This is a genomic window from Salinivibrio sp. PR5, assembly GCF_001996085.1.
Classification (GTDB): Bacteria; Pseudomonadota; Gammaproteobacteria; order Enterobacterales; family Vibrionaceae; genus Salinivibrio; species Salinivibrio proteolyticus.
Window position 1 is genome coordinate 1 of record NZ_MUFK01000002.1, and the last position, 57,671, is coordinate 57,671.

At 49.4% G+C, this 57,671-nt stretch carries 46 protein-coding genes and 4 tRNA genes (1 of these 50 running past the window's edge); 33 read left to right on the top strand and 17 right to left on the bottom strand.

Annotated features, from left to right (window positions below):
• The first annotated feature begins 390 nt into the window (after positions 1-390).
• The 3 genes from BZG82_RS01465 (at position 391) to BZG82_RS01475 (ending at position 2,703) form a co-directional block, all read left to right on the top strand.
• Entirely contained in the window at positions 391-795 is a 405-nt protein-coding gene (locus BZG82_RS01465) for a MerR family transcriptional regulator (protein ID WP_077765007.1), read from the top strand.
• A 190-nt stretch (positions 796-985) separates the two neighbouring features.
• Complete coding sequence (locus BZG82_RS01470) at positions 986-1,558, top strand: LON peptidase substrate-binding domain-containing protein (protein ID WP_077677910.1); 573 nt, start codon at positions 986-988, stop codon at positions 1,556-1,558.
• 242 nt (positions 1,559-1,800) lie between these two features.
• A complete protein-coding gene (locus tag BZG82_RS01475) occupies positions 1,801-2,703 on the top strand; it encodes a YvcK family protein (RefSeq protein ID WP_077765008.1) in 903 nt (300 codons plus the stop codon).
• Here BZG82_RS01475 and BZG82_RS01480 read toward each other — a convergent pair.
• From BZG82_RS01480 to uvrB, 3 genes are all read right to left on the bottom strand, one after another.
• Complete coding sequence (locus tag BZG82_RS01480) at positions 2,665-3,024, bottom strand: Hpt domain-containing protein (RefSeq protein ID WP_069590917.1); 360 nt, start codon at positions 3,022-3,024, stop codon at positions 2,665-2,667. The genes BZG82_RS01475 and BZG82_RS01480 overlap by 39 nt on opposite strands.
• A 17-nt stretch (positions 3,025-3,041) precedes the next feature.
• Positions 3,042-4,487 carry a quorum-sensing sigma-54 dependent transcriptional regulator LuxO gene (gene luxO, locus BZG82_RS01485; RefSeq protein WP_232112025.1) on the bottom strand — a complete coding sequence of 482 codons (1,446 nt, stop codon included), beginning with the start codon at positions 4,485-4,487 and terminating at the stop codon, positions 3,042-3,044.
• A 305-nt stretch (positions 4,488-4,792) separates the two neighbouring features.
• A complete protein-coding gene (gene uvrB / locus BZG82_RS01490) occupies positions 4,793-6,820 on the bottom strand; it encodes an excinuclease ABC subunit UvrB (RefSeq protein WP_069590912.1) in 2,028 nt (675 codons plus the stop codon).
• A gap of 651 nt (positions 6,821-7,471) precedes the next feature.
• On the opposite strand from uvrB, the gene BZG82_RS01495 reads away from it, so the two are divergent.
• The 11 genes from BZG82_RS01495 to gloA all read left to right on the top strand — a co-directional run bounded on the left by BZG82_RS01495 (position 7,472) and on the right by gloA (position 15,787).
• A tRNA-Asn gene (locus BZG82_RS01495) sits at positions 7,472-7,547 on the top strand.
• Positions 7,548-7,688: 141 nt separating this feature from the next.
• Positions 7,689-7,764, top strand: a tRNA-Asn gene (locus BZG82_RS01500).
• Between the two features lie 16 nt (positions 7,765-7,780).
• Positions 7,781-7,856, top strand: a tRNA-Asn gene (locus BZG82_RS01505).
• A gap of 710 nt (positions 7,857-8,566) precedes the next feature.
• Positions 8,567-9,151, top strand: coding sequence for an electron transport complex subunit RsxA (gene rsxA, locus BZG82_RS01510; protein WP_069590073.1), 585 nt, complete (start codon positions 8,567-8,569; stop codon positions 9,149-9,151).
• A complete protein-coding gene (gene rsxB / locus BZG82_RS01515; RefSeq protein WP_077479315.1) occupies positions 9,148-9,723 on the top strand; it encodes an electron transport complex subunit RsxB in 576 nt (191 codons plus the stop codon). The genes rsxA and rsxB overlap by 4 nt, the downstream gene beginning before the upstream one ends.
• Positions 9,723-12,257, top strand: coding sequence for an electron transport complex subunit RsxC (rsxC, locus tag BZG82_RS01520; RefSeq protein ID WP_077765009.1), 2,535 nt, complete (start codon positions 9,723-9,725; stop codon positions 12,255-12,257). Before rsxB ends, rsxC begins: the two co-directional genes overlap by 1 nt.
• A 5-nt stretch (positions 12,258-12,262) precedes the next feature.
• Positions 12,263-13,342 (top strand): electron transport complex subunit RsxD, encoded by a 1,080-nt coding sequence (gene rsxD / locus BZG82_RS01525; RefSeq protein WP_077765010.1) that lies wholly within the window; start codon positions 12,263-12,265, stop codon positions 13,340-13,342.
• Positions 13,339-13,974, top strand: coding sequence for an electron transport complex subunit RsxG (gene rsxG, locus BZG82_RS01530; protein WP_077479312.1), 636 nt, complete (start codon positions 13,339-13,341; stop codon positions 13,972-13,974). Before rsxD ends, rsxG begins: the two co-directional genes overlap by 4 nt.
• Complete coding sequence (locus BZG82_RS01535; RefSeq protein ID WP_077674220.1) at positions 13,974-14,672, top strand: electron transport complex subunit E; 699 nt, start codon at positions 13,974-13,976, stop codon at positions 14,670-14,672. The genes rsxG and BZG82_RS01535 overlap by 1 nt, the downstream gene beginning before the upstream one ends.
• A gap of 12 nt (positions 14,673-14,684) precedes the next feature.
• Complete coding sequence (gene nth / locus BZG82_RS01540) at positions 14,685-15,326, top strand: endonuclease III (protein ID WP_069590063.1); 642 nt, start codon at positions 14,685-14,687, stop codon at positions 15,324-15,326.
• A gap of 44 nt (positions 15,327-15,370) precedes the next feature.
• Positions 15,371-15,787, top strand: coding sequence for a lactoylglutathione lyase (gloA, locus tag BZG82_RS01545; RefSeq protein WP_077765011.1), 417 nt, complete (start codon positions 15,371-15,373; stop codon positions 15,785-15,787).
• Between the two features lie 88 nt (positions 15,788-15,875).
• On the opposite strand, the gene motY is transcribed toward gloA, so the two are convergent.
• Positions 15,876-16,760 (bottom strand): flagellar protein MotY, encoded by an 885-nt coding sequence (motY, locus tag BZG82_RS01550; RefSeq protein ID WP_077765012.1) that lies wholly within the window; start codon positions 16,758-16,760, stop codon positions 15,876-15,878.
• Positions 16,761-16,910: 150 nt separating this feature from the next.
• Here motY and rnt point away from each other — a divergent pair, with 150 nt between their 5' ends.
• The 3 genes from rnt to BZG82_RS01565 all read left to right on the top strand — a co-directional run bounded on the left by rnt (position 16,911) and on the right by BZG82_RS01565 (position 20,986).
• Complete coding sequence (rnt, locus tag BZG82_RS01555; protein ID WP_077765013.1) at positions 16,911-17,588, top strand: ribonuclease T; 678 nt, start codon at positions 16,911-16,913, stop codon at positions 17,586-17,588.
• 481 nt (positions 17,589-18,069) lie between these two features.
• On the top strand, positions 18,070-19,350 hold the full coding sequence (locus BZG82_RS01560; RefSeq protein WP_077765014.1) for a porin: 1,281 nt from the start codon (positions 18,070-18,072) through the stop codon (positions 19,348-19,350).
• Between the two features lie 313 nt (positions 19,351-19,663).
• Entirely contained in the window at positions 19,664-20,986 is a 1,323-nt protein-coding gene (locus BZG82_RS01565) for a Na+/H+ antiporter family protein (protein ID WP_077479307.1), read from the top strand.
• Between the two features lie 84 nt (positions 20,987-21,070).
• On the opposite strand, the gene BZG82_RS01570 is transcribed toward BZG82_RS01565, so the two are convergent.
• Positions 21,071-21,409, bottom strand: coding sequence for a Grx4 family monothiol glutaredoxin (locus BZG82_RS01570; RefSeq protein WP_069590051.1), 339 nt, complete (start codon positions 21,407-21,409; stop codon positions 21,071-21,073).
• 283 nt (positions 21,410-21,692) lie between these two features.
• Here BZG82_RS01570 and sodB point away from each other — a divergent pair, with 283 nt between their 5' ends.
• On the top strand, positions 21,693-22,277 hold the full coding sequence (sodB, locus tag BZG82_RS01575; protein WP_069590049.1) for a superoxide dismutase [Fe]: 585 nt from the start codon (positions 21,693-21,695) through the stop codon (positions 22,275-22,277).
• Positions 22,278-22,443: 166 nt separating this feature from the next.
• Here the strand turns inward: sodB and asd are convergent, their stop codons facing one another.
• Positions 22,444-23,565: an aspartate-semialdehyde dehydrogenase gene (asd, locus tag BZG82_RS01580; RefSeq protein WP_077765045.1), complete on the bottom strand. Its 1,122-nt coding sequence runs from the start codon at positions 23,563-23,565 to the stop codon at positions 22,444-22,446.
• A 545-nt stretch (positions 23,566-24,110) separates the two neighbouring features.
• Here asd and nhaC point away from each other — a divergent pair.
• Positions 24,111-25,538 carry a Na+/H+ antiporter NhaC gene (gene nhaC / locus BZG82_RS01585; protein WP_077674225.1) on the top strand — a complete coding sequence of 476 codons (1,428 nt, stop codon included), beginning with the start codon at positions 24,111-24,113 and terminating at the stop codon, positions 25,536-25,538.
• Between the two features lie 100 nt (positions 25,539-25,638).
• Here nhaC and BZG82_RS01590 read toward each other — a convergent pair whose 3' ends face one another.
• From BZG82_RS01590 to yejK, 4 genes are all read right to left on the bottom strand, one after another.
• Positions 25,639-27,030 (bottom strand): TRAP transporter large permease, encoded by a 1,392-nt coding sequence (locus tag BZG82_RS01590; protein WP_077674226.1) that lies wholly within the window; start codon positions 27,028-27,030, stop codon positions 25,639-25,641.
• Complete coding sequence (locus tag BZG82_RS01595) at positions 27,027-27,599, bottom strand: TRAP transporter small permease (protein WP_077479305.1); 573 nt, start codon at positions 27,597-27,599, stop codon at positions 27,027-27,029. Before BZG82_RS01595 ends, BZG82_RS01590 begins: the two co-directional genes overlap by 4 nt.
• Positions 27,600-27,670: 71 nt before the next feature.
• Entirely contained in the window at positions 27,671-28,651 is a 981-nt protein-coding gene (locus BZG82_RS01600; protein WP_077479304.1) for a TRAP transporter substrate-binding protein, read from the bottom strand.
• A gap of 218 nt (positions 28,652-28,869) precedes the next feature.
• The gene (yejK, locus tag BZG82_RS01605) at positions 28,870-29,886 is read right to left on the bottom strand and encodes a nucleoid-associated protein YejK (RefSeq protein ID WP_077662223.1); all 1,017 of its coding nucleotides are present in this window, start codon (positions 29,884-29,886) and stop codon (positions 28,870-28,872) included.
• A 77-nt stretch (positions 29,887-29,963) separates the two neighbouring features.
• Here yejK and BZG82_RS01610 point away from each other — a divergent pair, with 77 nt between their 5' ends.
• From BZG82_RS01610 to BZG82_RS01620, 3 genes are all read left to right on the top strand, one after another.
• Positions 29,964-30,182, top strand: a complete 219-nt coding sequence (locus tag BZG82_RS01610) for a YejL family protein (RefSeq protein ID WP_069590037.1) — start codon at positions 29,964-29,966, stop codon at positions 30,180-30,182.
• A 42-nt stretch (positions 30,183-30,224) separates the two neighbouring features.
• Positions 30,225-32,099, top strand: a complete 1,875-nt coding sequence (locus BZG82_RS01615; RefSeq protein ID WP_077765015.1) for a DUF3413 domain-containing protein — start codon at positions 30,225-30,227, stop codon at positions 32,097-32,099.
• 107 nt (positions 32,100-32,206) lie between these two features.
• Positions 32,207-32,283, top strand: a tRNA-Pro gene (locus BZG82_RS01620).
• A 43-nt stretch (positions 32,284-32,326) separates the two neighbouring features.
• Here BZG82_RS01620 and BZG82_RS01625 read toward each other — a convergent pair.
• Positions 32,327-34,399: an alpha-amylase gene (locus tag BZG82_RS01625; RefSeq protein WP_077765016.1), complete on the bottom strand. Its 2,073-nt coding sequence runs from the start codon at positions 34,397-34,399 to the stop codon at positions 32,327-32,329.
• 118 nt (positions 34,400-34,517) lie between these two features.
• Positions 34,518-37,466, bottom strand: a complete 2,949-nt coding sequence (locus BZG82_RS01630; protein ID WP_077765017.1) for a bifunctional diguanylate cyclase/phosphodiesterase — start codon at positions 37,464-37,466, stop codon at positions 34,518-34,520.
• Between the two features lie 235 nt (positions 37,467-37,701).
• On the opposite strand from BZG82_RS01630, the gene BZG82_RS01635 reads away from it, so the two are divergent.
• On the top strand, positions 37,702-38,460 hold the full coding sequence (locus BZG82_RS01635) for a sulfite exporter TauE/SafE family protein (protein ID WP_077765018.1): 759 nt from the start codon (positions 37,702-37,704) through the stop codon (positions 38,458-38,460).
• Positions 38,461-38,470: 10 nt separating this feature from the next.
• On the opposite strand, the gene BZG82_RS01640 is transcribed toward BZG82_RS01635, so the two are convergent.
• From BZG82_RS01640 to BZG82_RS01650, 3 genes are all read right to left on the bottom strand, one after another.
• A complete protein-coding gene (locus BZG82_RS01640) occupies positions 38,471-40,423 on the bottom strand; it encodes a DNA topoisomerase III (RefSeq protein WP_077765046.1) in 1,953 nt (650 codons plus the stop codon).
• A 98-nt stretch (positions 40,424-40,521) separates the two neighbouring features.
• Positions 40,522-41,070 carry an NAD(P)H nitroreductase gene (locus BZG82_RS01645; protein WP_077765019.1) on the bottom strand — a complete coding sequence of 183 codons (549 nt, stop codon included), beginning with the start codon at positions 41,068-41,070 and terminating at the stop codon, positions 40,522-40,524.
• Between the two features lie 113 nt (positions 41,071-41,183).
• Positions 41,184-43,196: an NADPH-dependent 2,4-dienoyl-CoA reductase gene (locus BZG82_RS01650; RefSeq protein WP_069590026.1), complete on the bottom strand. Its 2,013-nt coding sequence runs from the start codon at positions 43,194-43,196 to the stop codon at positions 41,184-41,186.
• A 214-nt stretch (positions 43,197-43,410) separates the two neighbouring features.
• Here BZG82_RS01650 and sppA point away from each other — a divergent pair, with 214 nt between their 5' ends.
• The 4 genes from sppA (at position 43,411) to BZG82_RS01670 (ending at position 48,650) form a co-directional block, all read left to right on the top strand.
• Entirely contained in the window at positions 43,411-45,297 is a 1,887-nt protein-coding gene (sppA, locus tag BZG82_RS01655; protein ID WP_077765020.1) for a signal peptide peptidase SppA, read from the top strand.
• Positions 45,298-45,431: 134 nt separating this feature from the next.
• Positions 45,432-46,445, top strand: a complete 1,014-nt coding sequence (gene ansA, locus BZG82_RS01660; protein ID WP_069590079.1) for an asparaginase — start codon at positions 45,432-45,434, stop codon at positions 46,443-46,445.
• A 107-nt stretch (positions 46,446-46,552) separates the two neighbouring features.
• Positions 46,553-47,221 (top strand): glutathione S-transferase family protein, encoded by a 669-nt coding sequence (locus BZG82_RS01665; protein WP_077479296.1) that lies wholly within the window; start codon positions 46,553-46,555, stop codon positions 47,219-47,221.
• Positions 47,222-47,345: 124 nt separating this feature from the next.
• Positions 47,346-48,650 (top strand): YjiH family protein, encoded by a 1,305-nt coding sequence (locus BZG82_RS01670; protein ID WP_077479295.1) that lies wholly within the window; start codon positions 47,346-47,348, stop codon positions 48,648-48,650.
• Between the two features lie 57 nt (positions 48,651-48,707).
• Here the strand turns inward: BZG82_RS01670 and BZG82_RS01675 are convergent, their stop codons facing one another.
• Positions 48,708-48,989 (bottom strand): YeaC family protein, encoded by a 282-nt coding sequence (locus BZG82_RS01675; protein WP_077479294.1) that lies wholly within the window; start codon positions 48,987-48,989, stop codon positions 48,708-48,710.
• Positions 48,990-49,141: 152 nt separating this feature from the next.
• Here BZG82_RS01675 and BZG82_RS01680 point away from each other — a divergent pair, with 152 nt between their 5' ends.
• The 3 genes from BZG82_RS01680 to BZG82_RS01690 all read left to right on the top strand — a co-directional run bounded on the left by BZG82_RS01680 (position 49,142) and on the right by BZG82_RS01690 (position 52,340).
• Positions 49,142-49,999, top strand: coding sequence for a DUF2989 domain-containing protein (locus BZG82_RS01680; protein WP_077765021.1), 858 nt, complete (start codon positions 49,142-49,144; stop codon positions 49,997-49,999).
• 359 nt (positions 50,000-50,358) lie between these two features.
• Positions 50,359-51,354, top strand: coding sequence for a glyceraldehyde-3-phosphate dehydrogenase (gapA, locus tag BZG82_RS01685; protein WP_077479292.1), 996 nt, complete (start codon positions 50,359-50,361; stop codon positions 51,352-51,354).
• Positions 51,355-51,446: 92 nt separating this feature from the next.
• Positions 51,447-52,340: a D-hexose-6-phosphate mutarotase gene (locus BZG82_RS01690; protein WP_077765022.1), complete on the top strand. Its 894-nt coding sequence runs from the start codon at positions 51,447-51,449 to the stop codon at positions 52,338-52,340.
• Between the two features lie 95 nt (positions 52,341-52,435).
• On the opposite strand, the gene BZG82_RS01695 is transcribed toward BZG82_RS01690, so the two are convergent.
• A complete protein-coding gene (locus BZG82_RS01695; RefSeq protein ID WP_077662232.1) occupies positions 52,436-53,191 on the bottom strand; it encodes a MipA/OmpV family protein in 756 nt (251 codons plus the stop codon).
• A 319-nt stretch (positions 53,192-53,510) separates the two neighbouring features.
• On the opposite strand from BZG82_RS01695, the gene BZG82_RS01700 reads away from it, so the two are divergent.
• The 3 genes in view from BZG82_RS01700 to BZG82_RS01710 are tightly spaced (at most 41 nt apart) and all read left to right on the top strand, a layout consistent with a single transcriptional unit that may run on beyond the window.
• Positions 53,511-55,445 (top strand): PrkA family serine protein kinase, encoded by a 1,935-nt coding sequence (locus tag BZG82_RS01700; RefSeq protein ID WP_069590012.1) that lies wholly within the window; start codon positions 53,511-53,513, stop codon positions 55,443-55,445.
• Positions 55,446-55,486: 41 nt separating this feature from the next.
• Positions 55,487-56,761: a YeaH/YhbH family protein gene (locus BZG82_RS01705; RefSeq protein WP_069590011.1), complete on the top strand. Its 1,275-nt coding sequence runs from the start codon at positions 55,487-55,489 to the stop codon at positions 56,759-56,761.
• Between the two features lie 41 nt (positions 56,762-56,802).
• On the top strand, positions 56,803-57,671 hold the 5' portion of the coding sequence (locus tag BZG82_RS01710) for a SpoVR family protein (protein ID WP_077765023.1). Its footprint extends 676 nt past the window's final position; 869 of the gene's 1,545 nt are visible here — the first part of the coding sequence; the start codon lies at positions 56,803-56,805; the stop codon falls past the right edge of the window.

Here is a 57,671-nt window from a genome sequence, read left to right on the forward strand (position 1 = left end):
GATAATAAGTCTCTGTTTAGACCAAATACCAATATCGTTGCTTTTTTGAGCAAATAAGATTGTTATTCGATTACATCTAGCCCATCATACACGTGATGGTGAGTTGTTCCCGACACCATCACAGTTTTCACTTCCGACAAAGAGCTACAACTGACAATGAGACCACAAGGTTCAACCTCTCGCCCACTGTGCGCGCGCGTTCGTCATGGTTACAACCCAAATAAGGGTAAAAAACCACAACGCGACAGCTAACAGTTGCGAGTGAAAGTAAATAATTAATAGCCTCCCTCGGAGGCTATTTTTTTATCCAAAAATACCGACGCCATACCTTGCGATGTCGCTGAGCTCGGTTACTATGCAGCAACGTGCAACAATAGGGACATTGATGCCATGGCAACCTCGGTCAACCATCGCTACAAAATTTCTGAACTGGCAACACTCTTTGGCCTGTCACATCGAGCCATTCGCTATTATGAGGCTGAAGGATTAATCGCGCCTGAGCGTAAAGGTCAGCAGCGCTTATATCGATATCAAGACTATTTACGCCTGTCTCTTATTGTGAGGGGAAAACGCCTCGGCTTTTCTTTGGCAGAAATGAGAGAGCTTTTTGAACTGTACGACGCGGAAAAAAACACACCACGCGCACTCCAACAAATGATTCATGCCATTCAGCAACGTCAACGTCGCTTGCAGCAACAACAAGAAGACATCCAAGCCATCATGGACGAGCTCAATCGCGCCGAAACTCAGTGTTATCGTCAACTCAGCAAGTGGAGTCGCCAACCGTCTTCATAAGCGTCATTGCAGAATAGTACAAAAGCTCATACATTTGCGTCGCAAAATGCGACTAAACCGATTCTACTTGTCTTAAAAACACCGGCTTCCCTTGTCCTTACTAGGATACATGGGCATTTAGAAAAGTGGGCACCCCTTTTGCAGTATCTAGATTACTAGACCGATTTATTTGCTCGTCAGGGGGTGCATTATGGCTCAATCTACACCGATTTTGTTTAACGACCGCCACATTCTACCTGGAGGTAGAATTCCGCTTCGTATCCCTGCGGGCAATGCGCTGAATACGCTCGTATTCGCCATGAAGCATGGGTTACCGTTGGGCGTGTGTATGGCGGACAGCAACAGCCAATGGCAACACACCAATATTGGCACCTTTGTCGATATCGAAGACTTCACCACCAGCCAGGAAGATGGATGCTTAGTTGTCACCGCCCGCGGCACTGCACGTTTTTCGATCCAAACTTTTAACCAACAACAGAGCGAGATGCTGTTTGCTTCTGTGAGCGCACTGCCTCGCTGGCCGGATTGTCAAGTAGACGACCAAAGCCAACCCCTTGTCGAGCGATTACAGTCGATGTTTGAACGGTATCCAGAGTTGCAAAAAATGCACCGCCAAACCGAGTTTTCTAACCTGAGCTGGCTGTGTCAGCGTTGGCTAGAATTGCTGCCACTTCCTACTACAGAGAAACAGCAGCTGATGGCCAACAACTCTTGTGGCACCACGCGGGATTACCTTCTTAGCATGATGCAAGATCCGCATTAACGCGGCCAAACAAACGCAAAAGCGGTGACGTGTCGAGCGTCATCTCTTTATCCCCCTATTTTTAGTGCTACCTTGCGATTTGGCCTATTCACTTAAAATTTGGTGGTTTTATAGGCAAGGGTAACCACCACAGTTACCCTTTTTTATTGCCAATTCACAAAACCCTGCCCTGACTTTTACACTTTCGGTCACTTATTCAGTAAACTCAGCGTTTACGTACATAGCACATCGAACGGTTACTCATGACCTTATCGCCTCTTTATGATCGAACAACCCGCATTGTCGCCATTGGTGGCGGACACGGACTTGGCCGCGTGCTGTCAGCGCTAAGCGAGCATGGCAGTCGTGTCACGGGTATAGTGACTACCACAGATAACGGCGGTTCGACGGGCCGTATCCGTGCTTGCCAAGGCGGGATAGCATGGGGAGATATGCGTAACTGTCTTAATCAACTCATCACAGAACCGTCTGTCGGCTCCATGCTCTTTGAGTACCGCTTTAAAGGTAAAGGGGAATTAAACGGTCACAACCTCGGGAACTTGATCCTAACTGCATTAGATAACCTGTCGGTTCGCCCGCTCGAAGCCATTCAGTTGATCCGTGATTTGCTGAATGTAAAAACACATATTCTCCCTATGTCAGAGCACCCGTCTGATCTCGCTGCGCTAACTGCCGATGGGGAGACGGTGGCTGGAGAAACCCACATTGATGAACTCCCGCAACCTCCCTCAAGACTATTCTTATCACCGACAGTGCCGGCGACTCGCGAGGCCGTTGAAGCGATTGAGTTGGCGGATGTCATTTTGCTCGGACCAGGAAGCTTTCTGACCAGCGTCATGCCCCCTTTGCTGGTTCCTGAACTCAGTCGCGCCCTCAAACAGAGCCAAGCTAAAGTCGTCTTTATTCGTAACCTCGGTAAAGAATTGGGGCCTGCAGGCGCGATGTCCTTGGCAACCATGCTGACATGGTGTGAACGAGCGATGGGCGGACGAGACATCGACTGGGTGTTGGGTGAAACGGCAGAGGCGAGTTTAGCTGAGCGTTATCAACAAAAAGAGGCCCAATTGGCCTCTTCAAATCACAGTTGGCGTCATGACAGAGACAAACTACGTCAAGCTATTGATGAAGTCCTGCTCAACAGCTAAGTCACGGTATGTCGATGCTGTGCCGCGTAGCATATCGGTCAGCTCATCTAAATGATGCGACATCCATTCATCTTGTCCTTGACGGACACGAGATTCACACTCACGGGCCATTTCCGCTAGATCGTCTGCGCCAAAGCTGGCGGCGCTGCTTTTAATCGCATGACTAATTTCTCGTACCTGTTCAATAGACGGTGAGCCTGAAAGCTGAGAATGATATTGGGAAAGCTCATCGCTGAATACCGTTAAAAGCACGGTAACAGTATCTTCCCCTACTTCCAAAGCCAGTCGACGTAATGTTTCAGTGTTCACTGTGGTGGCCATACATCCGCTTCCTATCATTAATTCGCCGCAGTTTTTTGCCAAGCTTGTAATTTTCTATAAATGGTCGAGGGGCTAACTTCCAATAACCCTGCTGCTTGCGGAATGTTGCCATTACAGGCATCAATCGCAACTTCAATGGCACGTTTTTCCGTTTTCCACAGCGGTTCGATATCCGATTTACTGATTGCAGTCAGGTTATCATCACTCTGTTCGCGTGCCGTCAACGTTTGCAGTGCCACCTCTGACCGAGTGTCCGGATGGGACGATGCAATTTCGACACCAGATGCGCGCGCGAAAGGAGGCGGAAGCATTTCGGCAGTGACTTCCTCACCATTGTGCAGCACCACTATATTGCGGATTACGTTCTGGAGTTGGCGAACATTTCCGGGCCAATCATACTCAAGCAATTGTTTTACAACGGCTTCATTGAAGCGACAAAAGTCTTTTCCTTCCTCGGCAGAAAACAGCGCCAACAGGGCATTGGCTATTTCTAGGACATCACTGCCTCTGTCTCTTAATGGTGGAAGCGCGAGAGGGATCACATGGAGTCGGTAGTACAAATCTTCACGAAACTTTCCTTGCTGAACCTCTATCCAAGGATCACGATTTGTAGCGCACACAAAACGGACATCCACTTTTTTTACTTTAGAAGAGCCCACTTTTTGAAATGTGCCGGTTTGGATAAATCGCAGCAATTTGGATTGCAAATCCAAATCCATTTCGCAAATTTCATCCAAAAACAAGGTGCCGCCATCCGCTAACTCAGCTGCCCCATCACGCTCAGCCGCTGCACCTGTAAACGCGCCTTTCACGTGACCAAATAGCTCACTTTCAATCAAGTCTTTAGGAATCGCCGCACAGTTCAAGGCAATGATGGGTTTATTGCTGCGCGTACTTGCCGCATGGATGGCTTCAGCACACACTTCTTTACCCGTACCACTTTCCCCGGTAATAAAGACGGTGGCTTTACTGGGCGCCGCCGATTCTATAACCCGATAGACCGCTTGCATGGGTAAACTGCGACCGATGAAGCCATGATATTCTCCCTCTTGCCGTTCAGACTGCGATTGACTCGCTACTTTTGGCTTGAGTGATTTATTCACCGTCACCCTAAGTTGATCTGCTTCACACGGCTTGATCAGAAAATCGTTGGCACCATTGCGCATCGCATCCACCGCCGCGTCAATAGACCCATGCGCGGTCATAATGATCACCGGTAAACTTGGCGCATTCGCGCGGACATGAGCCAATACGTCGATCCCCGACATATCCGGTAACCGAAGATCGAGTATAATTAGCGCGAGCTGATCCCCCTGTTGTGCAAAGAAATTCAACGCTTCCTGACCCGTACCAACGATCTCTACCTCCACATCAAGTGGGTTTAGGTAAGATTTGTAAAGGGCAGCCACTGACGCGGTGTCTTCTACCATCAGTATGCGTTTACTGTTTGATAGTGTTGGCATTTGTCCTCCGAGGGTGGCGTCTCGCATCCCATAATCGATGAAATTGTTATGCGTCACGCTCATGATGATCGCACGAGCGTATGCGAAATGCGTTGCATTATGCAATCACATTTGCAGCTTAATGATAACAACTCACTAAAACCACACGGTTTGTCCATGTAAAGCCGCATTATAATAGTTGGCACGCTGAATGCATAATAGAGGATGACCCTTTTGGGGTCACCTAGCCAACTGACGTTGTTTGTGAGTACATGCTCACTGAAACACTACAGCCAACCTGTCGTTTTAGGTTGGCTTTTTTTTATTTAGCTATTCGCGATAAACTGCTCTCGCAGCACTTGAATTTGATCGCGTAATTGTGCCGCGCTTTCGAACTCTAAGTTTTGCGCCGCTTCATACATCTGTCCTTCCAGCTTCTTAATCTGAGCATCAATGGCTTGAGGCGATTGCAGTGTATAATCTGCATCCGGCTCTGCCACAGCGCGAAGCGACTTCATGGCTGGCTTACCTTTCTTCACGCGTTTGCCCGCCGCCATTTCCATCACGTCCATGACTTTTTTATTCAGTTTCTGCGGGGTGATGCCATGTTCATTATTATAGGCAATTTGTTTAGCTCGACGTCGCTCGGTTTCATCAATCGCGCGCTTCATCGACTTTGTAATACTATCGCCATATAAAATCGCTTTACCATGGAGGTTACGCGCCGCCCGCCCAATGGTTTGAATCAAAGAACGCTCCGAGCGCAAGAAGCCTTCTTTATCGGCATCCAAAATAGCGACCAGTGACACTTCTGGCATATCGAGTCCCTCACGAAGCAAGTTAATCCCGACCAATACGTCGAACTCACCCAAGCGTAAGTCACGAATGATTTCCATACGTTCCACCGTATCAATATCAGAATGAAGATACCGAACGCGAACACCATGCTCTTGCATATATTCAGTCAGATCTTCGGCCATGCGTTTGGTGAGCGTAGTCACTAACACCCGCTCGTCGCGTTCTCGGCGTGCTCGAACCTCGGAAAGCAAATCGTCGACCTGCGTCGCGACAGGCCGTACCTCAATCTCAGGGTCAATCAGGCCGGTAGGACGCACCACTTGATCAATCACATCCCCCGCGGACTTCTCAAGCTCATAATTACCCGGCGTTGCGGAGACATAGACCGTTTGCGGTGCCAGGGCTTCAAACTCATCAAATTTTAGCGGGCGATTATCAAGTGCTGATGGCAACCTAAAGCCATAATCCACGAGAGTTTCTTTTCTTGAGCGGTCGCCTTTAAACATCGCCCCAATTTGAGAGACAGTCACGTGCGACTCATCGATAATCAAAAGTCCATCCGCAGGCAGATAATCGAACAGCGTCGGAGGTGGCTCACCCTCAGCGCGTCCACTCAGATAGCGCGAATAGTTTTCAATCCCTGAGCAATAACCCAACTCGTTCATCATTTCGATATCGAACTGCGTCCGCTGAGTAATGCGCTGCTCTTCAAGAAGTTTGTTATTGTCGAGCAGATACTTTTTCCGCTCAGCAAGCTCAACCTTGATTTTCTCGACCGCATCCAAAATCCGCTCTCGTGGTGTGACATAATGCGTTTTGGGATAAATCGTACACCGCGGAATATCTCTAGCACTGACTTGGCCAGTTAAGGGGTCAAACACGCTAATGGTTTCAACTTCATCATCAAATAGCTCAACGCGGATGGCATCTTGATCAGACTCGGCGGGGAAAATATCAATGACTTCACCGCGCACTCGAAACGTGCCACGCTCAAACGCGAGATCGTTGCGCGTATACTGAAGCTCGGCGAGCCGCTTTAAGATAGTACGCTGATCGAGCAAGTCGCCTCGGCGAATATGCAGCATCATTTTTAAATAGGAATCGGGATCCCCCAAACCATAAATAGCTGACACAGAAGCCACGATTACCACATCGCGTCGCTCCATCAGCGCTTTTGTTGCAGAGAGTCGCATCTGCTCTACGTGATCGTTTATGGATGCATCTTTCTCAATAAAAGTATCAGTAGAGGGCACATAGGCTTCCGGCTGATAGTAGTCGTAGTAGGAAACAAAATACTCAACCGCATTATCAGGGAAAAACTCTCTCATCTCTCCATAAAGTTGCGCTGCTAATGTTTTGTTAGGGGCGAGAATCATGGTCGGACGGTTAAGCTCAGCAATCACATTCGCCATGGTGAAGGTTTTTCCCGACCCCGTGACCCCTAACAAGGTCTGATGCGCAAGACCAGCTTCCAACCCTTCACATAACTTATGGATTGCTTCTGGTTGATCGCCGGATGGTTGGAATGAAGAACGAAGAGAAAATGTTTTACTCATGAAGCTATCCTTTTGGGCCACAAGCCAATCACGCTATTGTCCGGACTCACTTTGTCGAGTCAATCTGTCGAGCCATTTTACCAAAGCGAACGACAAATCGATCTTTTTATCCATAAACGTTGACCTTAAAAAACGACCTAGATAGACTGTCTATCCGCTTTAGGAAATCCCCGCTAAAGGCACTTTCAAAACGCCAGTATCTAGGCAAAATCATCGATGTTTTCGATAATCTATCCCCGCTATTCACTCATCGTTTATTTTTCATACCGTGCATAAACACGCACCGTTCTTCGTTTTCATCACTCTTCAAAAATTAAAAATCGCGAAATTTCAGTGCTCTATAGGTTAACCATATAAGTTTAATTATGATCAATTGCATAAAATCAACACTATAATGATTTCCTCAAGATCTGCACACACACTTATCCACAGAATTTGTGGGTAACTCTACAGAGGCCTTGCGTACTCTGCCTTCTCACAAGTCAAGACATACCATGCAAGCCAAAGCTGCAAAACTTACCGCTTTGCGCGAATTGTCAACATATAGCGTTTACCTTTTCAGCATTCAGTCAAAAAGGTCAAAATTCTTCACTGCATCCCGTTGACACCCCTAAATCTGCTCGCTAAGATTCGCCCCGCTTTCAAGGCAATTCCCCCTTAGTTCAGTTGGTAGAACGGCGGACTGTTAATCCGTATGTCGCAGGTTCGAGTCCCGCAGGGGGAGCCAATTTTTGTGAAAAGCTATGCGTTGCGCATTACCTGTACCACTTCTGCTACGCAGAATATGTCGCAGGACTAGGCGTCCCCGTTGAGTACCGAGCGGGAGCCACTTTTCACCACATGGTGAACGTTATTCTTGAAAAGCAATTCCCCCATAGTTCAGTTGGTAGAACGGCGGACTGTTAATCCGTATGTCACTGGTTCGAGTCCAGTTGGGGGAGCCAATTACAAAAAATCTGTTCCCCCTTAGTTCAGTTGGTAGAACGGCGGACTGTTAATCCGTATGTCGCAGGTTCGAGTCCCGCAGGGGGAGCCACCTTCCTTATCACATTGAGACTGTCTGTAAGTGTTTATCCTATCTGCTGCGCAGATTATGTCGCAGGACTAGGCGTCCCCGTTAACTCCCGCAGGGGGAGCCATCTTCTTTATCACATCGATACTGTCTGTAAGTGTTTAATCTATCTGCTACGCAGATTATGTCGCAGGACTAGGCGTCCCCGTTGACTCCCGCAGGGGGAGCCACCTTCTTTATCACATTGATACTGTCTGTAAGTGTTTATCCTATCTGCTGCGCAGTTTATGTCGCAGGACTAGGCGTCCCCGTTGACTCCCGCAGGGGGAGCCATCTTCTTTATCACATCGATACTGTCTGTAAGTGTTTATCCTATCTGCTGCGCAGATTATGTCGCAGGACTAGGCGTCCATTACATGGCGTCCCCGTTGACTCCCGCAGGGGGAGCCACCTTCCTTATCACATTGAGACTGTCTGTAAGTGTTTAATCTATCTGCTACGCAGATTATGTCGCAGGACTTTCTCAATCACTCTCCAAGCCGCTGCGCTTTTTTGCTCCACCACAAAACTGATCGTCTTATTGTTCCATCCACTACCCTCAAGTAAGCGTTGTGATGGTCCGTTACGCAGTCCTTACACGAGCCAACACAAAAACCCTGCTTTACAGCGGTTGTTATAGCCGCGCCAAAGGCCGATAATAGGCAGATCACAAAAACATTAAATGATTAAACAGCATGGCTGAGTATTTGTTGCTTTTAGTGGGCACGGTATTGGTCAACAACTTCGTACTGGTGGAGTTTTTGGGCCTGTGTCCATTTATGGGCGTTTCAAAAAAACTGGAAACTGCAATAGGTATGGGTCTCGCAACGACGTTTGTACTGACCCTTGCCTCGGTGAGCTCATATTTGGTTGAAACCTATATACTGGTCCCACTTGAGCTGGGTTATCTGCGAACACTGAGTTTTATCTTGGTCATCGCGGTTGTTGTGCAATTTACCGAAATGGTGGTGCACAAAACCAGCCCCACTCTGTATCGCTTGCTCGGCGTATTCCTGCCTTTAATTACGTCGAACTGTGCCGTTCTTGGGGTCGCACTGCTTAATATCAAGCAACAACACAGCTTTATCGAGTCCATCATCTATGGGTTCGGCGCGGCCTGTGGTTTCTCGCTGGTGCTAGTGCTTTTTGCTGCCATGCGTGAGCGTATTGCGGCCGCTGACGTACCCGCTCCATTTCGTGGCGCCTCCGTGGCAATGATCACGGCCGGGTTAATGTCTCTCGCCTTTATGGGCTTTACAGGATTGGTGAAGTTGTCATGAGTGGAATTGTTATTGCCGTTGTGGTTCTTGCGGCACTGGCAGCCATCTTTGGTGCCATCCTCGGTTTTGCGTCGATCCGCTTTAAAGTGGATGCCGACCCAATCGTGGATCAAATTGACGCGATTTTACCCCAAACCCAATGCGGCCAATGTGGCTATCCGGGCTGCCGTCCTTATGCCGAGGCCATTGCAAACGGCGACGATATTAATAAGTGCCCGCCAGGCGGCCAACAAACCATTGAGAACTTAGCCGACTTGATGGGGGTCGAAGCAACAGAACTGGCGCATGACGAAGAAAAAAGCGTCAAAAAAGTCGCCTTTATCCACGAAGAAGACTGTATTGGGTGCACCAAGTGTATCCAAGCCTGTCCAGTGGATGCCATCGTGGGTAGCACAAAAGCGATGCATACCGTTATCGAGCAAGACTGTACCGGTTGTGACCTGTGTGTAGCCCCTTGCCCCACGGATTGTATTGAAATGATTCCGGTACAAGACACACCGGAGACTTGGAAGTGGAAACTGGAACAAATTCCTGTGGTTGACGTAACAAATAAACAGGGAGCACAAGCTTGATGTTAAGCCTTATTGAGCAAATCAAACACGGCCAAGTTTGGGACTTCCATGGCGGCATTCATCCTCCTGAAAACAAAAAACAGTCCAATCACAGTGCCATTCTACCGGTAGCCATGCCAGAAACCTTGGTGCTTCCGCTTAAACAACACATTGGCAGCAAGGGTAAACTTCTGGTCAAGGTTGGCGATCAGGTCTTAGCCGGCCAACCACTGACCGAAGCCGATATGCAGCAATGCGTTCCCATCCATGCCCCAACGTCAGGAAAAGTGATCGCGATTGAAGAGAGAACCATCGCGCACCCATCGGGCTTATCGGATCAATGTGTGGTTATCGCACCGGATGGCAAAGATACTTGGGGACCAAAGCCACATTTACGACAATATCGCGAACAAGCTCCAGAACAACTGATCAACCACATTCGTGCCATGGGTATTGCCGGCATGGGAGGTGCAGGCTTCCCGACTGCACGCAAATTACAAAGTGGCGTCGCCCGCACCGAGATCCTGATTATCAATGCGGCAGAGTGCGAGCCTTACATCACGGCAGATGATCGTTTGATGCAAGATTGTGCCAACGAAATCATCACCGGCACCCAGATCCTCATGCATATTGTCAAACCAAAACTTGCCGTGATTGGTATTGAGGACAATAAACCCGAGGCCATCGCGGCATTAAAAGCAGCGGCAGCACAAGCTGAGCAAGAGATCTTAATTCAAGTGGTGCCCACCAAGTACCCATCAGGTGGTGAAAAGCAACTGATCAAACTGATCACGGGTAAGGAAGTACCGGCCAAAGCGTTTCCCGCCAGTATTGGTGTGCTGATGCAAAACATCGGAACGACCTACGCGATTAAGCGTGCGGTGATCGATGGCGAGCCCTTGATTCAACGTGTGGTCACCCTTACAGGGAAAACGTTACAAACGCAGCAGAACCGCTGGGCATTATTAGGTACACCCATTGCGTTTTTGCTTGCCCAGCATGGCTACAAGCAAGATAAAAAATTACCCCGTGTGATTATCGGCGGCCCTATGATGGGCTTTACGGCACCTCATGACGAGGTTCCTGTGACCAAAACCACTAACTGTATATTGGTCCCCACTCGCCGAGAAATCGCCCCAGCTCAACAGGAAATGGCCTGTATTCGCTGTAGCGCCTGTGCTGATGCCTGCCCTGTTAATTTACTTCCTCAGCAATTGCAGTGGTACGCCAAAGATCAAGACTACGACAAATGCCAAGATTACGATTTATTTGACTGTATCGAGTGTGGAGCTTGTGCGTACGTGTGCCCAAGCGAAATCCCCTTGGTGCAATACTATCGCCAAGCAAAAGCTGAAATACGTGAAATAGAAGCAGAGAAAGAGGCCGCCGAGCGTGCACGTCAGCGCTTTGAGGCCAAAAAAGCACGTATGGAGCGCGAAAAGCAAGAGCGTGAAGAGCGACACCGCCAAGCTGCAGAACGCCGTAAGCAAGCCGCTCAGCAGAATGCAGGTAACAATGATGCGCTCGCAGCTGCTGTTGAGCGTGTTAAAGCGAAAAAAGCCGCCCAGCAAAACAGTGACGTAAAACCTGCCGTTGCAGCAGCCATTGCTCGCGCTAAAGCAAAACAAGCGGAAGCCGCTAAGGCGGGACAAGAAACACCCGACAACAGCGAAATGATGAAGCTGCGAGAGGCACGCAAGCAGCAGGCTCGTGAGCGAAAAGCAGCAAAAGCTGCCGCAACGCCTGTAGACGCAGAGCAAAACAGCGAAAAGAAAGATGCAGTCGCCGCTGCCATCGCCCGCGCCAAAGCACGCAAAGCGGCTGAGCAATCCAATGCGCCTGCGAAACCCGCTTCYGCGACAYCAGACAGCACYGATGCRRGTGATAAAAAAGCTGCAGTCGCAGCAGCCGTCGCCCGTGCCAAAGCACGCAAAGCGTCTGAGCAATCCGATGCGCCTTCGGAACCCGCTTCCGCGACACCAGACAGCACTGATGCGGGTGATAAAAAAGCGGCGATCGCAGCGGCCGTCGCCCGTGCCAAAGCGCGCAAAGCGGCACAGCAATCCGATGCGCCTCCGGAACCCGCTTCCGCGGCACCGGAAAGCAGCGATGCGGGTGATAAAAAAGCTGCGGTGGCCGTAGCCGTCGCCCGTGCTAAAGCCCGTAAAGCAGCACAGCAATCCGATGCGCCTGCAGAACCCGCTTCCGCGGCACCGGAAAGCAGCGATGCGGGTGATAAAAAAGCTGCGGTGGCCGCGGCCGTTGCCCGCGCCAAAGCACGCAAAGCGGCTGAGCAATCCGATGCGCCTGCTAAACCCGCTTCCGCGACACCAGACAGCACTGATGCGGGTGATAAAAAAGCTGCAGTCGCAGCGGCCGTTGCCCGTGCCAAAGCGCGTAAAGCAGCACAGCAATCAACGGATAGTGAGGCGAGTCATCAAGCGTCTACACCATCCGCTGAGCCACAAAACGACAAGAAAGCAGCTGTCGCAGCCGCCGTTGCGCGCGCTAAAGCGAGAAAAGCTGCCCAACAAACCAGTGAAGATAAGGAATAATTGCCGTGGCGTTTTTTATTGCTAGCTCTCCGCACGCCCACAACAAGCGCTCAACCAGTCAAATCATGCTTACAGTCCTTCTGTGTGCGCTACCTGGTTTGGCGGCCCAGTGGTACTTCTTTGGTTGGGGAGTCATCATTCAGTTGGCACTTGCCATCTCGACAGCATGGGCAGCTGAAGCGGTCGTTATGCGACTTCGTCAACGCCCCCCGCTTGCTTATTTGCGTGATAATAGTGCGCTACTCACTGCATTTCTGCTCGCTGTGGCCATTCCACCGCTCGCGCCTTGGTGGGTCATCGTGATTGGTACGCTGTTTTCAATCATTGTAGCGAAGCATATTTATGGCGGCTTGGGACAGAATCTATTCAACCCTGCCATGGTTGGCTATGTGGTGCTTTTGATCTCATTTCCTGTGCAAATGACCACTTGGCTTCCGCCAGAGAGCCTCGCCGCCTATCCACTCACCTTAGGCGATGCTTTATCTGCAATTTTCAGTGGTTTCACCTTAGACGGCTTTAGCGTTAACCAATTACGCATGACCGCTGATGGCGTCACTATGGCCACGCCTCTCGATACGATTAAAACAGCACTCGCTGGAGGTAAAACGGTCAGCGAAGCGCTTCAACAGCCTATTTTCAGTGCCATTGCTGGCGAAGGGTGGGCATGGGTAAATGCCCTATATTTGGTGGGCGGATTGGTGCTAATTCAACGTGGCATCATCAACTGGCATATTCCAGTTGCCATGCTCTCCGCCTTGCTGACATGCGCTTTAATCGGCCATTTGATCGCACCCGACCAATTAGCCTCTCCGCTCGTTCACCTCTTGTCGGGGGCAACCATGCTCGGCGCCTTTTTTATTGCCACGGATCCAGTTTCTGCCTCCACCACTGATAAAGGGCGTTTGTGGTTCGGCGGTATTATTGGGGTATTGGTTTTCTTAATTCGTACTTGGGGCGGTTATCCAGACGGTGTGGCTTTCGCCGTGATTATCGCCAACTTGTGCGTCCCTTTGATTGATTATTACACCAAACCACGTACCTATGGCCACACCCATAAACGTGCAGAGAAGAAGTCACAATCATGATTGAAACCATTCGCAAACACGGTGGGATCCTTGCGATAGCGGCACTGCTCTCCACCGCGTTAGTTGCTATTACACATGCGCTCACCGAAGACACGATTCAAGAGCAACAACAAAGACAGTTGGCGAAGGCCCTGAACCAAGTGATCCCTGAATCGATGCACGACAACGCCTTACACAAGACCTGTCGCTTGATTCAAAATACCGATGCATTAGGTACCGACGAAGCACAGCCTTTTTACGTTGCCACCCAAAATGACACAGTCACCGCAGTGGCCATTCAAGCCATTGCTCCCGATGGTTACAATGGCGCGATTAGCGTGCTCATTGGGATGGATGCCACCAGCCATAACGTGTTGGGTGTGCGTGTTCTTGCCCACAATGAAACACCAGGGCTGGGTGATAAAGTCGATATTCGTGTTTCAGATTGGGTTCAAAGCTTTGCGGGTAAAAAAGTGACGGCAGAGAACGATAATCGGTGGGCCGTGCGCAAAGATGGCGGACAATTCGACCAATTTACCGGCGCGACAATCACGCCTCGAGCCGTGGTAAAAGCGGTGAAAAAGGCAGCTTGGTTTGTCAGCCAGAATCAAGATGTACTGATCAATCAGCCCGTTAATTGTGGAGGTCAATGATGAACACCGCCCATAAAGAGTTGATGAAAAACGGCTTGTGGAGTAACAACCCAGCCTTCGTACAACTTTTAGGCCTATGCCCGCTGTTGGCGGTATCAGCAACCGTCACCAATGCCCTCGGATTGGGGGTGGCGACCCTCGCGGTTCTCGTCGGCTCAAACCTCATTGTATCTGTGATTCGAGATTGGGTACCCAAAGAGGTCCGCATCCCGATTTTCGTGATGGTCATTGCCTCATTGGTAACTTGTGTTCAGTTGGTGATGAATGCCTATGCCTTTGGCCTTTATCAATCGCTAGGGATTTTTATCCCATTAATCGTCACCAACTGCATCATTATTGGTCGTGCAGAGGCCTTTGCCTCTAAAAACCCGGTGGGACTGTCAATCAGTGATGGCTTTTGGATGGGGACAGGAATGACAGCCGCTCTCGTGATTCTTGGCGCCATCCGCGAAATACTGGGCAACGGCACCTTATTTGATGGTGCTGACCTATTGCTCGGGGATTGGGCTGCTGCGCTAAGAATTGAGATTTTTCAATTTGACACCAGCTTTTTGCTCGCCATTTTGCCCCCCGGCGCTTTCCTTGCGGTCGGGTTTCTCATTGCGCTGAAAAATATTATTGATAAGCACTTGGCCAGCAAAACAGAAAAAGACCAAAAACCTGTTATCGAGCGAGCGCGCATCACAGGGAATCAGTAACTGAGTAGCACGATGAATAAACAAAAGCGTCAAGAGATACTAGAACGGCTGAGAGACAATAACCCTAACCCTCAAACGGAGTTGAACTGGTCAACTCCTTTTGAGTTGCTTATTGCAGTGTTACTCTCAGCACAAGCAACAGACGTGAGCGTAAATAAAGCCACGGCAAAGCTCTATCCGGTAGCCAATACACCACAGGGGTTACTGGATTTAGGCGTTGAAGGCGTTAAACAGTACATCAAGACCATCGGGCTGTTTAACTCAAAAGCAGAAAACGTGATTAAAACCTGTCGCATCTTGGTCGAAAAACACCAAGGCGAAGTGCCTGAAAACAGAGAAGCCTTGGAAGCCCTTCCCGGTGTCGGGCGTAAAACGGCCAACGTGGTACTCAATACGGCATTTGGTTGGCCCACTATTGCAGTCGATACGCATATTTTCCGCGTCTCCAATCGCACCAAGTTTGCTGTGGGCAAAAACGTGAACGACGTAGAAGAAAAGCTGCTTAAGGTGGTGCCAAAAGAATTCAAAGTTGATGTTCATCATTGGCTTATTCTGCATGGACGCTACACCTGCCTGGCGCGCAAGCCGCGCTGCGGGAGTTGCATCATTGAAGATCTGTGTGAATACAAAGAGAAAGTCTACCCCGAAAGCTAACCGCTACAGGTTAGTGACTGGTAAACGAAAAAAGGAGCAACGTCATGTCGAACGGCAGAATTTTACATACCATGATCCGTGTAGGAGACCTTGATCGCGCCATCAAGTTCTACACCGAGGTGATGGGAATGCGCCTACTGCGCACCAATGAAAATGAGCAGTATAAATATAGCTTGGCTTTTGTCGGCTATAGTGATGAATCTGAAGGGGCGGTGATTGAGCTCACCTATAACTGGGGCGAGAGCAACTATGACCATGGCAACGCGTTTGGTCATATCGCCATTGGTGTCGACGATATCTACGCGACCTGTGAGCAAATCCGTCAGGCTGGTGGAAACATTACCCGTGAGCCAGGTCCAGTAAAAGGTGGCAGTACTGAAATTGCTTTTGTGACTGACCCAGACGGTTACAAGCTCGAGCTGATCCAGAACAAAAGCGCGTCTGCCGGCCTAAACGGCTAACTCACGCGGTTAATTACCACGATTTACGCAGTGGTAAGAATAGAAAAAGCCCAGCGGTCATGCTGGGCTTTTTGACATTCAATCAGGGCTACAGCAAGGTCCGTCCCAAAGAGATCACCACGCGTCGGTTCTTACTTCGCCCTATCGGATCTTCATTATCCGCAATTGGACGTCGCTCACCATAGGCTTCTACCGTAATCCTATCTTCAGGAAGGCCAAGAGACGTAAAATAGTCGCGTAGCTTTTTGGCGCGCCGCTCAGACATTTGCTGGTTAGCGGCACGTGTTCCGCGGGAGTCCGAATACGTTGCCACAAGGATAAGATCGATATCATCACTGTAACGAACAAACTCTGCGATCTGTGTCAGGCGCTGCATACTCGCCTTCGTCAATTCATCACTGTTTTCCTGATACCGCAGCACCGTAAATGAAATATCTTCAAACGCATACGGCAGTAGGCTATTTAAGCAACGGCTAAACTCATGATATGGCGCACCAAACGCCACCGCAGACAGCGCAATATCAACACGCTGCTGTTGTCGTTGCCAATCTTGAAAGCTAAAGGTAGGGAACCGCCCGTCTTCTAACTCACTGAGCATCGCCCACGCCGTTTGTCCGCCAACATAACCATCAAATTGCTTGAAGAACTTCAGTTGATCCATATATTTCGCCGGCTCACCAGGCATCCAGTCTGCGGGCATAGAGAGCAAAGAAACGTCTGCGGTTTTTCCCATCGGACGCTGCATATCCAGTTCAAAGTCTAAATTCATCTCTTTACTGGCGCGAGAGGTAAATGAGGCTTGCCCATAACGAGGAATGGTGTGCTCCAAGCGACACTCAATCGGCGTATCTATGGTGACCGTCCAGTTGGATTCCCCTAACGGCGCGACGTAAAGCTTATTTGCCCATGCGGGTAACGCCAGCCATAGCCCGCAGACTGCAAACACTATCCCGAACACCGACGGGCGACTCATTGTCCTAAAAACCGATTTTCGCATCATACTCTCTTTACGCTTTAGCGCAGTGTGTAACTTAAGATATCGACGTGAGTCACGCCGACTTTAGCTTAACGCCGCGATTTGCGATAATCACGCTTTTATTCTTCCTAGTAAAGTGACGACTGCATGAGCCAAGATCTCGATCCAAATAGCCTTAAAGCCCGTTTCCGCGGCTATTTTCCTGTTGTTGTAGACGTAGAAACCGCAGGATTTAACGCAAAAACCGATGCTTTGTTAGAAATCTGCGCCGTCACCCTAAAAATGGATGAACAAGGCTGGCTGACCCCAGATAAAACCATTCACTTTCATATCACGCCATTTGAAGGCGCAAACCTTGAGCCTGCGGCGCTCGAATTTACCGGCATTCGAGACCCATTTAGCCCACTGCGTGGAGCGGTTGATGAAGGGGAAGCACTGCGCGAAATTTTTAAGCTGATCCGCAAAGAGCAAAAGGCGGCAGAGTGCCAGCGCGCGATCATGGTCGCCCACAATGCAAACTTTGATCATAGCTTCGTCATGGCCGCCGCTGAACGCGCGCAATTAAAGCGCAACCCTTTCCATCCTTTCGCGACATTTGATACAGCGGCACTCAGTGGGCTTGCGCTCGGGCAAACGGTATTAGCAAAAGCCTGCCAAGCCGCTGAGATTGCATTCGACAATAAAGAAGCACATAGCGCCCTTTATGATACTGAGCGCACCGCAGAGCTCTTCTGTGAGATAGTTAATCGCTGGAAACGCCTAGGCGGCTGGCCACTTGCCATCACGCCCGAAAACAGCGATGCATCGACCACATCGGAGACATAAGATTATTAATCCATGCATGACGCGACCCAATCGGGTCGCTTTTTTCACTCAGACACCTTCCCTCGACTCTGCGCTCTTAAGCCTTAAATACGCCCTACTCAGTTTGTTAACAATATGTTTGGCGTCACATTTTTGCGATCTAATTATCACCTTACCTAAACACTTCCACAGAGAGAACTTAAACAGGCACACAAAGCATGCGCAACAAAGCACAGCTAGAAAAAAGGCGTAAAATCAATAAAGATTTCACTAAATCACTGAGTAGAGTTTTTACTTAAAACGCCTAATACAAACGCATGCTAACAATTCTCGCATATCACTTAGCTTTCCCTTTTGAAACCTCCCTTTAACAAATAGCAAATCGGTGCCACTATTAGTCGTGAATAACATCCGACCACTTTTGTAGCTCAGAGAACATGGGCGCGGAAGGGGGCGGCCCCAAAGGACAAGAAGCTAAATTAATCAAGGAGTGAGGCGCGCTATGTCATCACTATTTAAAAAATCGCTAGTGGCAACCAGTTTATCTTTGCTAGCCGTGCAAGCTCACAGTGCCGGCTTCCAAGTTTCAGAAACCTCGGTATCCGGTTTGGGGCGAGCCTTTGCCGGTGAAGCCGCGATTGCGGATAATGCGGCAGTCGGCGCACGAAATGCTGCCGCCCTAACCCGCTTCAATACCACCGCGTTTTCGGGTGGTTTAAGTATCATTGACCCAGACGTGCATGCGGATGTAAGTCCTGCGGTTTCAGGAGGTTTAGATACAGAAGCTAAGGATATTGCGCCGACTGAATACGTGCCAAACCTACATATCATTCATCCTATTAATGATAAGTTAGTCGTTGGTTTTTCAGCCTTTTCAAACTTCGGTTTGTCAACTGATTACCCTAAAGATTTTTACGCCGGATCCATTGCTGGCTCAACCGAGCTGGTTACGATGAACTTTAACCCTAATATTGCTTATAAAATCAACGAGCAATGGAGTATTGGTGCCGGTATCAGCGCGATTTATGCGGATGCTGAACTTAAACGTCAGAAAGGTGCACTAGCTGGTACTGTTGGCGGAAGCCCAACAGATCAAGTTGCTAAGCTTGCTGGCGACGGCTGGGGGTTTGGCTGGAATCTAGGGGTACTTTGGGAAATAGATGAGGATAATCGGTTTGGGCTTTCGTATCGTGCACAGTCTGATATCACCCTAGACGGCGATTATACCGACGGCACAGGTCTACAAACCGGTACCCCGAATAAAAAAGTGTCTGGCGAACTCGACCTCAACTTACCAGAAATCATTGAGTTTTCCGGTTTCCACCAGCTTAACCAACAATTTGCCGTGCATTACAGTGCAATGTATATAGGTTGGGATAGCTTTAAGGAGCTGAAAGCAACCGGCTCCGGGTGTACGGTGACTAATGGCGTCTGTTTCCAAAAAGAGGAGAACTGGGATAATAGCTGGCGCTATGCGCTGGGCGGAACTTATACCATGGATAAAAATTGGGCCTTCCGCGCGGGCTATGCTTACGACGAGAGTCCAGTTCCTGCAGAAACACGTACGTTGAGCATCCCAGATTCTGATCGTCACTGGTGGAGTCTAGGTGCAACCTATACCGCAAATGACAACCTCTCTATTGATGCTGGCTTTGCTTACCTAGACGGCGATAAAGTGAATGGTAATGAAAGATTGAGCTCAACCTCCGCAACATCCGCGACTGACTTCTCAGCCGGTGGTGACGCGTATATCTACGGGTTACAGTTGAACTACTTGTTCTAACCTCAATCAGTAAATACTCGTATCAAACGGCCAGCTTTATGTTGGCCGTTTTTTTGTTCGTGTCGAAGTAATAAAAACCTTTTCTGCTGCATCAATCAACCTGCCGAATAGGTAGACAACCAAACAAACTGGCAAGCCAATTTTTTAGCGCTTTAGCGACCTTCACTTTTTTTGATGAAATAAAATAACAAAAAAAGTCGATTCCCCCTCGACACAGACAAATTTTTGCGCAAACTGGGTGGCTTAATTACAAAACCATAGATAGACCCCGCAGCTTAGCTGCAGTCACAATGCCCATAACAGGATAGTTTTCATGAACCCGGTAGTTATTTCGGTCTGTGTCATGCTGGCACTGGCGCTAATGCGCGTCAATGTCGTGGTTGCGTTGACATTTAGCGCCGTCTTAGGTGGATTGGTTGGCGGCTTGAGCTTATCAGACACCATCAGCGCCTTTGAAGGAGGACTAGGTGGCGGCGCCACTATTGCTCTGAGTTATGCCATGCTTGGCACATTTGCCGTGGCGATTAGCCGCTCAGGGATCACAGATGTGCTCGCCCATGCGGTCATCCGTAAACTCAATGCACGCCCAACCGACGCTGCGACAACCACATTCAAGTATCTTGTCTTAATTTTACTCGGCTTACTCGCCATTTCGTCTCAGAACGCGATCCCCGTACACATTGCATTTATTCCTATTGTGATCCCACCGTTACTGCATGTGTTCCAACGCTTAAAGCTAGATCGCCGTTTGGTAGCTTGTGTGCTGACCTTCGGTTTGATTATGCCGTATATGGTGTTACCCGTTGGCTTTGGTGGCATCTTTTTGAACAACATTTTGCTCAAAAACCTGAATGAAAATGGCCTCGATGTGGTTGCCGCTCAAGTACCAACCGCAATGTTGCTTCCCGCCGCTGGCATGGTCGTGGGCTTACTGATCGCTACTTTTATTAGCTATCGCAAGCCACGGCAGTATCAGGAAGGCGCAATTCTCGATGCCGAACCTGAAAACAATCAGGTTGAGTCTCGTAATCTTTGGGTCGCTGGCGTCGCAATTATCGCCGCCCTAAGCGTTCAGTTGATGGCAGGCTCAATGATTGTGGGCTCATTAGCAGGCTTTATGGTATTTACCTTTGGCGGCGTGATCCGCTGGAAAGACACCCAAGATGTGTTCACCAAAGGGGTCCACATGATGGCCATGATCGGCTTTATCATGATCACGGCGGCGGGATTTGCGGCGGTGATGAAGGCCACCGGCGGCGTTGAATCGCTCGTCAGCTCCTTATCTGGCTCAATTGGCGACAACAAGCCGCTAGCCGCGTTTCTGATGTTGGTCGTTGGCTTGTTGGTGACCATGGGCATTGGCTCATCGTTCTCGACCATTCCGATTATCGCAACCATCTATGTGCCATTGTCTTTGGCGTTTGGTTTCTCACCAATGGCGACTATCGCATTGGTCGGCACGGCTGCCGCGCTTGGTGATGCGGGCTCCCCGGCATCCGACTCGACTTTAGGTCCAACATCAGGGCTCAATGCCGACGGACAGCACGAGCATATTTGGGATACAGTGGTTCCTACCTTTATCCACTATAACCTACCTCTGATAGCCTTTGGCTGGTTAGCGGCGATGGTGCTGTAATCGCAAAGGCCTCTGTCAGCGATAAAAAAGCCACGTTTCTCAACGTGGCTTTTTGCATGCTTCAGCGAATGAGTGTCTTCTCAATCACTCATTTTCGCTCGCGTCACGACGCTCTGCCGCTTCTTTGACGAGTGGCTGTAACTCACCCTTTTGGAACATTTCCAAAATAATGTCACAACCGCCGACTAATTCACCCTCAACCCAAAGCTGTGGAAAGGTTGGCCACTGGGCATAAACGGGGAGTTCAGCGCGGATATCTGGGTTTTGGAGTACGTCTACATAAGCAAACTTTTCGCCACATGCCATCAGCGCTTGCGATGCTTGTGATGAAAAACCACAACTTGGCAGCTTAGGAGAGCCTTTCATATACAGCAGAATCGCATTTTCTTCGATTTGCTGCTTAATCTTATCAATCGTTTCCATTGCTTCCTCGAACACTGTCTTTGAGTCTTACCCTTGATTCTACTTGCTAACCGATTGGAAAAAAATGCCTAAATCCATTGTGGGATTAGCAACAAAAATTTTGCCGCTATCCTTTTAATAAAGTAAAAACTTGCTAAACTAGGCGGAGCAAAACGAAAAAGAGTAGCCACACCGCCATGGGGTCATGTTTTACAGCGGTATCAGCTGAGAACATTCCCTCTTTAGAGAATGTCGGTGTCGGACTACAGGAAGCACTCCCCATATAAAAACGGAGATATAAGCAATGTCATTCCAACTACCTGAACTGCCTTACGCGAAAGACGCGCTAGAGCCACACATTTCAAAAGAAACCCTCGAGTATCACTATGGCAAACACCACAATACTTACGTGGTTAAGCTCAATGGTCTGATCGAAGGGACTGAATTCGAAGGTAAATCACTTGAAGACATCATCAAAACCTCTTCAGGCGGTGTCTTCAACAACGCAGCTCAAGTGTGGAACCACACCTTCTATTGGCATTGCCTAAGCCCGAACGGCGGTGGCGAGCCAACTGGTGAGCTAGCAGACGCAATCAACAAAGCGTTTGGCTCTTTCGAAGAGTTCAAAACTCAGTTCACTACCTCAGCGGTGAACAACTTTGGTTCTGGCTGGACTTGGCTGGTCAAAAAAGCGGACGGTTCTGTGGCAATCGTGAACACCTCGAATGCCGAAACACCAGTGACTCACGACGGTGAAACGCCACTGATGACTGTTGATGTTTGGGAACACGCTTACTACATCGATTACCGTAACGTACGTCCAGATTACATGGCTGCGTTCTGGAAACTGATTAACTGGGAATTTGTCGCGAAAAACTTCGCCGCTTAATGACGTAACGTCACATACCCAGTCAGAAGGAGGCGATTATCGCCTCCTTTTTTATGGTTCATTTTCAGAATGACACACTGGCGACAGCTCGCAGGCGACGCTCCTTAAATGGTGGGCAATAAAAAGCCGCCCAAATTGGCGGCTTGGTTTGACGAAATAGCCATCATTAATCTTGCACGGTTTCTGCTAAGATAATGCGCAGCGAGCGACGCAGTGGCTCAGCCGCCCCCCAAAGCAGTTGGTCACCCACCGTAAAGGCATTAAGAAAATCATCACCCATTGCCAGTTTACGTAGGCGGCCTACCGGGATCGTTAACGTGCCAGTCACCTTCGCTGGGCTAAGGTCAGTCATAGTCACTTCACGTTCATTGGGTACCACTTTCACCCAATCATTGTGCGAACCAATCATCTCTTCGATTTCATCCATTGGTACTGCTTTTTTCAGCTTCACCGTTAAAGCTTGGCTGTGACAACGCATTGCACCAATACGTACGCAAGTGCCATCGATAGGGATTGGATTGTCTTGTAGACCTAAGATTTTGTTGGTTTCAACAGTCGCTTTCCACTCTTCTTTGCTCTGACCATTATCACGTTTCACATCAATCCAAGGGATCAGTGAGCCCGCTAGTGGCACGCCAAAGTTATCGGCAGGGAAATCATCGGAGCGAAGGGTCTGGGCGACTTTACGGTCGATGTCGAGAATCGAGGTCGCGGGACTGGCCAGATCGGTGTTGACCGCATCGTTAATCACGCCCATTTGACTAATCAGCTCGCGCATATGCTTGGCGCCAGAGCCAGACGCGGCTTGATAGGTTTGCGCCGTCATCCACTCGACCAAACCTGATTGGTAAAGACCGCCTAGGCCCATTAGCATTAAGCTAACGGTGCAGTTACCGCCCACAAACGTGCGTGTACCGCCGTGGATCCCTGCTTGAATCTGTTTAAAGTTAATCGGATCCAAGGTGATGATACTATCATCTGCCATTCGCAATGATGAGGCTGCATCAATCCAGTAACCTTTCCAGCCAGCGTGACGCAACTTAGGATAAACCGAGTTGGTGTAATCCCCGCCTTGGCAGGTGATAATAGCATCTAGGGTTTTAAGGGCCTCAATGTCGTAAGCATCTTTAAGCATGCCCGCATCTTTGCCGAAATTCGGGGCCGCGATGCCAACTTGTGAGGTGCTGAAGAAGACAGGCTCAATATGGTCAAAGTCTTTTTCTTCTACCATACGCTGCATCAGCACAGATCCCACCATGCCACGCCAGCCAATTAAACCTACTCGCATCATAATTTCACACTCCATGTTGTGTGACTGAACCAAACGCTTAACCAGATAAGCACGGTTCGGTCAGTGAAAAAACGCTTTTGATACTAACACGTCGATTTACGATAGTCAGGTCAAGGTCATTAACTGTTCAATTCCTCATCAAACCAAAGGAATCCAGACAGATGTGTATGAAGACATTTAACGTACGTGCGACGAAAAAACACACAACTAACAACAAAATAAAAACCATATTTTAATTAAATTAAAACCAACTCTTTCCCTGGGGTTAACCTGAACACGGTAATCGCAACCTAATTCGCGGAAGACTCACATTACTGGCAAAAATGTTTCCCATCTCTTTGTGGTGTTAGCTAGAGTATGTCGCCTCACAAACGGAATAGGATACTGACACACGGAGAGTGATGTGAGTTTAGCCCTGGTTAAAGGGGGTAAATTGCGCAGGGAGTAGTCGCGTTATCACATTAGGTCCACCTTCCAATAATGATGTCGATACGTTCGCCCCACGGCTTTGCAAGGAGTGCGACGTGAAGAAGGTTAAGGTTATGACAACACAACAAGCAAGACTGCCATCAGTCTTTCAAGTGATTCTCTCGCTCGGTATATTTCTCGCGCTAGCGTTTTCATTTACGGCAAAACTCGATCTCCCGATCCAATTGGCCCTGTTTATCGGCTGGTTCGTGATCATGGTATTAGGCCTAAAACTCGGTCATCAATATAAAGACCTTGAGGCTGCTGCCACGAAAGGGATCTCAAATGGTTTAGGCGCTGTGCTTATTCTGCTTTCGGTCGGTGCCTTAGTCGGTACATGGATTGCAGGTGGTATCGTTCCAACCATTATCTTCTATGGTCTGAAAGCAATTCACCCTTCTATTTTCCTTCTTGCGACCATGTTGATTTGTTCCCTCACCGCATTGGCTACCGGAACCTCTTGGGGCTCGGCAGGTACAGCCGGCATCGCCATGATGGGCATTGGACAAGGGTTGGGTATTCCTGCCCCCATGACCGCAGGCGCCGTGCTTTCTGGTTGTTACTTTGGTGACAAAATGTCGCCGCTCTCGGATTCGGTGATTTTGGCCTCATCAATGTCAGGCGTTGAGATCGTTGAGCACATTAAAGGCATGCTGCCAATTGCGCTTATCAGCTACATCATCACCGGTATTCTCTTTACCGCTGTAGGATGGCACTACGCGGGCAACGTGGACATGGGCCAAGTTGAGACCGTGATGTTGGCCATGGAAGAGCAATTTGTGATCACGCCGCTCTCTTTCATTCCTGTTTTGGCGGTGTTGGTATTGCTTGCGATGCGTCTACCCTCGTTCCCTGTAATTAGCTTTGGCTCGTTACTCGGTATTGTATGGGCGGTGATGCTGCAAGACATGACTCCCGTGCAGGCAATCAACACCGCATGGGCGCCTTTTCATATCTCCTCGGGCGTCGACTTTATTGATGCCATCTTAAACCGTGGCGGCATGGAATCGATGCTGGGCTCGGTTGCGGTGATCGTGTTTGGTCTTGGCTTCGGCGGATTGCTGGAAAAAGTCGGCGTCTTACATACCATCGCAAATCTGTTTGAGCGTCGCGTTAACAGCGCAGGTAGCCTCGCCACCTCAACTATTGGTACGGCGTTTATGGGGAACATTTTTGGTTCAGCGATGTATGTATCACTGATCCTGACACCAAAAATCTGTGCCAAAAACTACGACCGCTTAGGTTATCAACGCAAAAACCTATCACGAAATGCTGAGTTCGGTGGCACGCTGACATCAGGCATGGTGCCGTGGAGTGACAATGGTATCTACATGGCCAGCATTCTGGGTGTTGCAACCCTGTCTTACGCCCCGTTTATGTGGTTAAGCTTTGTGTGTATCGCTGTCACCATCGTAACCAGCTACATGGGATGGTTTGTTGACAAAGTAGATGACAAACAAACTGCGGCGGAAACCATGACGCCTGCTGCAGAGAAAGCATAATCTTTTTTGTCACGCGGCACGCTCGCCGCGAGCAATCTGAAGATAAAGAAGGCGCCGACTCGGCGCCTTCTTTGTTTGCATCACTAGTACTCAACTCTCGCTAGCGCAATGAATCGAGGTACTCAGGTAAAAAGAGCGAAATTTGCGGAATGTAGGTAATCAGCATTAAGAACACCAGTAGCAAGCTTAGCCAAGGCAGCGCCGCCTTGATTGCCCAACCGATGGACTCACCAGTAATCCCCGCCGTCACAAATAGGTTCAACCCAACCGGTGGGGTCAGCATCCCGATTTCCATATTGACCACCATAATGATCCCCAAATGAATGGGGTCGATACCCAACTGCATGGCGATGGGGAATAAAATCGGCGCCATAATCAACAAAATCGCCGACGGCTCCATAAAGTTTCCCGCAATCAATAGGAGGATATTGACCACGATTAAAAAGCCCCACGCAGGCAGCCCCCATGCCACAATGCTTTCGGCAATGGTATGTGGAATGCGCTCAGTGGTCAGCACATGGGCAAACAACATCGCATTGGCGATAATAAAGAGCAGCATAATGCTAACCTTGGCGGCATCTTTTACCACATGAGCCACTTCTTTATCGGTTACCGAGCGTATCATCACCCAAGGCAGCTGGACGATATTACGCCCCCAAGCACGTATTGATGACTCGCCCTCAAAACGCCACGGGGTGTCTTTCAGCGGTCCGATATCACGGTATCCCCACACACTCACCAACCATGCGTACACAGCCGCAACTGAAGCTGCTTCAGTCGGGCTGGCTATACCACCATAGATAGAGCCCAATACAATGATGATAAGCATGAGTCCGCCCATCGCTCGCGCCCCTGAGCCAAGCACTGCGCTAACGCCTGGGAAAGGCTGCGAGGGTAAGCCTTTAATGCGTGCGACAATGTAAATCGCGACCATCAGGATCCCGCCCATCATTAAGCCCGGAATAAAGCCTGCCATAAACATCTTCGAGGCAGATACTTCCGTTGCCGCCGCATATACCAGCATCACAATTGACGGAGGGATCAATATCCCCAAGGTGCCCGCATTGGCGATCACCCCAGCGGCAAACGCTTTTGGATAGCCTGCTCTTACCATCCCCACAATCACAATCGAGCCAATGGCTGCAACCGTTGCAGGCGATGAACCTGAGACTGCCGCAAACAGCATGCACGCCATGACAGATGCCATCGCCAATCCACCACGTACATGGCCAACGCAATCAACCGCAAAATTAATTAACCGACGCGCCACTCCTCCAGTTGAGAGAAAGGCAGAAGATAGGATAAAAAAAGGAATCGCCAACAGCGTGTAATGGTGTGTCGTCGCTTCAAAAAGTTTCAGAGCAATAGAGGCAAGGGAATCATTGGAGAACAGTAAAATGGTACTGACGCTCGATAACCCCAGCGCAATGGCAATGGGCATGCCCATGAACATGCACAAAAACAATAACCCAAACAAAACCGCAATGGTCATTTTGATTCCTCCTTGCCTTCCGCTGAACGGCTTGTTGACATACCCTCAACACCCTCTTCAGCAAGATGCATGCTCTCCTTCGCTTCATCAGCAAAGCCAAAACCAAGACGCTTACCTTGAATGACTTCTATAGCCACAGTGATCATGCGCAGTCCAAGCAAAGCGAACCCGATCAGCAAGCACAGCATGGCTTTCCACTTTTCTATCGGAATATCTTCCATTTCAATCGCAATCAGCTTCATCTTGCTCAGGTAGACCCAACTGCCATAGAAAAACAGCACGCAGTACACCATGGCGAGCGCCAGTGCGATTAAGGTCACTGTCTTTTGCAGTGACGGTGAAAATGTTTTCACCAAGGCATCTACCCCAATATGCGCGCCTTCTCGGATCCCCCATGACGCGCCAATCAGCACCATCCAGGCCGATAAATACAAGGTGGCTTCTTGTGCCCAAAGTAAGCCTTCGTTAAAGAAGAAACGCAGCACCACCTCAACAAAGACCAACAAGGTCGTCGCGACCAGTAGCAATCCAATGACGGTTTCTTCGAATCGATGCAAGAACTTGATCATCCTACACTCCCTACGGATGAACCCGGTCAGACCGGAGATAAAACAAAAGCCGGGGCATCCCCGGCTAGATATTATTGATTGGCTTGTACCGCCGCTTGAATCAAGTCAGCGCCAATCTCATCCTCAAATTGCTGCCACACTGGCTGCATGGCTTCGACCCACTCACCGCGCTCTTTATCGGTCAAAGTGAGAATTTGGCTGCGTCCTGAGTCAATGATCTTCTGGCGGTCATCATCTGCTTTTTGTTGCGCAATTTGATTGCCATAAGCCACTGACTCATCCAACGCTTTTTTCAGCACTTCACGATCAGCATCTGGGAGTTGCATCCAAAATTCCGCCGAGGTAGTAACCATGTAATCAAGCACACCATGGTTTGATGCTGTGATATAAGGCTGAACTTCAAAGAACTTCTTCGAATAAATGTTTGACCAGGTATTCTCTTGGCCATCAATGGCTCGGGTTTGTAGAAGGGTAAAGACTTCTGAGAAGGGCTTTTTAAGCGGCACTGCGTCTACCGCATCAAATTGTGCCGCCAACACATCCGAACTCATGATGCGGAATTTCTTACCAGACGCATCACTCGGTACCCGCAGTGGCTCACTGGCAGACAATTGCTTGAGGCCGTTATGCAAATAGCCCAGCCCGATCATGCCTTTACCTTTGACCGACTGCAGCAACGATTGCCCCGCATCTGATTGCTGAAAACGGTCAACCGCTTCCATGTCCTCAAACAAAAATGGCAAATCGAAGACTTGGAGTTTTTTGGTGTACTTGGAGAATTTAGATAAAGAAGGGGCAATAAACTGGACATCACCAAGTAGGAGTGCTTCCATCTCCTTGCCGTCACCAAACAATTGCGAGTTTGGATACACTTCCACTTCGTATTTGTCACCAATACGCTCAGCGACAAGATCTCGGAAATGCAGCGCCATTTGTCCTTTGGGCGTGTTTTCTGCCACCACGTGGGAGAACTTAATCACTTCAGGGGCAGCGTGAGCTGCACTCGCTAACGTGATCGATAGTGCAATTGCAGACAATGTCAGCTTTTTCATTGTTCAACCTCTTTCCTTGTGCCAGTGAGGTCACTCATGACATTTGAGTGACGTTTAAATAACGTTTCGTTTACGTTTTAGGCACTCAAGGTCAATCTGTGAACAAGGAAGCAGGAACAATTCAGCGTGGATCGACGAAAACGGGATCGGACCAAAAAGAAATGGGTGAAAATTCACCCATTACTGATTCGCCTCATCGATCACTTTGGTCTTGATGATTAGTCGTCGCGACTGGTTAATCGTCGCTGCAGTTGATCACGCAGATTAGGGGGTGTGCCTTTGATAGTCAGGGTATCGGTGTCTGGGTCATAGAAGACGCGTTCACCTAACAGCATGGCATCGAAGTTTACCGATAAGCCGCCACCAGCCCCTACAAATTTGGTAAGTTTTCGCATCGTAGTCCGATCGGCAGGAAATTGCTCTTCAAGCTCATAACCTTGTTGATTGGCATACTGGTAGAAGTCAACACCGTCAGGCGTCGGCGGTAGTTCTTGAGCAAGCTCTTTCACTACCACTTCATCGCCTGATTTAAGTTGATCATTACAATAATCAAAGACCTGCTTGCGATACGCGTTCTTTTCTTCTTTTTCCAAACGCGCATCATCGCAGTAATCTTCCACGGCCTGCATCAACACTTGGTTTTGCTGTTTACTGTCCATGCCCACTTGCGCTTGTAAGAAGTCGAGGAAAAAGTCAGCAATTTTGCGCCCGACACGGCCTTTGATGAAGGACAAATATCGATTGGAGTCGGCTTCCGTTTCCCACGTGGAGAGATCGATCCGCGCCGCAATATCCATCTTACTCACGTCAAGATACTCAGTCGCATTGACGTCAAGCTCATCCGTCACCCGCAAACTGTGCTTAGATTCGACCACCCCAATAAACAGATAATCGGTCGCAAGCGCACGATAATGCGCCATGATTAATGTACCGCTGTCGGCAAAAGGATACTTAGCAAGTTCATTACGCAGACGTTCGACAGCTTTTTCAGAAAAAGTGCGAAAGTCGAGGGCTTGGTCACGATATTCCTTTAACCACTGCTGAAATTCACTGTCAGTGTCAAATAAAGCAAACCCTTTGCCTGCTTTTGCGTGATATACCCGATGTACATCGGCCATCAGATTGTCAGTTTGATCGTTGAGCGGTAACGGTCCGTCACGAAGATGAACGTTAAGCGAATCATCATCTTGCTTAACGATTTGATGCAATATTACGTTAGAAAGCGTGAGGCTCATGATTGAAAAGATTTTCAGTAAGACTAAAGTGTGGGTTATTATACGCAGCTTTGGTTTTATTACGACAAGACGAATTTATGCCTGTAACTTCAAAGTATGACGACAAACAAGTGGAACGCATCATCAGTGATGTTGTCAACGTGTTAGAACAACACGATGCGTCAACAGATTTGTCGCTCATGGTGGTCGGTAACGTCGCCACCAATATCCTGAATCAGAATATTCCTGCCGCGCAACGTCAGGCTTTTGCCGAGAAATTCGCCCAAGCGTTGTTGTCTTCTATCGACAAACAATAACGCACCGTGCAGCAGCATCTTAAAAGAGAAGAATAAAGACGTATGGTTGATAGCGGAACATCGTATCGTGACAAAGTATCTCAGCTGATTAGCTGGGGGCATTGGTTTAGCTTTTTTAACATCATTGCCGCTATGTTGCTTGGCACACGCTATATCAGCCAGTCAGGATGGCCCGAAACACTGTTAGGACAAACGTACCTGATTTTTAACTGGGTCGGCCATTTTGGCTTTCTTGTGTTTGCGTTGTACATACTGATCATCTTCCCGGCGAGTTTTATCATTCCCTCACAGCGCTTAATGCGCTTGTTTGCCGTACTGGTGGCGACCACGGGTATGATGGTGTTGCTGCTCGATATTTATGCCTACGAAACCCTCCACCTCCATCTTAACCCCTTGGTGTGGGAGCTGTTGTTAAGCGGCGAAAAAACTGACATGAATGCACACTGGCAATACCTCTTTGTTGCCGTGCCAGCTATCTTTATTCTCCAATTAATCATGTCAGAATGGGTGTGGCGTAAACTTCGTAAACTGACGCGCAAGCGCATCGGGATCCCGGTCGCGACCGTGTTTGCAATCTGCTTTATTTCTAGCCATCTGATCCATATTTGGGCTGACGCATTTATATATAGTCCCGTGACTGCGCAACGCTCGACCTTCCCTGTCTCCTACCCGATGACGGCGAAGACTTTTATGGAAAAATATGGCTTGCTGGATAGACAAGAATACCAACGTCTCCGCGAACAGCGGGGTCAGGAAAATAGCGAGGTTATTCGCTATCCCCTAGAGCCTCTCGCGTTTGCACCGGATGCGAGTAAATATCAGAAAAACCTATTGATGGTAATGATCGAGGGGCTGCGCGCCGACATGCTCAACCCAGTGACCATGCCGCACCTTTACCAGTTTGCCAATGACAACCTGTGGTTTAAAAATCACTTCAGCAGCAGCAATGACGACATGGCTGGGCTGTTTGGGCTCTTCTATGGTCTTCCCGGCAGCTATGCACAAAGTGCACGCACGGAAGGACTGCGTCCGGTGCTCATGAATACATTGAATAATCGTCGCTACCAGATTGGACTATTCAGTGGCGATGGCTTTACCAATCCAATTTATTATCAAAGCATCTTTAGCGCCGACTTACAAAGCGATGATCAGCCTGATCTTCCCGCTTGGCAAGCCGATGCTGAAGCAGTCTCTCAGATGCAAGCATGGCTTGCGGCAAGCGATACATCGCCTTGGTTTGGTTATCTGGAGCTCGCCACCGTAAGTGAATACGAGCAAAACGGTGACTATCCACAGCCGTTCCAACCGTCATTAGATAGCGCGATGGCAGGCGTCGATACCCAAACGGCGCTGGTATTGAAAAACAGTTACAACAACGCCGCGCACTATATCGATGATCAGCTTGGCGCTTTATTGGACGACTTGAAACAATCGGGCCAGCTCGAAAACACTGTGGTTATGATCACGTCCAACCATGGTATGGAGTTTAACGAAACCGGTTTAAATACCTGGGGATCCAACACCAATTACAGCCGTTATCAGTTGCAAGTGCCCTTGGTCATGCATTGGCCAAACCAAGCCCCAGAACAAATTACGAATTACAGTAGTCACCTAGATGTGGCTCCCACTTTGATGGAGTCCATGCTGTCGGTGAGTTCACCGGCTGAAAACTATAGCAGTGGGACCAATTTGTTCGAGTTGAAAAATCGCCCGCGTAAATGGGTTATTGCTGGGGATAGCCGTGATATCGTGGTCGTCCAACCACAAAAGACCACGGTAGTGGATAAATTCGGTAATTATAAAGTGTATGACAAACACTATACCCCCTTACCGGAAGGTAAGCCGCAGCTGTCTGTTTTGATGCAAGTCATGCATGAGTTGAAGCGTTTCTACCATCCAGAAGAGCATGACCGTTAATTTCAGTCTCGAAGTGGCGCATTAATAGCCAAACGATTGAAAAACAGGAAAACAATGCCGTTGAGTAATTGACAGCTGTGAGGGTGATTCGTAATATAGCGCTTAGTCGGTCTGTAGCGCAGCCTGGTAGCGCACTGTCATGGGGTGTCAGGGGTCGCTGGTTCAAATCCAGTCAGACCGACCAATCTTCTCGCCCGCCACTCTTCGAGTGGCGGGCTTTTTCATTTCTACGGTTGGCTTGTGGTTCGACCGACAAAGGCGGCAACGATGGTGTCATCACCTAGCTGTCGGGAAAAGACATAAGCATTGTCTTGGGCAATGGCCCGATGTACCCCTGCGCCTACGGCGGGATGCTGCTGTCTAAACTGAGCCACCTTACGCCAATGGGCTAACAAACGCTGTTGCTCTGCGGTCCGTGACCACACCATGTCAGAACGCGTGCCTTGATGGAAATCATCCCCATAGGGCCCCAAGTCTCGGCCAACCTCATCGCCGTAATACACTTGAATAGCCCCAGGTGAGAGCAAGAGTGCATTGGCCGCGCCGCGTTGCATCGCCATATCTTTGAAGCGACTGAAGAACAGCTCGGTATCATGTGACGACATATAGCTCACTGGAATAAAATCCGCTTCGTTTTGCATCGTTTGGGCGTAAGCATTATACGTCTCTTCCATTTGGCTGAGACAGTACGCGCCTTTGTCCATCTGTTTTTGCAGGTCAAAGTTGATTAGCGCATCAAAGCCTTGATCGAAATAAGGACTACGATAAGCACTGTGGCCCCACACTTCTCCCATCATCCAAAAAGGCGCACCGGACTGCTGATGCTTCTGTCGCCAAGATGCCAAAGCGGCACTGGCTTTTTGCTTAAGCGCTCGCCAGATCTCACCGTCGACATGTTTAACCGTATCGACACGAAACCCATCTATCCCAAAGCGTTCAACCCACTGAGTTTGCCACTCAAGTAAATAATCACTAACCGTATAGCCATCTTGGACTTTTACACGTGTGCCAGGATTGTCGAGCAACCACTGAGGCGGCGTCACTGACTTGGTCGATTCGGTTTTAAAATCGGGAAGCCCTGCCAAGGTCAGGGTTTGATCGCTGGAGCCCGGTGCATCATAGCCCGGTAGTCCCGCGCGTACCCAATCTTTGCCCCACCAGTGCTGCCAGTTTGCGCTTTGATAATCCACCGCTTGGTGAAAGTCATGCCAACTTTGCCCTTTTTTGGGGTGCCAATCTTGCCATTTTGCCGGTAATGCATCCGCATTGACCACCTTAATACCATCTTGTTGTAAGTCCGCTAAGGTGGCGTAACCAGGATGGTTAAGCACTGCATCAAGAAAGACCTTCATGCCACGTTGATGTGCGGCCTCTACCAGTTTTTTCAGCACCGCATCATCGCCAAAGTTTTGGTCTACTTGGGTAAAGTCTCGCGCCCAGTAGCCGTGATAAGCATAAAAAGGAAACGCGCCTTTACTGCCACCCCCAACAAAGCCGTGTACCTGCTCGACAATAGGTGACAGCCAAATCACGTCAGTACCCAGTGATTGAATATAATCGAGCTTCTCGAGCACTCCCTGCAAATCACCGCCATGGAAAGTACCAATGTTCTGTTGATTATCGGAATGGCGACCATAGCTGTGATCATTGCTTGGATCGCCATTGTGAAAGCGATCAACCATCACAAAGTAAATACTGGCATTGCGGTAGGTAAATGCCTGAGGTTCGCGCTCGGTCGGCGCTAACAATATCAATCCACCGCTATTTGATGCTGGGGTCAGCGTCACCTGATGGTCACGAACACGAACAACCTGACCACTGAGCGCTTCTGTCAGTTGTGTGCCATCCGCGAATGCCTCACCAACAGAAAGGGTGACAGGGCCACCGCGATAAACTTGGCATTGCACATCGGGCAAAGGCCGTTTAAACACGGTCGCGGTTTTTTTAGGTTCTCGCTTAATACTCAGTGTGTGGGTGCTAGGCTCAAAATAGAAACCATAGTCACCGGCAAAGCGAATATTGACCTCAAAGTGGCTCTCCGCTTGGCACGACAAAGGAATTGGCGTGTTAAACTTTACACGCGTGGGTGAGGTCGCCTCACATTCACCATCAAGCCCACTGACCGAGACCTTGTAAATATTTTTACCCAATGAGAAAACAGTGGGATGCTGGTCAGTAAGCGGCCCATCCGTTTGCGTGGTTGAGGTTGAAACTGTGATATGTGGCGCTGCAGACACCGAAGCTGAACAGGCAACCGCCACAGCCAGTGCAATGCGCCGCCAAGAGAATAAGGGGATCATGATCGTGCTCCTTGCCGTTTTCTCATAGGGTAAAAAAACAGCAAGGTCATAACATCATTCTTGGCTCTCAGCCCCAAAAGTGTGAGGGCTAACCATAGAGGGCGGAGTTAATCGGTTTTCAGAGACTAGCATCAATGCCGAATAGCTCGGCTATCTCGTCTGCGGGCACCGGTCGGCTATACAGAAAGCCTTGTCCGAAGGTACAGCCTAGCTCACGCAATATCGCTTGTTGGTGAGTGGTTTCAATCCCTTCTGCCACCACGCCCATGCCGAGACTATCGGCCATCGCGATCATCGCAGACACGATCGCTACTTCCTCTTCATCCGGTGCTTCACTTTGGATATCTTTGATAAAGTGTCGGTCGATTTTCAACTTAGAGATCGGGTATCGTTTTAAATAGGCCATCGACGAATACCCAGTCCCGAAATCATCAATCGCAATCCCCACCCCTTTTTCTCGCAACTGCTCTAACACTTTCAATGCACTGGCTTGATTTTCAATCAGGGTGTTTTCGGTGATCTCCAACTCGAGAAAGCGCGGATCGGCGCCCGTTTTTTCCAGAGCTTCGGCAACGACCTGCGTAAAGGTAATATCGGCCAGATTGCGTGGTGAGATATTTACCGCCAACGAGACCATTAGACCCGCATCTTGCCACTGTTTTAACTGACGACACCCGGTTTCCACCACCCACTGGGTGATGTCGTGAATAATCGAGCGCTCTTCAGCCACATCAATAAAATGAAATGGCGAGAGCACGCCCCGTTCAGGATGGTGCCAACGCAGTAGTGCCTCGACACCAATAATGTTGCCGGTCACAAGATCCACTTGTGGCTGATAGAAAAGCTCAAGTTCTTCGTTTTGCACGCATTGCCGTAGCTCGACCGCCAAGCGCAATTTATTGTTGGCTTCGACAGTTAGCGCATCATTGTAAAACGCATAGGTGTTGCGACCCGATTTTTTGGCGAAGTACATCGCAGAATCGGCAAAGGTCAGCAGCTCTTCGGTATTAGCAGCATTGTCTGGGTATTGGGCAATACCGATACTGACACCAATCTGAGCATCAATCCCCCCGCTGAGCACAAACAAGCGGTTCATCGCCTGAATAATGTCTTCGGACAAACTGACACATGCGGCTTTGTCACTGTGAATTAAACGCAGCACCACGAACTCATCCCCGCCCAGTCGCGCTAAGGTGTCCCCTTCTCTTAACAAACCATACAAGCGTTGACTCACCAGCTTTAGCAGCTCATCGCCCACGGCGTGTCCGTGGCTATCATTAACAAATTTAAACTGGTCAAGGTCGAGGAACATCAGAGCCAGTTTGCCATGAGCCCCCATGGGCATCTTGAGTGCTTGTCTAGTGCGAGATGCCAATAGTAAGCGATTTGGCAAGCCGGTCAGTGCATCATAGTGCGCGAGATCAATCAGCTTTTTCTCTGAATCTTTCAGCTTGGAGATATCTGAAAAGACGCCAACATAATTCACCACCTCACCGGCGTCGTTCTTCACCACACTGATAGAAAGCAGTTGTGGATATACCACCCCATCTTTGCGCCGATTCCATATCTCTCCTTTCCATCGGCCTTGTTGAGCAACCTCTTCCCACATTGTGCGGAAAAAGGCTTTATCATGACGTCCCGAGTTAAGAATGGACGGATCATTCCCTAGAACATCTTCTTCTTGATAGCCAGTAATGGCACTAAAACCCCCATTGACTGCCACAATTTTGGCGTCTGCATCCGTCACCAGTACCCCTTCGCTCGATTGTTCAAAGATTTTTGCGTTGAGCATCAGCTTACGCTCAACTTCAAGTCGCTCTGAAACATCATGGATCACGGAAAAGAGTAATTTGACATGACCTATGGTGATGGGTGAAGAGTGCACCTCAACCTGACGCACCTCACCGCTTTTTAAACGGTGAGAGAAGATAAAGTAGTTTTTATCACGCTGACGCGCTTGGGAAAGGCTTTGACGCAACGCACTCTCGGTATGGGTATTAATATCGCTGATCCGCATGGATGTCAGCGTCGCATGGTCATAGCCGTAAAACTGTTGGGCACTGTCGTTGGCATCGACAATGTCGCCACTTTTGGCATCCAGCAGTAGCATCACGGCATCATGACGCTTGAAGATACTGCGGAAACGATGACTATCATCTACAACCCGACCAATTGACTGTGCAAAGCTGCGGCCAGCATTATAACGACCGTAGAGTCCTCCTAGCCAAAAGCCGAGTACAATCACTCCCATTAGCCAGACTTTCGGGTGCCAACGCACACCGTGCCAGCCATCTTCAGGGATCCCAAGTAAACGCCATTGACCTGATGGTAAACTCATCGTCAAGATAACCGGATCTTGGGTATGTATGTGCGGCGTACCATAAATAGGTTTGAAAGGCTCAGTCAGCCGTCGGCGCCCTTCTAAGGCAACTTGAACGGGTAAACGCTCCCCTTGAGTAAAGCTATCGGTAAACAACGCCTCAATGTCTAGCACCGTGGAAAGCACGCCCCACGGCAGGTTTTTACGGGCATTGGTAATGCTTTGTCGCGCGATTAAGGCTGTTCCACCTTGCAGCAGCTCAACAGGCCCTGAGATGACGGGTTTATCAGAGGCATGGGCGTTACGCACGCTTTCCAGTTGTGCCGGGATATCATGATAATCCGTACCAAGCAGAGTTTCACCCACCGACTCCGGATAGACATGACTAATCACCCAATTTCGCGCGGCACCAAAATTAAGAATATGGGTAGATTGAGACATCAATTGCGCCGCGAACTCGGCAAATGCCTCTTGGGTAAGCTCAGGATTTAAACTGATATAGGTTGCTAGGCCGTAGCTTAAATCCATGTTCTGTGTCACGTTAAGCTCTATACGAGACCGATAGGCCAATAATGCCGCGCGCACTTTATCTATCTGTTTATCATGCTCTTGTTGGTATAGCCAGAACTCCACTGACGCGACAACAAGTACGAAGACCATAATAGAAATCAGTATATTGTATATAAACCCTACTCGGGCCGAACGACGGGCGACAGAGTCTAGCGCCGAGGGAACTGCTTGCTGCATGACGCAATACAACCTTATTTCGCCCACTTTTTTAGGCGAACATGATGAACAACTTCAGGCGTAACACGCGATTATATAACCGCCGCGTAGAATCACCAGCACTTAGGGCCGGTTTATGATGAATGGTTTCCGACAACATGGTTCAGATCAAGTAACACACCAAAGACGTTGCACGATGCATAATACGTATTGACATAGTAAGGTATGCTGGCTTTTTAGACATCAGGAGACAAGGATGACACTGACCATGGAGTATGGCGCGATATTGGTCGCGCTCGGGTTTATTGCCGGTATTATAAATACCTTAGCAGGCGGTGGCTCCAACCTGACCCTTCCAGCGTTAATGGTCATGGGGATGCCCGCCGACGTCGCGAATGCGACCAATCGCGTTGGCGTGTGGTTGCAGTGTGCCTCGGGGATGGCAGGCTTTAAACGCCACGACAAACTTGATACGCAAGATATCTGGCCAGTGCTGGTACCCAGCCTGATTGGTGGCTTACTTGGCGCACTTGCCGCCGCTTGGCTGCCCACCAGCTGGGTCAAACCTCTTTTACTGGGGACGCTACTCACCATGACAGTGGTGATGTTAGTCAAACCGACCACCCTCACCCCGCCACCGGGAACACCGATTAAAAAAGTGAAAGACACACCGAGTGCATGGCTGGGTTTATGTTTAGCTGGCTTCTACGGTGGCTTTGTGCAAGCTGGGGTTGGCTTTGTGTTACTGGCGGCCTTATGCGGCACCTTGAATTATGATCTGGTGCGCGGTAACGCGCTTAAACTGGCTTGTACACTTGCATTCACCACCTTATCGCTGCTGGTTTTTATTGCCGATGATCTGGTGCGTTGGCTACCCGGTTTGCTCCTTGCCATCGGCACCATGACTGGCGCGCGCGTAGCCGTCAAGTTTGCGATTTCAGCCAATCCAAAGACGCTCAAACTCTTTTTGTTTGTCATGACGCTGGCGGGCTGTATTGCCGCTTATGCGTTTTAATCCCATAGCATCAGTCTGTAGACGCTTGTCGTTTGGGTGCACGCTTGCGCCGCGTTGTTTTATCACCCGTGCGACGTTTACGGGTAAATTGACGCTTAGGTGGCGGCGGTAAATTCTTCAATGACGTAGGTGGCGGTGCGGTTTTTATCGTCTCAATCAAACCTTGTAATTGTTCGGTCAATGCATGCATAAAAGGTTGATAGGCACATTTTTTTTCTGCCATGTCTTGCAGTTGGCGCTCCCATTGCGCGGTCATATCTGGATAGGTGGCGCTATCCGGCAACGCGGCAATCAGTCCTTTCCCACTCGGTGTAGCATGTAAGGTTTTGCCTTGGCGCAGTAACAAGCCACGCTTTAGCAACAACTCGATGATCCCAGCTCGGGTTGCTTCAGTCCCTAAACCATCGGTTTCTCGTAAAATACCCTTCAGTTTTTTATCTTGCACATAGCGACCGATCCCCGTCATCGCCTGCAACAGACTCGATTCGGTAAAGGCGGCCGGCGGCTCCGTCATACAATCTTTTATCTCACCGCGCTCACACACTAGTTGCTCGCCCGGCTGTAAGTGAGGCAAGGGGCTCGCTGACGCCTCAGCCACTTGCGTATTCGGCAGCAACGAACGCCAACCAGCCACGGTCAGGACTTTTCCTTTGGCAATAAAGCAACCGCCCGCGATATCAAACACCAGTTTGCCTTCTGCATATTCCGCCGGTGGAAAAAATTGCATGAGATACTGGCGCGCGATGAGCTGGTAAAGTTTCGCTTCATCACTGGAGAGCCCAGCAGGCGCCGCTTTGGCGGTGGGAATAATGGCATGGTGCGCGCCGACCTTTGCATCGTTCCATGCTTTGTTCTTTCTAGATGTATCTGCCTGATCGCACGCATCGATAAGCGGTTGACACCCTTGTCTAATCGCCTGCACGACTTTACCTGCCTCCGCAAAGTGGCCCTTAGGCAGATATCGACAGTCCGAACGCGGATAGGTAATCAATTTATGTCGCTCATAAAGCTGCTGGCAGATATCTAGCGCTTTTTGCGCACTAAAGCCAAACCGTTTAGATGCATCAATCTGCAAGGCCGACAAATTATAGGGCAGCGGCGCAGCCTGCTTGCGGGTTTGACGCTCGGCCTCTGTCACCTTTGCTGGTTGGCCAGCAATACGATTGGCAACATTTTCGGCCAGCGCGCGAGAAATCACGCGCCCTTGCGGATCTTGCCATTGCGCGCACGCGTCACTAGGCTGCCATCTAGCTCGGATCATTTCACCTTGATACGGCAACAGAGCATCGAGTTGGTAGAAAGGGTGTGGGACAAAGTCTTCGATTTCTTGGTCGCGACGGACCACCAAACCCAGCACTGGGGTTTGGACACGCCCTACAGACAACACGCCTTGGTAGCCCGCTTGTTGACCAAGTAACGTGTAGGCGCGCGACAAATTCATCCCATAGAGCCAATCAGCACGAGAGCGCGCCAACGCTGATACGGACAGCGGAACAAAGGCGTGATTGTCACCCATTTTGTTGAGCGCTTTTTTCACGGCCGACACGTTTAGATCGCTGACTAACAAGCGCTGAATCCGAGCCTTTTTCGCTGCACTCACTCCCGCATAATCAATGACTTCATCAACAAGTAGTTGCCCTTCGCGATCAGGGTCGCCGGCATGCACGAGATGATCAAACTGCTTGATCAGTTTTTTCACGATCGCTAATTGACCGGCCGCTGATTTGCGCGGACGCAGTTTCCATTGCTGAGGTATGATGGGCAGATGTGCTAACTTCCATTGCTTGTACTGGCTGTCATATGCGTCCGGCTCTACTTGCTCAAGCAAGTGGCCGATACACCATGTCACCACATCCCCGTTGGCGGTTTCGATATAGCCTTTGTGGTTTTTTTGCGGTTTGGACAAACCGGCGGCAATGGCTCTGCCGAGGCTGGGCTTCTCGGCGATAAATAGGCGCGCCATATCACTCTCTAACTCTGTGCAATGAACCACATGGTATGCAAAGCGTATGGCGGGCGCAATAAAAAACCTGTACATATGCACAGGTCTTTAAAAGTGAATTAGAGATACTTCACGTATTTGCTGGTATCACGCGTTGGCGCATTGGCCGGTGCACAATCTGGGGTGCCGAGATACAAAAAGCCGACAATCGCATCATCACCATCTACTTCTAGCGCTTGGCGCACAACAGGGTGATAGGCAAAGGTGCCGGTACGCCAAAACCCTTGAAAACCTTGCGCAACTGCTGCCATTTGCATTGCTTGGGTGGCACAACCGGCGGAGATATGCTGTTCAATCGTCGGGACTTTTTCATGAAAGCGTGTACGCGCAATGACCGCAATGATCATGGGTGCGCGAAACGGTGCTTGTTTGGCTTTTTCTATCGCAGTATCGTCCGCGCCATCGGCTTTCGCGGCCTCCACTAAAATCTGAGATAGCCGCGTTAATCCTTCACCTTCACACACCACAAACTGCCAAGGCGTTAATGCGCCATGATCAGGGGCGCGCAATCCAGCTTGAAGAATGTTCTCTAACGTTTGGCCGCTTGGCGCTGGCTCAGCTAAACGTGGAATAGAGCGGCGCTGTAATAGCAAATCAAGTGCGTTCATGGTCTTTTCCTTGTAACCCGTATATGCAGCCACGGTATCACCGCAGCGTATCGTACTGATTGCTTTATGCTAACACAGCCACTGCGCGACAAAGTCGCGCAGTTTATACGGGTTTATAGCGCGAGTGCGGTTTCAATGCCCTGACGAATGGCCCGTTTAGCGTCTAGCTCTCCCGCATGCTCCGCCCCGCCAATCAAATGGAATGGCAAACCTGCCGACTCAAGTGTCTTGGCCAACGCATTCACAGACTCTTGACCGGCACAGAGAATAATCTGGTCGGCAGGAATGACATGAGGCTCATCTTTGATGCTGATGTGTAATCCCCCATCATCAATTTTATGGTAGGTCACACCGCCCACTAAGTTTACGCCTCGTTTTTGCAAAGTTTTACGATGGATCCAACCCGTGGTTTTCCCTGGGCCTTTGCCAACGCGGCCTTCCCGACGCTGCAGGACCCATACTTGCTTGTCACTCTTAGTGTCATGGGCAGGATACAATCCTCCTTCGTGGGAAATAGTTTTATCGATCCCCCACTCTTTCAACCAGTCATCCAGTTGTTGATTCGCAGGTTCAGTGATCATTGTGGCCACATCCACGCCGATCCCGCCCGCGCCGATAATCGCAATGTGACTCCCCAACTCAGGTTGCTCACGAATAAAGGTTTGATAGTCAATCACCTTAGGATGATCAATGCCCTCAATCGCGGGGCGGCGAGGCTTAACCCCGGTTGCAACCACTACCTCATCGAATTCCCTGAGGGTGTCGACCTCAACACTGTGATTAAGATGGACGGTGACACCGGCTTTCTCCAAACGACGCAAGTAATAGCGAATGGTCTCTTGGAACTCTTCTTTGCCGGGAATGGTCATCGCCAAGTTAAACTGCCCACCCAAGCGATCAGATTTTTCAAACAAGGTCACTGTATGGCCTCGCTCAGCCGCTTCGGTGGCACAGCTGATCCCAGCCATTCCGCCTCCCACGACAGCCACTGTTTTCACTTGCCGAACTGGCGTCGCCACCAACTCTGTTTCGTAACAAGCTTTCGGGTTCACCAAGCAACTGGCTCGCTTGCCTTTAAACACATGATCCAAGCACGCTTGGTTACAGGCAATACAGGTATTGATGTCCTCCGATTGCCCAGCCTTAGCTTTGGCAACAAAGGCAGCATCGGCCAAGAAAGGACGTGCCATCGAAACCATATCAGCCTGACCGCTGGCGAGAATCTGTTCGGCCACCTCTGGGGTATTAATTCGGTTGCAGGTAACCAGAGGCACCGACACCTCACCTTTGAGTTTTTCTGTCACCCAACTAAAGGCGCCGCGAGGAACTTGCGTTGCGATGGTTGGAATGCGCGCTTCATGCCAGCCAATACCAGTATTAATAATGGTGACACCGGCCTGCTCTAGGCCTTTCGCTAGCGCGACCACATCGTCAAAGGTGTTGCCTTGCTCGACCAAATCCAACATCGATAATCGGAAGATCACAATAAAATCGTCACCGGCCGCTTTTCTCACTGCCCGCATGACTTCCACGGCAAAACGCATGCGATTTTCCACCGAGCCGCCCCATTGATCATAACGGCGGTTGGCTCGATGGCAGAAAAATTGGTTGATGAGATAACCTTCAGATCCCATGATTTCAACCCCATCATAACCCGCTTCTCGCGCGAGCGCGGCGCTGCGGCCGAAGGCTTTGATCGTGCGCCAAATCGCTCTCTCGCTCATGGCAAAAGGCGTGAACTTACTGATCGGAGCGCGGATTGCGGAAGCACTTTGGGCAAACGGATGGAAGGCATAACGCCCAGCATGAAGCAATTGAAGTGCAATCTTTCCGCCATTGGCATGTACCGCATCTGTGATGGCTCGATGAGTACGAGCGGCACGTCCAGAGCTAAACTGTGCGCTAAATGGAGTCAATCGACCGCGAAAGTTCGGCGAAAAGCCACCAGTGACAATTAAGCCAACGTCGCCTTTCGCGCGCTCTGCATAAAAGGCTGCGAGCTTTTTAAAACCGTCATTGGCTTCTTCCAATCCGGTATGCATCGAGCCCATCAGAACGCGGTTTTTCAATGTTGTAAACCCGAGGTCTAGCGGGGCTAGCATATGGGGGTAAGAGTGCTGTTCCATTGCTTGCTCACTTATTGTTGTGGTCTGACCAGACTATAGCGCTGTCGGCTACTGTTTTTCAAACGTTCGTTTACAAACTAGCAACATCGATTGTCGAATAGTTGATCTCAGTAGGACTTTCCTCCCCACTCTGTCGGATACGGGATAAGCTTGGGCTATCGATCCTTGCAGTGATCAGCTAGGATATCAGCGACATATATCGATGGATTAGAGTATGAAAAAACTGTTTCGCTTCATTGCATCTTTGTTCCGATGGCTTTGGGTTGCTATCGGTTTCGTGCGTCAGCTTTTGTTAAATGTGCTTTTCATTGCTGTTATCGTGGGCATTTATTGGGCGATAACCGCCGACTCGCCGCTGCCAACCGGTGACACAACCGCGAAGAAAGCCACTCAAGCTGAACCCGCCCCACAGGCGTTGTTACTGAATATAAACGGCCCGATTGTTGAACAGCGCCGTCGTATCGATCCTATCGATACCCTCTCACGCAACGCGCTCGGACAACCGATTGAAACCGAAAACGTACTCTTTGATATCGTCGATACCATCCGCCATGCCGCGACGGATGAAGATATTAACGGGTTGGTGCTTAGCCTAGGCGATATGCCATCCACGAGCCTAACCAAGCTTCGCTACATCGCCAAAGCTATCGACGAGTTCAAGCAAAGCGGTAAAGAGGTCGTGGCGATCGGTGGAATGTACAGCCAAAGCCAGTACTATTTGGCGAGCTATGCTGACGAAATTCTGATGTCACCAGATGGCATGGTGATGCTCCAAGGGTATGGCAGTTACAACCTGTACTGGAAGGATCTGCTCGATAAATTAGATGTCTCGACTCACGTTTTCCGAGTCGGCACCTATAAGTCCTTTGTCGAACCCTATACACGCACCGACATGTCTCCCCAAGCGCGTGAAGCAAATCAAGCATGGCTCGACCAGCTCTGGAACGCGTATGTAAGCGATGTGGCGAAAAACCGTGGCATTGAAGCGACGATGTTCTCTCCGTCTGCCGATACACTCATTACCTCATTAGAGGCGTTTGGGGGAGATTTTGCGTCACTTTCCAAGCATATTGGCATTGTCGATGAGTTGATGACACGCCAGGAGATCCGTCGTTATCTTGCCGATAAATTTGGCAGCGACGGGGAAGACAGTTTTGAGTACACCAGCTACTACGACTATCTACCCAAAATTCAATCCCGCTTTACCATCCCCGGGGACAATAATATTGCCGTCGTTGTCGCCAGTGGTCCTATTATGGATGGCGTTCAGCGTCCGGGCACCGTCGGTGGTGATACCACGGCGGCGATGCTGCGCGATGCACGCCTTGACGACAGTGTTAAAGCAGTTGTGTTGCGTGTAGATAGCCCAGGCGGTAGTGCGTTTGCTTCTGAAATTATCCGCAATGAAGTCGATGCACTGCGCGAAGCCGGCAAGCCAGTAGTGGTTTCTATGTCTAGCGTCGCGGCTTCCGGCGGCTATTGGATCTCAGCCAGCGCGGATCGCATCGTCGCGCAGCCAACTACCATCACCGGCTCTATTGGTATCTTTAGTCTGTTCACCACCTTTGAGAACACGCTGGAAGATATTGGTGTCCACACAGATGGCGTAGGCACAACCCCCTTCTCGGGAGTTGGTGTGACCCGCGCCTTGCCTGACGATGTTAGCCAGATCATGCAACTTGGCATTGAGCACGGTTATCACCGCTTTATTTCCTTGGTTAGCACGCACCGTAATCTGTCTTTGGAAGAAACAGATAAGGTGGCTCAAGGTCGCGTATGGACCGGTAGCGACGCGCTGAAATTCGGATTAGTCGATCAATTAGGCGACTTTGATGATGCGGTGACACAAGCGGCAGAATTGGCGGGCCTGGAAAACTACCAGCTGGATTGGATGCAAAAACCGCTGACGCCGTTTGAGCAGTTTATGACTGAGATGCTCGGCCAAACCGCGTCGGTGTTTGGCCAAGCCATGCAAGCGAATATCCCGACGTTTGCAAGCCAGTTACTAGCGTCACCGCAGTTACAGTCGGTAACAATGCTCGAACAATTTAACGACCCTCAAGGCCGTTACTTGTTCTGCTTAAACTGCCAATATCAGTAACACGCTTTGCTCCGGCCGTTCTGGTCGGAGCTTTATCCCAAAGTTTTCCTCGATTCTGTGTGGTTACGCAGTACCAACCATGTAACGGTTACATGTATACTGTGCTCACGCTCATTTAATGCAGATTTGTCATGATGGAACGTAAACATATTTATATCGCCTACACGGGCGGCACCATCGGCATGCAGAAATCCGATCATGGCTATGTGCCTGTTTCTGGGTTTCTACAGCAACAGCTCGAAAACATGCCAGAATTCCATCGTCCAGAAATGCCTCGTTTTACCATTCATGAGTACGAACCACTCATTGATTCATCGGATATGACGCCAGAGGATTGGCAACGCATTGCTGACGATATTGGAGCGAATTACGACGACTACGATGGTTTTGTGATCTTACATGGTACCGACACCATGGCGTACACCGCCTCGGCGTTGTCGTTCATGTTAGAGAACTTGGAAAAACCTGTGATTGTCACCGGATCTCAGATCCCCATTGCCGAGCTTCGCTCTGACGGACAGGCGAACTTATTGAACGCCCTGCATATTGCAGCGAACTATCCGGTAAATGAAGTGACTTTATTCTTCAATAATCAATTACTTCGCGGTAATCGAAGTACCAAATCGCATGCGGATGGATTTAATGCGTTCACTTCACCGAATTTACCCGCACTGTTGGAAGCGGGCATTCATATCGAAGTGAAAGCCACCGATCTTAATCAGCCGGCACAAGGTCCGTTTAAAGTACATACCATCAACGACCAGCCAGTAGCGGTGATTATGATGTACCCGGGAATCTCACCCGACGTGGTACGCAACGCATTAAAGCAACCTGTTAATGCCATGATTTTACTTACGTTTGGGGTAGGGAATGCTCCGCAAAACCCTGAGCTACTGTCGCTACTCAAACAAGCAACAGAACGCGGAGTGTTGGTGCTGAACCTAACCCAATGTTTGGCTGGACGTGTCAATATGGGGGGATATGCCACTGGCTGTGCCCTTGCTGATGCCGGCGTACTCAGCGGCTATGATATGACGCCTGAAGCAGCTCTCGCCAAACTCCATTTCTTGCTCAGCCAAGACTTGCCTTTTGAAACCCTACGCACCATGGTGCAAAAGGATCTACGTGGTGAGCTGAGCTATTACTAGCTTGCCTCAAGTTTGGTCAAAAAATCATGAGTTTGTGAAGCCGACAATGATGTCGGCTTTTTTATCTGCTAATTTATTCATACATTTCGCCGATCAGGGTCTCCACAATGATGGTGTTGCACGGTGATTCTTTATCACCACAAACGCGAAAAATTGCGCTGGCTTTACGATTTAAACAACTGAATTACGAACTGGTCCCAGCTTCTCCGTTTGAAGCGCATGAAGTTGTGCTGCGCCACCCGCCCATGCAAACAATCGTTGCACTGCTCGATGGCGGGCATACGATTTATCACGATACAATCGTGGCCGAGTACCTTGATGATGCGTACCCTGATCCTCTTCTTTATCCTGGCAATGCCCGTCACCGTGCCGATATACGCTGGATTGAGTGGTATTGTCGTCACCATCTCAGCCCTTTAATCGTGGATACCTTGTTTTATCAGCGTGTAGTTCGGGGTCATATGCTCGAAAAAGACATAGACCACCAAGCCGTCAATAATGCGTTAAAAACGCTACCAGAAGCTTGCCAATACCTATCACAACTCCTTACCCATATTCCTGCGGATAAGGTCAATATGGCAACCATCAGTGTATGGAGTCTATTTCGCTGTGCTCAAATGGCAGGGCTGGTGCTCGACAGCAGCTACACCCAGCTAAATCAGTATCTTGAAGCACTCAGCCAGCATCCGCTGTTTGACGATTATGCGCAGGAAGAGAACCACCAATTGACGCCTTTTTTCGCCAGTCCAATCAGCCTCTCTGCGCCAAACGACTAGTTGGGATCAATGCTCACTGGTGGTGGAAACTGTGAGTCCCTTTACGCTTTTCGCCGACCAGCATTCCTTACACCCTGTATTCTGGTATATACAAAACTAGGATTTTGTATAGCTGGAGGCTGACATGGAGCACGTCAGACAAGTTACTTCCCATTCGCAGGTGTTATGGCGCCTGTTCGGCCTGAGTGCCATTGGCATTGTGTTTTTCTTCGTCCCTATTTCTATTGATGGCAATACCACCATTCCGCTCGATCACCTTGTCAGTTGGATAAAAAGCACCTTTGGCAACCTGATCAACCTGTATGTGCTCATGATTATTTTAGCCGGTGCCATTATGCCACTGTGGACGGGGCAGTGGCGGCAAAGCGGCGGACAGAAGCTATTCACGTTATTAAAATGCATTGGTGCCGTTAGCGCGTTCATGGCGCTCACCAAAATTGGCCCAGCCTTTCTCCATGAGCCCGATATTCTGCCCTTTCTGTTCAACAAACTAGTGGTCTCAGTCGGCGTGATTGTCCCCGTCGGTGCGATTTTTCTGTCCTTTTTGGTCAGTTACGGTTTACTTGAGCTTATCGGTATTTTGCTCCAGCCGATTATGCGTCCCATCTGGCGAACCCCTGGCCGCTCAGCCATTGATGCGGTCGCCTCGTTTGTTGGCAGTTATTCACTCGGCTTGCTCATTACGGATAATGTCTACAAGAATGGGCAGTATTCGGTCAAAGAGGCCACCATTATCGCAACCGGTTTCTCGACCGTCTCAGCCACATTTATGATCATTGTGGCCCGTACCCTCGATTTAATGTCTCACTGGAATCTGTATTTTTGGAGTGCGTTAATCATCACCTTTATCGTCACCGCCATTACGGTGCGACTACCGCCTATTAAAGGCTTAAGTGACAATGTGCTAGCGCCGGAACCGCAAGCTATCAAGGGACAGCGCTGGGGGCTGGCTTATCAAACCGGCTTATCTCAAGCCGCTCAAGCAGGCCGAGTCAGTCACAACCTGATTGCCACAGTGAAAGACGGCTTGTTGATGACCATGACAATCTTACCTGCGATCATGTCGGTGGGGTTGTTAGGGTTGTTAGCTGCCAAGTACACACCCGTCTTTGAGTGGTTAGGCTGGATTTTTTATCCCATCACCGCACTATGGGGACTAGATAACGGCCATCAGCTTGCTCAAGCTGCGTCTGCCGGCTTAGCAGAAATGTTCCTGCCCGCGCTGTTGCTGAGCGAGGCAGACTTTGTATTACGTTTTAGCGCGGCGATTACTTGCGTATCGAGCGTACTGTTTTTCTCCGCATCGATTCCCTGTATTCTCGCCACCAGCATTCCAATCAGCGTGTTCCGATTGGTGGTGATTTGGGCATTGCGTACGGCATTAAGTTTAATGCTTTCCATCCCGCTCGCATTGCTCATTGCTGGCTAAGTAACACGAAAATGCGCCGCTTTAACAGGCGGCGCGTACCATCGACGCGTCAAAACATCAGTGCTTGGTTTGCACATCGATGCGTGCTTCGTCCGGTTTCGCAAACTCACGCTTTAACTCTGCTTTCGACTTGAACGTCACCTGTCCACCTTTAGCAACCGTCATATGCTGTGGCTGTTCGTTATGTCGCGATTGATAAAGCATCACCGCTTGCAGTGCTTGATCACGCTGAGTTTGGTTAAGCGCTGTTCCATCGGGCCACTTTCCCGTTTCGACGGCATAACATAAGCGATCGTAAACCTCTGGTGTCATCGCTTTTAACAGTTGTTCAATATCCATGGATGGCTCCGCTTTTTGACATGTCCCTATTATGCCTTAACCGACCTGCCTTTCGGCATCTCGAGTTCAGTGCGCAAAATCACGCTTTAGGACATAAACTACACTTAGATTTGAAGTATACTCACCGCAACTGATTGAGGATACGAACAACCATGCCTTTAAGATTACCTAAATCACTCACTGCTGCTTCTGCTGGCGCAATGCTTTTGCTACTGGCTGGTTGTGAGGGAGAACCGACCACCAACCAAGTGTGTGATACGCATCCTGAATTGTGCGAAGGGTTAAATATTGGTGATGGCCAATGCCGTTTTGAGCGTTCAGACTTGATTTTCAAACGGTTAGCGGTGGATGAAAAGCCCAGTGATCTTAATAAACTGGCCGAGCTCAAACAGACTCAAGTCTATTTACGCTGCATGGAGCTGGTTGCGGGAATCGAACCAACCACTCTAAAAGAGCGAAAAACGAAGCGTACCGAAGCGGTCTATCACGCCTATGATTCTATCGAACGCTTAGAACGTGAATTGAAAGACTCATATCAGCCACCGGTGATTTATTACCGCTGGTCACAAGGCGATAACAGCGCTTTACCTCAATTTCTAAAACTTGAGGGGACACAGCATCTTGAAACGCCCCAGCTTCAACTTGGACTCGCCACCTATTACGTCTCCCGGGACAGACACAAAACCGTTCGTATCTTATTGCATGTGCTTGAGCTGTATGACGGCAACGATGAAGAGGTACGTGACGAAGTGATCCCTGAAGCGATTAAATCCTTAGCGACCACTAACCATGCATTAGAGCGCTTCGATCATGCGTATCTATGGGCCAAAGTGGGTAAAGACTATAACTTACCCATAGCTGACAGTGACCGATTAGCACGGCTCTATCCTCTATCAGAGGAGCGCCGCAACCAGTTGGAATTAATAGCAAAAGATATCTCTGCAGCAATCCGAGACGGCAATTTCGAAGCCACTTTAGTCAACGCAGTTGATCCCAAAGAACCGACCTAGCATCAAGGCGCCTGCGATCGCGGGCGCTTCTCTCTATTTGTCAGTTATTTTCAAACCCAGCTCTCTTCGACAGATAACGGAATTGATGTGCTTGCCTTTCACGATCGCGCATCTGCTTCTACGCTTTTCAATACACCAGCTGTCATCCAATACCTCATCCTTTCGCTTTGTACCAATTGGTCAAAGAAGGGACAGGTAGAGTCGCAGGGGCGCAAAATGTTTAGGTGATGTAAAAAAAATCCGTACTTTTTTTTGACTTTAAACAATTTTGGGCGCGATTACCCTTGCATGGACGGGTCCTATTCTGTAATTTTACTACCAGTTTCATCTCACTAGAAATTAAGTTGTGGAGCAACATAATGACTATCAAAGTAGGTATTAACGGTTTTGGTCGTATCGGCCGCTTCGTATTCCGTGCTTCTGTAGAGCGCGAAGACATTGAAGTAGTAGCAATCAACGACCTGATTGACGTTGAGTATATGGCTTACATGCTGAAGTACGACTCAACTCACGGCCGCTTCAACGGCACTGTTGAAGTGAAAGACGGCAACCTGATCGTTAACGGTAAGAAAGTACGTGTAACGGCAGAGCGCAACCCAGCAGATCTTAAGTGGGATGAGGCTGGTGTTGACGTTGTTGCTGAAGCAACCGGTATCTTCCTGACTGACGAAACAGCACGTCAACACATCCAAGCGGGTGCGAAGAAAGTTGTTCTGACTGGTCCATCTAAAGACGCAACCCCAATGTTCGTAATGGGTGTTAACCACAGCGAGTATGCGGGTCAAGATATCGTTTCAAACGCATCTTGTACTACTAACTGTCTTGCGCCAATCGCGAAAGTACTGAACGACAAGTTCGGTATCGAGTCTGGCCTGATGACTACTGTTCACGCAACTACTGCAACTCAGAAAACTGTTGACGGTCCTTCTGCGAAAGACTGGCGCGGTGGCCGTGGTGCGTCTCAGAACATCATCCCATCTTCAACTGGTGCAGCGAAAGCAGTAGGTAAAGTACTTCCTGAGCTGAACGGTAAACTGACTGGTATGGCGTTCCGCGTACCAACTGCCAACGTTTCTGTTGTTGACCTGACTGTCAACCTAGAGAAAGCGGCATCTTACGAGCAAATCTGTGCCGCGATGAAAGAAGCGTCTGAAGGTGAGCTGAAAGGTGTTCTTGGTTACACTGAAGATGCTGTTGTTTCTCAAGACTTCATCGGTGAAGTACAAACATCAGTATTCGATGCTAAAGCAGGTATCGCACTGACCGACAAATTCGTTAAAGTTGTATCTTGGTACGACAACGAAATCGGCTACTCAAACAAAGTACTTGACCTAGTTGCACACATCTCTAAGTAAGTTGCAATTAGCCTAGTATTGATTAAAGGCGGCCGTTGGCCGCCTTTTGTTTATGGGCTCTATGCCGTTTCTGCGCAATAAAGGACGCGATTATGACTTCTCATACTCTGCACTTCGAGCGCCGGCTCTCGGCGTCAGTTGATTTATGTTATCGCCAAGCCGTCCCCGTTCTTCGGATTCAACATCCAGCCTGTGATGCCACCATCAGTCAGTTTGGGGCTCACTTACTGTCATTTTCTCCACGCGATGCGGAACCACTGATTTGGATGAGTGGCAATGCAGTCTATGACGCAAAAACGCCTCTACGGGGTGGCATTCCCGTTTGCTTTCCTTGGTTCGGCCAAACGGGATCTCCCTCACATGGTTTTGCACGTCGCGTTATGTGGAACATCCAACACATTGAAGAAAATACGCAAGGTGTGACGATACAATTATCTCTGACGCCCTCGGAGACGACCCGTGCTCTTTGGCCACACGATTTTGAAGCCGTTATGACATTCACGCTCACCCAAACGCTCGATGTCGCTTTAACGGTAAAAAACACTGACTCGCTGCCATTTGAGTTCGGAGGCGCCCTGCACAGTTACCTTTCCGTTGCGGATAGTGAACAAGCAACCGTAGCGGGTGTGGGAAGCCACTATCTCGACAATTTCAGCCACGGACAGAGAAAGCCCGCCTCTGGCACCGTGACTTTTGAAGAGCCCGTCGACCGCATTTATACCGACTCAGCCTCGTCATTAACCCTGACTGATACGGCAGGATATCGACGTATTGTCGTCAATAATCAAGGCGAGACGAGCGCAGTCGTCTGGAATCCAGGCCAAGCGGCTTCGGTACAAATGTCTGATATGGACGACGACGGCTATCTACATTTTGTCTGTATTGAAGCCGCCATTGAGCAACCCAGTATTCAGCTAGCACCGGGAGAAAGCCACACGCTGAACACCTGTATTCATGACGAAAAACATGGTGAGTTACTGCTCTAGGTAATCTGCAAACACGAAAAAGGCAGCCTACGCTGCCTGTTTGCATGTTGGTCGCGGCCAAGCGAACAGGCTGACCGCTCGCTGGGGGGCCTGAATCAATAAAAAATATAATTCATTCCAAGGTAGCCTGAAGTCGCCGTTGATTGGTCTACCATTGGGCTATCTGCAATGTTGTCATCTAAATTGGTGTAACGCACCCCACCAAGCAGCTGGATGCGCTCTGTCAGCATCACATAACCACTAGCACCGATAAAATAGTGTCCCGCAGAGCCGGGCTCGTAGGCGGATAATCCAGAGCGTGATGCCTCCGCGGCGCTGATCCCATAAAGGTGTTGATTAAGGTCACTACTGTTGTAGGAATACCCCACCTCGGGTGAAATCCCCCATCGCTGGCGGTTCATCCCATATTTCCAGCTGACTTCCCCGTACAAACCATCTCTATCATGGGTCACCCCCTCACCGACTAACGCTTGAAATCGACCAATCGGCGAATGGTATTGGTAGGCTAAGGCCGCAACCACTGAGGTATCGCGTTTATCAAGTAAACTTAGCTGTGGGTCATCGGTATCTGCAGGATCAAAACGACGTGGATCATAGGTCGTCGATAGGACGAGGTTATGCGTGGCATCTTTTGGCGCCAAACGCGCGCCTGCGGTAAGTCCTCGGAAATAGAAATGGTCAGTATCGACATTAATGGTCGGTACAATCAGCGGGTCGGTATCAGTGTCCTTATAAGGTTGGGGAGAAAAGGCGGCGAGGACACCGGCAGACACACGTGTTTCTGCGGAAACACTTCCCGCGGCGAGTAGTAGGCATGATGCCACCGCCGCTTTAACAAGCTTTTCAGTCATTCTTCTTCCTTAATTTGCTGGTCAACGCACAATTTAGAATTAGGCCAGTAGCTGTCCATACACCACACTTATCGTGGACACCATCACTGATATTACCCTCTCAACGTGACAGCCTACTACAACAACTTGAATCTAAGCTGTCTTACACGTGGCTATTTGATTTACCTATCAATGGTAGGGGAAAAAATATCGAAAAAACAATCAATTCTTTCACGCAAAATCGTGGATTGGGGTCTAACATTATTATGAGGAAAAGGGAAATTCAGCCAAAGGACCACCTTTTCTTTATGAGTTATCAGACGATTTAGGGGGCAGGACCATGACTATTTTCGATCATTATCGTCAGCGTTACGAAGATGCAAAAGACGAAGAATTGAGCCTTCAGGAGTTCTTGGATCTGTGCCGAGACGATCGCAGCGCTTATGCCAATGCCGCCGAGCGCCTGTTGATGGCCATCGGTGAACCAGAGAAGATTGACACCTCCCTCGACCCACGGCTCAGTCGTATTTTCTCCAACCGTGTTATTTCACGCTATAAGACCTTTGAAGACTTTTATGGCATGGAAGAGTCGATTGAGCAAATCGTCTCCTACCTCAAACACGCCGCGCAAGGGCTGGAAGAACGCAAACAGATCCTTTATTTACTCGGCCCTGTCGGCGGCGGTAAATCCTCGCTTGCAGAAAAACTGAAAAGCTTGATGCAGCAAGTACCGATTTATGTGCTAACCGCGAACGGCGAACGCAGTCCGGTCAATGATCATCCTTTCTGCCTTTTTGATGCTGAAGAGGATGGTCACCTGCTAGAAAAAGAGTACGGTGTCCCGCAGCGTTATATTCGTAGCATTATGTCGCCTTGGGCCGCCAAGCGACTTAAAGAGTTTGGTGGCGACATCAGTCAATTTAAAGTCGTGAAGGTTCGCCCCTCAGTACTCAACCAAGTCGCCGTGGCGAAAACCGAGCCCGGGGATGAAAACAATCAGGATATTTCCTCCTTGGTGGGCAAGGTCGATATCCGTCAGCTCGAACACTTTTCGCAAGACGATCCTGATGCGTACTCATACTCTGGCGCACTGTGTAAGGCCAATCAGGGGCTGATGGAGTTTGTGGAAATGTTCAAAGCACCAATCAAGGTGCTGCACCCCTTGTTGACGGCGACGCAAGAGGGCAACTACAACGGGACCGAAGGTCTGTCTGCCCTGCCGTTTGATGGCATCATTCTCGCTCACTCCAACGAATCGGAATGGCAGTCATTCCGCAACAACAAAAACAATGAAGCATTCCTCGACCGTGTTTACATCGTCAAGGTGCCTTATTGCTTACGCGTCTCCGAAGAGATCCGTATTTACGACAAACTCTTGTCGCACAGTGAGCTAAAACAAGCGCCTTGTTCACCAAGTACGCTAGATATTCTCGCTCGCTTTACGGTGCTTTCTCGCTTGAAAGATCCTGAGAACTCGTCCATTTATTCTAAAATGCGCGTCTACGACGGTGAAACCCTCAAAGACACCGATCCCAAAGCGAAGTCGTACCAAGAGTACCGCGATTACGCCGGGGTCGATGAAGGCATGGATGGGCTCTCAACCCGCTTTGCGTTCAAGATCCTGTCTCGTGTGTTTAACTTTGACCACGCAGAAGTCGCCGCAAACCCGGTCCACCTCTTTTACGTCCTTGAGCAACAAATTGAACGTGAGCAATTCCCACAAGAAATTGCAGAGCGTTACCTCGAGCACCTAAAAGGCTATCTAATCCCGAAATATATCGAGTTTATCGGCAAAGAAATTCAAACGGCGTATCTCGAGTCTTACTCGGAGTATGGTCAGAATATCTTTGACCGCTACGTAACTTATGCAGACTTTTGGATTCAAGACCAAGAGTTCCGCGACCCAGACACCGGCCAACTGTTCGATCGCTCGGCACTCAATAGCGAGCTGGAGAAAATTGAGAAGCCTGCCGGGATCAGCAACCCGAAAGACTTCCGTAACGAGATCGTCAATTTCGTCCTACGTGCACGTGCCAATAATGAGGGAAAAAACCCTGCTTGGACCAGCTACGAGAAGCTGAAAACGGTCATCGAGAAGAAAATGTTCTCCAATACCGAAGACTTGCTACCGGTGATTTCATTCAACACCAAAACGTCTAGCGACGAGCAGAAAAAACACGACGACTTTGTCGCTCGTATGATGGAAAAAGGATATACCCGCAAGCAGGTTCGCTTGCTATCTGAATGGTATTTGCGCGTACGTAAATCGTCGTAGCACATCCCTTTCAGGGCGGACACACGTGACGGGAGAGAGTTATGGCGCATTTTATTGATCGTCGGCTCAATGGCAAAAATAAAAGCACCGTCAATCGACAGCGCTTTTTACGCCGCCACAAAAGGCAGATAAAAGAGTCAATCGCCGACGCCGTCAACAACCGGTCAATCACTGATGTCGAAAGTGGCGAGGATATTTCGATTCCATCACGCGACATCCGTGAACCGACCTTTCACCAAGGCAAAGGAGGACAGCGTGATGCTGTCCATCCTGGCAACGACCAATTTAGCCCCGGCGATCGTATTGCACGCCCCCCCGGTGGCGAAGGCGGTGGTGGCGCAGGTGACGGACAAGCGAGTCCAGACGGTGAAGGCCAAGACGATTTTGTCTTCCAAATTTCGAAAGATGAGTATCTCGACTTGTTGTTTGAAGATCTCGAGCTACCCAATCTGAAGAAAAATCAAATGCAAAAAATGGTGGAGTATAAGACCCACCGTGCGGGGTATACCTCCAATGGCGTACCCTCAAATATCGCCATTGTGCGCTCGTTGCAAAACTCGTTAGCGCGTCGCACCGCGATGTCTGCGAGCAAGCGCCGAGAGCTGGCAGAGCTAGAGGAAGCGCTGGAAAGCTTGCGTCACTCTGAGCCAGCACAGCCTTTGGAAATGAAGCGGCTTGAAGAGGAAATTGCAGCACTGAAAAGCAAGATCGCCGCGGTACCTTTTATTGATACCTTCGATCTTCGCTATAAAAACTACGAAAAACGGCCACAGCCCAGTAGCCAAGCGGTGATGTTCTGTCTGATGGACGTATCGGGGTCAATGGATCAGGCGACTAAAGATATCGCAAAACGCTTTTATATCTTGTTGTATTTGTTCCTAACCCGTACCTACAAAAATGTAGAGGTAGTCTTTATTCGCCATCATACCCAAGCAAAAGAAGTCGATGAGCACGAATTCTTTTACTCGCAAGAAACCGGCGGCACCATTGTCTCCAGTGCATTGCGCTTGATGGATGAGATCATCAAAGACAGGTACAACCCCACAGAGTGGAACGTATATGCCGCCCAAGCGTCTGACGGCGACAACTGGGCAGACGATTCACCGGGTTGTCGTGAGCTACTGCAGAAAAGCTTACTGCCGGTCAGCCGCTATTACGCCTATATCGAGATTACGCGCCGCGCGCATCAAACGTTATGGCGTGAATATGAGGCACTCGCGGAAAGTCATGACAACTTTGCGATGCAGAATATTCGTTCGGCGGAAGACATCTTCCCCGTGTTCCGCGAATTGTTTAAGCGTCAGGTCGAAGCCTGACGCCATCTCTGCATCGGTATGTTTTTTCAGGGAGATTAGGTATGGCTGTCACTAAAGGCAAACGTAAGACGCCGCTCCATGATGGGCCGGATTGGACCTTTGACCTGCTTGAGCAGTATCACAAGGAAATTAAGCGCGTTGCCGAGCACTACAGGCTCGACACCTACGCCAACCAGATTGAAATTATCGCTGCCGAGCAAATGATGGATGCCTACTCAAGCGTTGGCATGCCGATAAACTACAACCACTGGTCATTTGGCAAGAAGTTTATCGAGACAGAACGTCACTATAAGCACGGTTACATGGGACTTGCCTATGAGATAGTGATCAACTCAGACCCTTGTATTGCTTATTTAATGGAAGAAAACACCATCACCATGCAAGCATTGGTGATGGCTCATGCCTGTTATGGGCACAATTCTTTTTTTAAGGGCAACTACCTATTCCAAACCTGGACCGATGCTGGCTCAATTATCGACTACCTGCTGTTTGCGAAAAATTACATCAGTGAATGCGAAGAGAAGTATGGCCTCGCCGAAGTCGAAAACTTGCTCGACTCTTGCCATGCGCTGATGAATTACGGGGTTGACAGATACAAACGTCCACAGAAAATTTCTCTCGCGGAAGAAAAAGCGCGACAAAAAGCCCGCGAAGATTATTTGCAAACCCAAGTGAATGAACTGTGGCGTACCATTCCTGGCGGTAATAAAGAACAGGAACAAGAAAAACGACGCTTCCCCGCCGAGCCGCAAGAAAACCTGCTGTATTTCTTTGAAAAACACTCGCCATTACTAGAGCCTTGGCAGCGCGAAGTCGTGCGCATAGTGCGCAAGGTTAGCCAGTATTTTTATCCACAAAAGCAAACTCAGGTGATGAATGAAGGCTGGGCAACCTTCTGGCACTACACCAT

Bases quoted from the DNA above. Each gene is read 5' to 3' on its own strand.
- uvrB (WP_069590912.1), bottom strand. From the start codon at position 6,820: ATGAGTAAAACATTTTCTCTTCGTTCTTCATTCCAACCATCCGGCGAT.
- BZG82_RS01465 (WP_077765007.1), top strand. From the start codon at position 391: ATGGCAACCTCGGTCAACCATCGCTACAAAATTTCTGAACTGGCAACA.
- sppA (WP_077765020.1), top strand. From the start codon at position 43,411: ATGAAAAAACTGTTTCGCTTCATTGCATCTTTGTTCCGATGGCTTTGG.
- BZG82_RS01635 (WP_077765018.1), top strand. From the start codon at position 37,702: ATGACACTGACCATGGAGTATGGCGCGATATTGGTCGCGCTCGGGTTT.
- luxO (WP_232112025.1), bottom strand. From the start codon at position 4,487: ATGCCAACACTATCAAACAGTAAACGCATACTGATGGTAGAAGACACC.
- BZG82_RS01590 (WP_077674226.1), bottom strand. From the start codon at position 27,030: ATGACCATTGCGGTTTTGTTTGGGTTATTGTTTTTGTGCATGTTCATG.
- BZG82_RS01675 (WP_077479294.1), bottom strand. From the start codon at position 48,989: ATGGATATTGAACAACTGTTAAAAGCGATGACACCAGAGGTTTACGAT.
- BZG82_RS01480 (WP_069590917.1), bottom strand. From the start codon at position 3,024: ATGGCCACCACAGTGAACACTGAAACATTACGTCGACTGGCTTTGGAA.
- BZG82_RS01600 (WP_077479304.1), bottom strand. From the start codon at position 28,651: ATGAAAAAGCTGACATTGTCTGCAATTGCACTATCGATCACGTTAGCG.
- rsxA (WP_069590073.1), top strand. From the start codon at position 8,567: ATGGCTGAGTATTTGTTGCTTTTAGTGGGCACGGTATTGGTCAACAAC.
- BZG82_RS01560 (WP_077765014.1), top strand. From the start codon at position 18,070: ATGTCATCACTATTTAAAAAATCGCTAGTGGCAACCAGTTTATCTTTG.
- BZG82_RS01570 (WP_069590051.1), bottom strand. From the start codon at position 21,409: ATGGAAACGATTGATAAGATTAAGCAGCAAATCGAAGAAAATGCGATT.
- BZG82_RS01650 (WP_069590026.1), bottom strand. From the start codon at position 43,196: ATGGAACAGCACTCTTACCCCCATATGCTAGCCCCGCTAGACCTCGGG.
- rsxG (WP_077479312.1), top strand. From the start codon at position 13,339: ATGATTGAAACCATTCGCAAACACGGTGGGATCCTTGCGATAGCGGCA.
- BZG82_RS01535 (WP_077674220.1), top strand. From the start codon at position 13,974: ATGAACACCGCCCATAAAGAGTTGATGAAAAACGGCTTGTGGAGTAAC.
- BZG82_RS01615 (WP_077765015.1), top strand. From the start codon at position 30,225: ATGGTTGATAGCGGAACATCGTATCGTGACAAAGTATCTCAGCTGATT.
- BZG82_RS01700 (WP_069590012.1), top strand. From the start codon at position 53,511: ATGACTATTTTCGATCATTATCGTCAGCGTTACGAAGATGCAAAAGAC.
- BZG82_RS01705 (WP_069590011.1), top strand. From the start codon at position 55,487: ATGGCGCATTTTATTGATCGTCGGCTCAATGGCAAAAATAAAAGCACC.
- nhaC (WP_077674225.1), top strand. From the start codon at position 24,111: ATGACAACACAACAAGCAAGACTGCCATCAGTCTTTCAAGTGATTCTC.
- rnt (WP_077765013.1), top strand. From the start codon at position 16,911: ATGAGCCAAGATCTCGATCCAAATAGCCTTAAAGCCCGTTTCCGCGGC.
- BZG82_RS01665 (WP_077479296.1), top strand. From the start codon at position 46,553: ATGATGGTGTTGCACGGTGATTCTTTATCACCACAAACGCGAAAAATT.
- sodB (WP_069590049.1), top strand. From the start codon at position 21,693: ATGTCATTCCAACTACCTGAACTGCCTTACGCGAAAGACGCGCTAGAG.
- BZG82_RS01470 (WP_077677910.1), top strand. From the start codon at position 986: ATGGCTCAATCTACACCGATTTTGTTTAACGACCGCCACATTCTACCT.
- BZG82_RS01695 (WP_077662232.1), bottom strand. From the start codon at position 53,191: ATGACTGAAAAGCTTGTTAAAGCGGCGGTGGCATCATGCCTACTACTC.
- BZG82_RS01475 (WP_077765008.1), top strand. From the start codon at position 1,801: ATGACCTTATCGCCTCTTTATGATCGAACAACCCGCATTGTCGCCATT.
- nth (WP_069590063.1), top strand. From the start codon at position 14,685: ATGAATAAACAAAAGCGTCAAGAGATACTAGAACGGCTGAGAGACAAT.
- BZG82_RS01670 (WP_077479295.1), top strand. From the start codon at position 47,346: ATGGAGCACGTCAGACAAGTTACTTCCCATTCGCAGGTGTTATGGCGC.
- yejK (WP_077662223.1), bottom strand. From the start codon at position 29,886: ATGAGCCTCACGCTTTCTAACGTAATATTGCATCAAATCGTTAAGCAA.
- BZG82_RS01680 (WP_077765021.1), top strand. From the start codon at position 49,142: ATGCCTTTAAGATTACCTAAATCACTCACTGCTGCTTCTGCTGGCGCA.
- motY (WP_077765012.1), bottom strand. From the start codon at position 16,760: ATGAGTCGCCCGTCGGTGTTCGGGATAGTGTTTGCAGTCTGCGGGCTA.
- BZG82_RS01640 (WP_077765046.1), bottom strand. From the start codon at position 40,423: ATGGCGCGCCTATTTATCGCCGAGAAGCCCAGCCTCGGCAGAGCCATT.
- BZG82_RS01645 (WP_077765019.1), bottom strand. From the start codon at position 41,070: ATGAACGCACTTGATTTGCTATTACAGCGCCGCTCTATTCCACGTTTA.
- BZG82_RS01595 (WP_077479305.1), bottom strand. From the start codon at position 27,599: ATGATCAAGTTCTTGCATCGATTCGAAGAAACCGTCATTGGATTGCTA.
- gapA (WP_077479292.1), top strand. From the start codon at position 50,359: ATGACTATCAAAGTAGGTATTAACGGTTTTGGTCGTATCGGCCGCTTC.
- BZG82_RS01565 (WP_077479307.1), top strand. From the start codon at position 19,664: ATGAACCCGGTAGTTATTTCGGTCTGTGTCATGCTGGCACTGGCGCTA.
- gloA (WP_077765011.1), top strand. From the start codon at position 15,371: ATGTCGAACGGCAGAATTTTACATACCATGATCCGTGTAGGAGACCTT.
- BZG82_RS01690 (WP_077765022.1), top strand. From the start codon at position 51,447: ATGACTTCTCATACTCTGCACTTCGAGCGCCGGCTCTCGGCGTCAGTT.
- BZG82_RS01610 (WP_069590037.1), top strand. From the start codon at position 29,964: ATGCCTGTAACTTCAAAGTATGACGACAAACAAGTGGAACGCATCATC.
- rsxB (WP_077479315.1), top strand. From the start codon at position 9,148: ATGAGTGGAATTGTTATTGCCGTTGTGGTTCTTGCGGCACTGGCAGCC.
- BZG82_RS01625 (WP_077765016.1), bottom strand. From the start codon at position 34,399: ATGATCCCCTTATTCTCTTGGCGGCGCATTGCACTGGCTGTGGCGGTT.
- BZG82_RS01630 (WP_077765017.1), bottom strand. From the start codon at position 37,466: ATGCAGCAAGCAGTTCCCTCGGCGCTAGACTCTGTCGCCCGTCGTTCG.
- ansA (WP_069590079.1), top strand. From the start codon at position 45,432: ATGGAACGTAAACATATTTATATCGCCTACACGGGCGGCACCATCGGC.
- asd (WP_077765045.1), bottom strand. From the start codon at position 23,565: ATGCGAGTAGGTTTAATTGGCTGGCGTGGCATGGTGGGATCTGTGCTG.